Consider the following 55,026-nt stretch of genomic DNA (forward strand, 5'->3'; position numbering starts at 1 on the left):
GCCCCCGGCGCCCCCCCCCCGCCGCCACTCCCCCCGGCCGCGGGCCCCGCTCCCCCGCGGCCCCGGCGACCGGTGTCTGTGAGGGCGGCCGTCTCAGTCGCGCTCCCACAGATAGAAGCGGTGCGCCATGGCGTCCTTCGGGGAGCGCCAGGTCTCGGGGTCGTACGCGCTGACGTACGCCGACAGCCGCTCGCTGATGTCCCGGAACTCCGGGTGGTCGGTGACCTTGGCGATGGCCGGTCCGGGCTCGCGCTCGGACTCGACCAGATGCATATACACATCGCCGAACTGGAAGAGGCTGCGCCGGACGACCCCGACGAGGTGCGGCAGTTCTCCCCGGTCGGACTCCTCGAACACCTTGACGATGTCGGGGGCGGAGCCTGGGGCCATGCGGGCGACGATCAGGGCCTGGTGCATCGGATGCGTCCCTCCGGGCTCAGTCGGCCAGCGCGGCCGCGGACCGCTGCCCGGCTGCGGCCTTCTCGATCCGGTCCCGGATCAGGGCCATCTGGATCTTGGAGTTCCGGTTGATGTTGTCGGTCATCCAGTCGTCGTCGACCGGGGCGTCCGGCTTCATCGCGAAGTCCTGGGTCCACACCATCCGGGTGCCGGTCCGGACCTCCTCGTAGCGCCAGTGGATGTCCATGTGTGCGAACGGCCCGGTCTCGACCCGGCGCGCCTTGACGGTGAGCGTCTCGCGGTCCGGCTCGCGCTCCGAGATCCAGCTCCATACGACGCCCTTGTCGTCCGGGTGCATGGTCAGCCGGAACGTCGTCCTGGCGCCCTCCTTGGAGAGGATCTCGACCGACGCGTACTCGCTGAACAACTGCGGCCAGTGCTCCAGGTCGTTGGTCATGTCCCAGACGAGGTCCAGGGGGGCGGCGATGGTGATCTCGTTCTGTGTGTGTCCAGCCATGTCAGGCTCCTGCCATAAGAGTGCTGTTGACGAGGTCGAGGAACTGCCGGGGCGTCTTGCAGCGCTCCGCGTCGGGCGGCATCGGGGTGCCATGCCGGTTCTCCAGCTCCCCCACGATGCCGAGCAGCCCCAGCGAGTCGACACCGAGCGCGTCGAAACCGGTGTCGGACCGCTGTGCCAGCTCCTGCGGGGCGACGGTGACCCCGGCGGCCTGCTTCATGAGCCCGGACAGCTCTTCCACGGTGATGTGGGCACTCATGCGTTGTTCTCCTTCTCTCCGGGAGTGCTGTGAGACGGCCTCGGTAGGAGGCGTCAGGTTCTTCAGACCCCTGCGCCGACGCCACGCCGCAGCACCAGCGCCGAGTTCGACCCCATGAGTCCCCGGCTGAGGACCAGCGCCGTGCGCAGCTCGGCGGTGCGGGCCCGGCTGGTCACGAGGTCCAGGTCGAGGCAGACGTCGAAGACGTTCGGGGTGGGCGGGATCAGACCGTGCTCCATCGCGAGCACCGCCGCCGCGGTGTCCAGCACGGGCGCCGCGCAGTAGCCGCGGCCGATGCCCGTCTTCGGCGCGGTGACGGGCACCCGAGCGGCGTGCCCGCCCAGGGCGTCGGCGATCGCCAGCGCCTCGGCGCGGTCCGCCGCCGGCACACCGAGCGCGTCGGCGAAGACCACGTCGATCTCCTCCGGCGCGCAGTCGGCCTCGTCCAGGGCGCCCCGGATCGCCTGGGCGAGACCCGCGCGGGACTCCTCCCAGCGGGAGGCGCCGGAGAACGTCGCCGCGTGCCCGGCGAGCAGGGCACGCGGCTGCGCACCGCGCTCCCGGGCCGTCCGCTCCGCTTCCACCACGACCATGGCGCCGCCCTCGGCGGGCACGAACCCGCCGGCCTCCGCCGTGAACGGGAGGTAGGCGCGGGACGGGTCATCGACGGTGCTCAGTTCCTCGTAGCCGAGCTGGCACACCATCGAGTACGGGGCGAGCGGCGCCTCGGTCGAGCCGGCCACGACCGCGTCGGTGCCGCGCTGCACCGCCCGCGCCGCATGGGCGAGGGCGTCGAGGCCGCCCGCCTCGTCGGCCGCGACCACCGAGCACGGCCCCTTGAAGCCGCGGCGGATGGAGATCTGGCCGGTGGACGCGGCGTAGAACCAGGCGATGGACTGGTACGGGCCGACGAACCGGCTGCCCTTGCCCCACAGTCGCTGCAGCTCCCGCTGGCCGAACTCACCGCCGCCGGAACCGGCCGCGGTGACCACGCCGATGGAGAACGGCTGGTCGGCGGTGTCGGCCGCGCCGAGCCGGGCGTCGTCCAGCGCGAGGTCGGCCGCGGCCATCGCGTAGTGCGTGAACCGGTCGGTCTGGACGAGGTAGCGCTCCTCGACCGCCGCCGCCGGGTCGAAGTGGCGGACCTCGCCGGCCACCTTCAGCGGCAGGTGCTCACACCCCTCGCGGGTGATCCGGCCGAGGACGCTGCGCCCCTCTTGGGTGGCCTTCCAGAAGGTGTCGGTGGTGGTTCCGTTGGGTGCGACGACACCGATTCCGGTGATGGCCGCGCGGCGTTCGCGGGGTGCGCTCATCGTGTCCTCTCCTACTCCCGGGGCCGGGTCAGGATCACCGCGGACTGGAAGCCGCCGAACCCGCTGCCCACGGAGAGCACGCTGCCGAGCGTGCGGTCGCGGGCGACACGGGGGACGTAGTCCAGGTCGCACTCGGGGTCCGGGATCTCGTAGTTGGCGGTCGGCGGTACGACCTGATGGGCCAGGGCCAGCACGCAGGCCACGACCTCGATCGCGCCGATCGCGCCGAGGGAGTGCCCCACCATGGACTTGATGGAGCTCATGGGCGTCCGGTAGGCGTGCTGTCCCAGGGCCCGCTTCACGGCGGCCGTCTCGTGCCGGTCGTTCTGCCGGGTGCCGGAGCCGTGGGCGTTGACGTAGTCGATGGCCGTGGGGTCGAGCCGGGCATGGTCGAGGGCCGCTTCGATGGCCCGAGCCATCTCCAGGCCCTCGCTGGTCAGGCCGGTCATGTGGTAGGCGTTGCCGTAGGTGGCGTAGCCGCTCAATTCGCAGTAGACATGGGCGCCTCGGGCCCTCGCGTGTTCCAGTTCCTCCAGGACGAGCACCGCGCCGCCCTCGCCCATGACGAATCCGTCACGGTTGTTGTCGAAGGGCCGGGAGGCGTGTGCGGGATCGTCGTTGTTGGGGGACGTGGCCTTGATCGCGTCGAAGCACGCCATCGTGATCGGTGAGATCGGCGAGTCCGAGGCACCCGCTATACAGACGTCGGCCCGGCCCTCCTCGACGGTGTGGAAGGCGTACCCGACAGCGTCGAGTCCGGAGGTGCAGCCCGTCGAGACGGTCTGCACCGGACCCTGCGCGCCGAATCGTTCCGCCACCGCCGAGGCGAGGGTGCTCGGCGAGAACGCCCGGTGCAGCTGCGGCTCCGCCTCCCGGTGGTCCACGTCCCAGCGCTGCCCACGGTGGCTGACCAGGACGTAGTCGTGTTCGAGGCGGGTGGTGCCGCCGACCGCGGTGCCCAGGGACACCCCGACCCGCCAGGGGTTCTCCCCGGCCAGGTCGAGACCCGAGTCCCGTACGGCCTCGTCTCCGGCGACCAGCGCGAACTGTATGTATCTGTCCGCCCGTTCGACCTGCTCGGCGTCCAGCCCGTGCGCCGCCGGGTCGAAGTCGCACTCGGCGGCGATTTGGGACCGGAGACCGGACGGATCGAAGAACGTGATTCCGCGCGTCGCCGTACGGCCGGCCGCGAGCAGGTCCCAGAACGCCGGTGCGCCGATGCCGCCCGGAGCGACGATGCCTATACCGGTGACCGCGACGCGCCGGGTCATGAAGGAACCTTCCCCGCGTCGGCCGCGTGGACGGCGCCCGCCGCGGCTGCCTCGGTGGTGACGGCGGCGGCGCCGATCACCTCGGTCTCCTCCGTGTCGACATGGCCGAGCTGCGGGCGCGGCGCGAGCGGACCGAGGTGGAAGACGATCCGCGCCTCCACGTTGCCGACGTTGCGGAAGCGGTGCCGCATGTAGGCGGGGATCATCAGCCCCTGCTCGGGCCGCAGCGCATGCGCTTCGCCGTCCAGGTCCACCTCCAGCTGACCGCACAGGACATAGACGAACTCCTCGGAGTACGGGTGGTAGTGCTCGCCGATGCGGTCGCCGGGCTGCACGATGGCCACGCCCATGAAACCGCTGGTGGCACCCACCGTGGCCGGGGTGAGCATGGCGCGCAGATCACCGCCGCGCCTGACGTTGGGCTCGACCTCGCTGAGGTCCACGATTCGGGGACGGGGTTGGGTCACGACGTTCCTCCGTTGGTGTGCTGCGGCGGGATGAGGGACGTGGCCACGGAACGGGCCACGCCGGATCCGGCCGCCGGGTCAGGCGTTCGAACGGCGGTCGGTGACCAGGGTCATGCGGACGGCCTCGCCGTCGAGGAGCGACTTCAGCTCGGCCGCGTGCGCCGATGGAGGCACCACGGGCTGGACACCGCTCTCCTCGCGCAGGTCGAGCAGCCGCACCACGACGTCGTCGCGCTGGAAGATCGTGCTGCGCAGCACCGGGCTGGTCGGGTCCTCGGCAATCATCTCGTCGTACTGGGCGAGCAACTCGGCCAGCCGCATGCCGCGGCCGGGCACCGCCGGGTAGTACAGAGCGCACCGCTCGCCCCAGGCCATCGCGTCCGTCGTCACATGGTGCACGGCCGGCAGTGCCGCCCGGGTGAAGAAGAGCCGCGCCGACTCCTGGTTGTTGAGGTCCCGGTCCTGCTCCAGGTACGGGTTGATGGCCTCCTCGACCGCGCGCACCTCGGGCTGCCGGGCCACGTGCCGCAGTGCCGCGAGCAGGTCGCCGCGTACCTCGATGGCCCGCACCACCCGGTTGCCGTGCATGAACAGGGAGGTTCGGCACAGCCGTGTGCCGTCGTCGACCCGCGGCTCGGGCGAGCGGTAGTCCGCGAGGATCTTCTGGACCTTCTCCTCGCTGCCCGCCCGGACCGTGAAGGTCAGCGCGTGCCGGATCAGCCCGTCACCGATCCGCGGCGCGTTCTGGAGCCGGCGCTGCGGCGACCGCTCGACGCCCACGCCGGTCTCCCGCACGACGTGGAACCGCAGCGACCGGGTGTCCCGGACGCAGCCGTGCAGCGGCTTCACCATCTCCACGTGTTCCTCGCTGTTCACCCAGGCGAGGAACGGCGGGGCACTCTCCCACTCACTCGCGATGAGCCATTGGGAGGGATTCTCGATGGACTGGCAGAGTTGGTCGCTGACGTGGCCGGGCACGGACGCAACCTGGTTGCACAGTTTCTCGTACGCCTTCAGGAACTGCTGCTGGGCTCCGTCGTAGACGTCGACCAGCAGGACGACCCGCAGCCGGGAGCCGTCGAACACGGACTGGGAAACTTTCGACACCTGTCGTGTCAGCTCTTCTGACACACGTTCAGCCATGGTGGTCATCTGCGTACATCTCCTTCGTGTGCAGATGCGGACGCCGGCCGATGATGACGCGACGTCAGCGTTCCTTGATCCTGTGCCGGTCCCCAGGAGCGCGCGACTCGTATGAACCACGCGGGTGATGGGCGCCGCGAAGACCCGCCGAGCGGCCCGCCCAGGGCTGTGAACCACGTGGGTGATTGGGAACGCCGAGACGCACCGAGCCGCCCGCAAAGGGCATGGAAAATCACAGGCGCCCATCGGCGCACCGCTGCTCATGGAGACTTCGATGCATCAAAAAGCCAACCACCGGATTCCCGTCCTCATCGTGGGCGGCTCTTTGGTGGGCCTGTCCATGTCCCTGTTCCTGGGCCGTCTCGGTGTGCGGCACATGCTGGTCGAGCGGCACTCCGGGACCTCGATCCATCCACGCGGACGAGGCAACAACGTACGGACGATGGAGCTGTTCCGGGTGGCCGGCATCGAACCGGGCATCAGGACCGCGGCCTCACTGCTGGCCGACAACCACGGCATCCTGCAAGCCCCGACGCTGGTCGGGGACGCGGGAGAGTGGCTGTTCAAACAGATCGACCCCGGAGGCGGACTCGCCCGGTTCAGCCCCACCGGCTGGTGCCTGTGCAGCCAGAACGACCTCGAACCGGTGCTGCTGGACGGCGCCCGCGGGCTCGGCGGCGACCTGCGTTACTCCCATGAGCTGGAGTCCTTCGAACAGGACGCCGAAGGGGTGACGGCCACCGTCCGGAACCGCGGCACCGACGAGCGGTACGCCGTACACGCGGACTACCTGGTCGCGGCGGACGGGCCGCGCAGCCCGGTGCGCCGCCGGCTCGGCATCGGGCAGTCCGGCCCCGGCGACCTGTTCGCCAACGTCAGCGTCACCTTCCGTTCCAAGCTGCTCGCCGACGTGGTCGGCGACCGGCACTTCATCTGCTGCTACCTCAACAACCCGGAGGCCGAAGGCGCGTTGCTGCCGATCGACAACCGGGAACGCTGGGTCTTCCACGCGCCATGGCATCCCGAGCGCGGCGAGACCCTGGAGGAGTTCACCGAGGAACGCCTCCGGCGGCACATCCGGCGGGCCGTCGGCGTCCCCGACCTCGACGTGGAGATCACCGGAACGGCGTCGTGGCGCGCGGCCGAACGGGTCGCCGACCGGTACGCGTCCGGCCGGGTGCTCCTCGCCGGTGACTCCGCCCACGAGATGTCCCCCACCGGGGCGTTCGGCTGCAACACCGGTATCCAGGACGCCCACAACCTGGCCTGGAAGCTGGCCGCGGTGCTGGACGGCTGGGCCGGCCCCGGACTGCTGGAGACGTACGAAACCGAGCGGCGCCCGGTGGCCCTGGCGACCGGCGCCCGCGCCTCCGCCCGCTCCATCGAGCACAGCCACCCCGGCTTCGCCCCGGCCCCGGGCGTCGGCGGCGGCAGGCGCGGCGGCATCCTCAACGTCGTCCTCGGCTACCGCTACCCGCAGGGCGCCGTCGTCGGCGCCCACCCCGAACAGCCGGTCGTCCCCGAGGAGTTGCGCCTGGCCGGACAGCCCGGCAGCCGCGCCCCGCACCTGTGGCTGCGCCGCGACGGCGAGCGGATCTCCACCATCGACCTGTACGAGCGCTCCATGGTCCTGCTCACCGACGCCCCGGACGACGCGGGCTGGTACACCGCGGCCCGCCGGATCGCCGAGCAGGACGGCGTACGGCTCGACGCCTACCGGATCGGCCCGGGCGCCGACGCGGACCTGACGTACGACACGGAGAGCGCCGCCGGACCGGCCGACTGGACGCGGCTGCACGGCACGACGGCCGACGGTGCCGTCCTGGTGCGGCCGGACGGGTTCGTGGCCTGGCGGTCCTCCGACGCGGTGGCGGACCCGGAGACAGAGCTGCGCGGCGTCCTCAAGGAAGTCCTGCGCACGGGCTGAAACGGCGACACCGGCAAGACCGGTGACACGAGGGCCACCCGCGCCGGAAGGGCACGGGTGGCCCTCGTCGTCGGAGAGCGATCCGGAGCGGGACGGGCGGGCCCCTGGTCGTGCCGCGGGTGGCCGGCCATCGCCGCGGGCACCGTCCAACGCCGTCAGGGTCAGGGGCGGTCCGCGCCGCGGACAGCGCAGTGGGCAGGCCCCGACGCGTACGGGGGTGATCCCCACGGAGGGCCTGCACTCAGGTAGCCGGCCTTCGGCGAGACGAGGAATGCGACGGCGCCGGGATCAGCGCCTGGCCGGACCGCGACCCCGGCGCGGAGACAGCCGCCCGCACCGTGGCCGCGGCTCCGGTCGACGCCGCTGTCCCCGACTGCACCAGCCCGCCCCGTCCACGACGCCCTCGGACCTGCGTGCTGCAAGACCCCCGCCGACTCGGACCTGACCGGCTCAGGCCCGTGCGAGCGCGGGTATCAGGCGCAGCACGTTGTCCCGGTTGATGCCGCGGAGCTGATGGCCGGCGATGGCCGGGTCGCTGTCCAGGGCCGGCGCCACGATGTCGGAGACGACGTGGGCGGAGGTGGGCGGCCAGTCGGTGCCGAAGAGGATCCGGGCGGGGTCGACCGTGGCCAGGAGGGTGGGGGTCGACGACGGAGACATGGGGCCCGCCGTGTCGTAGTAGAAGCGGTGCAGGTAGTCGCGTATCCGGGACGGTTCGATCTCGGGGGTGAGGTGGTCGCTGAGGAGCTCCAGGCGGGTGGCCATGTAGGGGAGGAAGCCGCCGCCGTGCGGGAGGACGAAGGTGAGGTTGGGGTAACGGTCGAGAACGCCGTTGAGGATGAGGTTGATCGCCGCGCGAGTCGTGTCCATGAGGAAGTCACACATGAACGGCGGCAGGCCCGGCACACCCGCCCCGTCGGCGTTGCCACCGGGTACGTCCATCGGATGCGTGCTGATGACCGCGGAGCGGTCGTTCAGCTCGGCGAAGAGGCGGTCGTGGGAGGGGTCGCCGAGATAGACACCGCCCGCGCTGGTACGTGTGCTCACCCCGACGGCGCCGAGGTCGTCGAGGCCGTACTTCAGCGACCAACTCGACAGGTCGAGGTCGTCGAGGAAGACCGGCGTGAAGAAGGTGAAGCGGGTGGGGTGGCTCGCGGCGACTTCCGCCGCCGCCTCCAGCGCGACCCGTGCGCTCTCCTCTCGCTTGCTGCGCTCCTGGATGCGGCCGAGCATGGCCACGGTCATGACGGTGGTGCGAATCCCCGTGCGGTCCATGAGGGCGAGCGCGGAGTCGAGGTCCCAGCGGGTCCACCAGGGCAGTCTGTCGCGCCGGACCAGGCCCTGCGCCTCGGCCCAGTCGAGCCAGGCGGGCGCGGTGAAGTGGTGGTGGACGTCCACACGGGAGGTTCGGGCGTCGTCGCCGGCCGGGGCATCCCCTGGGAGGTGAGTGAGATGAGTGAGGTCAGTTGATATCACGGTGGGCTCTTTCCTCGTTCAGAAGCGGCGTTCAGAAGCGGCGTTCAGGTGGAGGCGCTCAGACGCGCCCGTCGGATGTCGTCGCCAGTGGCTGCTGGGTCGCGTTCGTCCGCCGCGGCTGAGCCACGGCGTCCGCCGGCGTCTCGCGGCGAAGCACCGTCATCAGCGTGTCCGCGAGGGCCCGTTCCGGGTCCGCCACGAGCCCGGGCGACCGCCATGCCACGAAGCCGTCGGGGCGGACCAGGACGGCACCGGACTCCGCCGTGCCGTGCAGCGCCGCCCAGTCGGCCCCGTCCTCGGGGACCAGGTCGTGGTCCGCGCCGACGACGTAGCCCTCCACCGGGATGCCCAGACGTGCGGCGACACCGCGGGCCGCGGTGCGCCATGCCTCGCCTCCGGGGCCGGTGAGGACGACGAAGGACCGTTCGTAGAGGTCCAGGGTGGAGATCCGCCGGCCGTCCCGGGCGGTCACCCACAGGTGGGGAGCGCGGCTCCCGGGGGCGCCGCCCAGCTGGAACTCGGCGGGCACGATCGCGGCGTCCGGGTCGGCGCCGACGACGGCGCCCGACGGGTAGCGGTAGCACAAGGCCACGGTCAAGGCGTCGGCCGGATCGTCCTTGCGCTTCTCCGGGGTGTAGCCCGGGTGCTCTTCCTCGCCCGCCTGGAACAGGGCGCGGGCGGTCGTCGCGAACGCGACCGGCCGACGTTCCGTCTGATACGTGTCGAGCAGCCCCGGTCCGGCCCAGCCGCGCAGCACGGCCGCGATCTTCCAGGCGAGGTTGTGGGCGTCCTGGATACCGGTGTTGGAGCCGAAGGCCCCGGTGGGGGGCATCTCGTGCGCCGAGTCACCGGCCAGGAAGACCCGGCTCTCGCCGTAGCTGTCGGCCACGCGGTCCGCCGCGTGCCAGGGCGCCTTGCCGGTGACCTCGACGTCGAGGTCGGGGACGCCCGCCGCGGCGCGGATGTGGGCGACGATGCGCTCGTCGGTGAAGTCGTCCAGCGTCTCGCCCTGGTCCCGGGCCCAGGGGGCATGGAAGACCCACCGCTCGTGGTTGTCCACCGGCAGCAGGGCACCCTCGCCGGCGGGATCGGTGACGTAGCAGACGACGAAGTGCCGGTCGCCGACGACGTCCTGCAGCTTCTTGCTGCGGAATGTGATGCTCACGTTGTGGAACAGCGCGCCCGGTCCCGTCTGGGTGATGCCCAGCCGCTCGCGCACCGGGCTGCGGGGCCCGTCGGCGGCCACGAGGTAGTGGGCGTGCACGATGCGCTTCTCGCCGCTGTCACGGTCCCGTACCTCCGCGTGCACCCCTTCGGCGTCCTGTGTGAAGGAGACCAGCTCGGTGCCGAAGCGGATGTCGCCGCCGAGGGAGCGGGCGTAGCTCAGGAGGACGGGCTCAAGGTCGTTCTGACTGCACAGACACCAGCCGGACGAGGTGATCTGCGACAGGGCCGGACCCGTGTCGATCGCCTTGACGATCCACCGGCGGTCGCCGCCGCAGAGCGTGCTCACCTGGAGGACGCCGTCGTTTCCCGCCAGGGCGCTCGCTGCGGCGCGGATGTCCTGCTCGACGCCCGCGGTCCGGAACAGCTCCATGGTGCGCAGGTTGTTCCCACGGCCGCGAGGGTGAGTGGACGTCGCGGCGTGACGTTCGACGAGAAGGTGCTCGACGCCGAGGCGACTGAGAAAGACTGACGTGGACAGGCCCACCAAGGAGCCGCCCACCACCAGAACTGGTACGGATTCCACGGCCCGTTTGCTCATCGACTGATCCCCTATCATCATTCGTCATCGTCTGTTTTCGTCATCGTCTGTCGTCCGAAGCCGAACGCCCCGAGCCCCCAGGAATCGGCGACTCGGAGCGTTTCCAATCGGCATCAACTTTTCGCCCGCTCCACGGGCCCCGCACCTTCTGTTGCTCCGATCGCCACGTCGCGTCCCTGCGCAGCCCCGGACGGGTTAAGAACGTTTGTTGGCGGCGGCCCGCCGGGAACCGTCGAGGCCATGACGCAAACACCCCTGCACACCGAACCCGGATCCGCGGACCCCGTGGCCGCCGCCTCCCGATGCACACCCGACTTCCGCGCCAACCCGCACCCCGTGTACGCGGAGTTGAGGGGGACCGCCCCGGTGTGTCCGCTGAAGCCACCGCACGGCGTGGAGACCTACCTGATCACCCGTTACGACGACGCGCGCGCCGCGCTGGCCGACCCGCGGCTGAGCAAGGACATGTACGGCGCCCTCGACGCGTACCAACGCATTTTCGGCGACTCCTCCATCGCGCTCGACGACAACATGCTGTTCTCCGACCCGCCCAAGCACACCCGGCTACGGCGGATCGTGCAGGGCGCCTTCACACCGCGCCGGGTGGAGTCGCTGCGCCCGCGTATCCAGCAGGTCACCGAGGAACTGCTGGAGCGCTGCCCGACCGACGCGTCCATCGACCTGCTCCCGAACTTCGCGTTCCCGCTGCCGCTCCAGGTCATCTGCGAACTCCTCGGCGTGCCGGAGGACGAGCGCGAGCGCGCCCACCAGTGGGCGGTGACCGTGGCGAAGACCGGGTTCGGCCCGGAGGCGAAGAAGGCATTGGAGGAGGCCGAGGGGAAGCTGCGCGACCTCCTGGTCGACCTCGTGGCGCGCAAGCGCAGCACGCCCGGCGACGACCTGATGAGCGCGCTCATCGCGGCCCAGGACCAGGACGGCGCCCTGACGGACCATGAGCTGGTCTCGACGGCGTGGGTGCTGTTCTTCGCGGGCCACAAGACCACCGCGTACCTCATCGGCAACGCCGTGTACCACCTGCTCTCGAAGCCGGACCAGCGCCGCGAGGCCCTCGCGAGCCCCGAGGCCCTGAAGCAGGCCATCGAGGAACTGCTGCGGTACGAGGGCTCGGTGGAAAGCTCCACCTTCCGCCACGCCACCGAAGACATCCCGATGCGCGGTGTGGTGATCCCCAAGGGGGCCCTCGTCCAGATCGCCCTCACCGCCACGAGCCGCGACCCGCAGGTGTACGCCGAGCCCGACCGGCTCGACGTCACGCGTACCGGAGGTCAGCCCCACCTGGCGTTCGGCCACGGCCCCCACTACTGCATCGGAGCGCCGCTGGCCCGCCTGGAGATGCACATCGCGCTCACCACGCTGTTCCGCCGGTACCCCGAGATCACGCTGGCCGTGCCCCCGCACGAAGTGCCCTGGCTGACCGTGCCCTTCCCGGCGTTCCGCGGGCTCGTCGAGCTGCCCGTGATGCTCGATCCGGAGCGGATCGCCGGCTGAACGCATCGCCGACCGGCCGGATCCGGGCGGTGGTGAGCCGGACATGCAGGTCGTCGCGCGGCGTGGAGGAACGGCACTGGCGTGGAAGTCGGTCCGCCGCTGGTCGCCGTGGAGCGGGCGATGGTCCGTATCCGCCGCCACCAGACCAAGCGGACCCTGGGCCGGTTCGTGACGAGCCGTCTGGACCGGTCGGTCGATCTGACGCACACCGTCGTGGTCGACGCCGTCGAGGAAGAACCCGAAGAGCCCGGCCAGGAGGTGACGGTCGGGCTGGTCGCCGAGCGGCCGGCCGTCGACCCCTCCCGGGCCGGCAGGCTGGTGGCCGCCGGCGTCGAGGCCGGGTACGTCAGACGGGTGGTCTCCCGGGCCGACAGCAGGCGTGCCTGCCTGGAGCTCACCGACGCGGGCCGGGCGCTCGCGCTGCTGACGCACCGGGTGCGTCAGCAGTTCCTCGGCGAGATCATGCAGGACCGGTCCCCGCAGGAGCGCAAGGACTTCGCCCGGCTGCTCGGCAAGTTCGCGGGTCTTCCGCCCGGCAGCCAGTACCTCGACGGCGTGCAGGACGACGGAAGCCGAGGCGCCCGCTCGGCCGGCTCCTCGCCGCCGTGGCGTCAGACGCCGTCCGGAGGCGCGGCCACCTCTCCCATGTACGAAACACCGGTCGACCTCGCCTCGTCGAGACGCCGCCAGACCTCGCGCGGCCGGATCCGGCCGTCCGGCAGGACTTCGGGGGTGCTGACGCACTCCCCGGCGATCACGGTCCCGCCCCGCAGCGCCTGGCAGTACGCCGGCCGTAGCGTTCCGTCGGCCTCGCAGCTGCCCACCAGCCGCCGAGGAGCACCTTGCCACCACGGAACTCGGCCCACACGAGGGGCCCCGACTGGTGGTAGTGCGCCACCGGCACGTCCTGGCGTTGTCCGGGTCGAGCCGCTTCTTCACGGCCGCCGGCCGACGGTATCCCTCGGGGCCGTACGTCCGGATCGCGCGATCGGTACCGCCCGTGCCCCCGGCGCCCCCGTACATCGCGACGTAGGGGCGGTCCTCGATCAGCCGGTCGAGAACCTCCGGACCACGCAGCCTCTTGCCCGGCGAGGCGATGTACTCGGCATCCGTACCGCAGTAACTGACGCTCAGCACGGCGCCCGGTGTGTGCGACAACACGGCGGCCGGTGTGTGTGACAAACCGTGCCGGAGAATCCCCGGCCGAGCGCGGCTCTGACGCTCCATCCGCTCACGCACCGCGCACGCACACGGCCCCGGACGGGGAGTCCGAGGCCGAACAAGACGCCTCTACTGGGAGAAACCCCAGGTCAGCGCGGTGCGCACAGAGCCCCCTGTCGGATTCGAACCGACGACCTTCGCTTTACAAGAGCGGCGCTCTGACCAGCTGAGCTAAGGAGGCGTGTGGATGCTTGCCCGTGCAGTGTACCCAGGTCCCGGGTGTCCCTTGTCGAAAGTTTCCGCGAAGTTCACAGTCCTCGAAGTGGTGACAGATCCAGCCAACGCAGGTACCGTCCTGATCCAGTTCACCTGTGTGGACCACACCAACCACCTTCCTACTCGGACCGTCCGGCACGTTCCTGCCGGTAGAAGGGGGCCTAGTCATATGGCCACTGTCACGTTCGACAAAGCGACCCGGATCTACCCGGGCTCCGAAAAGCCCGCCGTCGACGCGCTCGACATCGCGATCGAGGACGGCGAGTTCCTCGTCCTGGTCGGCCCGTCCGGCTGCGGCAAGTCCACCTCCCTGCGGATGCTCGCCGGCCTGGAGGACGTCAACGGCGGCGCGATCCGCATCGGTGACCGCGACGTCACGCACCTGCCGCCGAAGGACCGGGACATCGCCATGGTGTTCCAGAACTACGCGCTCTACCCGCACATGACGGTCGCCGACAACATGGGCTTCGCGCTCAAGATCGCCGGCGTCAACAAGGCGGAGATCCGGCAGAAGGTCGAGGAGGCCGCGAAGATCCTCGACCTCACCGACTATCTGGACCGCAAGCCGAAGGCGCTCTCCGGCGGTCAGCGCCAGCGTGTAGCGATGGGCCGCGCGATCGTCCGCGAGCCGCAGGTCTTCCTCATGGACGAGCCGCTGTCCAACCTGGACGCCAAGCTCCGCGTCTCCACCCGTACGCAGATCGCGTCGCTCCAGCGCCGTCTCGGCATCACCACCGTCTACGTCACCCACGACCAGGTCGAGGCCATGACGATGGGCGACCGCGTGGCGGTCCTCAAGGACGGTCTGCTCCAGCAGGTCGACTCGCCGCGCAACATGTACGACCGCCCGGCCAACCTGTTCGTCGCCGGCTTCATCGGCTCCCCGGCCATGAACCTGGTCGAGGTACCGATCACCGACGGCGGAGTGAAGTTCGGCAACAGCGTGGTCCCGGTCAACCGTGAGGCGCTGAAGGCCGCCGCCGACAAGGGTGACAAGACGGTCACGGTCGGTGTCCGCCCCGAGCACTTCGACGTGGTCGAGCACAACGGCGGCGCCAGCGCGTCCCTGTCCAAGGGCAGCGAGGACGCCCCGGCGGGCCTCGCGGTCTCGGTGAACGTGGTCGAGGAGACCGGCGCCGACGGCTACGTCTACGGCTCCGTCGAGGTCGGCGGCGTGCATAAGGACCTCGTCGTCCGCGTCAGCAGCCGCGCCGTTCCGGAGAAGGGCACGCGGCTGCACGTCGTGCCGCGGCCGGGCGAGACCCATGTGTTCTCGACCTCCACGGGCGAGCGCCTGACCGACTGACCTCCGCCCGGCCTCCCCTCGGAGCGGAACAACCCCGGGCAATTCGCCCAGGTTGACGAATCAGGGCCCCGCAGACTGCTGCGGGGCCCTTCTCGTTGTCGATGAATACCCCGACAAACGAGTGCATTTCGAGCAGCGAGCGTCAACACCCCACCCAGGAAAGGGCACTTCCTCATCCCTCGAAGGGGTGACCAAATGTCGCCAAATGGTTACCGGGCGCTACCCTCACACGCGTGAAGCACTCCACCACCCAACAGACGCGGCGCGGCCGCCGGGGCCCCGCCCCCCGGATCGGCCGTACCCTCGCCCTCGTCCTGCCCGTCGTCCTGGTGCTCTCCGGGACCCTCGCGGTGACCCGAGTCAACTGGTCGGGGAACCCGTCGAACTCGGTGCTCACCGCCTCGGACGTCTCCTCCGCGAGCGGCTCCTCCCGGGCCGTGCAGCGCGCGCCCCAGGAGGTGCTGCGCGACCGGCTGATGGCCGAACTGCAGGAGAAGAACCCGGGCGCGGTCCTCACCCATCTCCAGCAGGCCGTCAACGGCCGCCCGTCGCTGGCCCGGCACTGCACGTCCATCGCCCGCGCCCTCGGCGAGGCGGCCGTGCGCATCTACGGCGCCTCGCGCGCGCAGTCGTACGCGCGCCCCGTCTGCGACACCTCCTTCGCCTCCGGCGTGCTGGCCGCGCCCCGCTGAGCCGGACCACCGACGGGTCGCTGCCAGGCAAGCGGCCGTTGGGAAGTGGGTAACGGCTGCTCAAGGAGCCGGTCGCAACCGCCCCCCGCGGGTGGGGCGCCACGTACAGTTCGGGCATGACCGATCCGAACGCCGCGTCGCGCCCCACCCAAGCCGTCGTCCTGGCCGGTGGCCAGGGCACCCGGCTGCGCCCCTACACCGACGACCGGCCCAAGCCGATGGTCGAGATCCCCGGCACGGGCACCCCGATCATCGGCCACCAGCTGTCCTGGCTCGCCGAGGAGGGCGTCACGGACGTGGTGGTCTCCTGCGGCCACCTCGCCGAGGTCCTGGAGAAGTGGCTGGACACGGCCGATCTGCCGGTCCGCGTCAGCACCGTCGTGGAGACCGAGCCGCTCGGCCGCGGCGGCGGCCTGAAGTACGCGGCGGCCCACCTCCCCCACCCGGACCGGCCCTGGTACGCCACCAACGGCGACATCTGGACCCGTTTCTCGCTGCGTGAGATGGCGGACTTCCACACCGAGCGCGACGCCGTCGCGACCCTCGCCCTGGCCCGGCCGCGCATCCCGTGGGGCGCCGTCAAGACGGACGGCTTCGGCCACATCACGGACTTCATCGAGGCGCCGCCGTCGACCTTCGAGATCAACGCGGGTGTGTACGTCTTCGCACCGGAGTTCGCCGGGATGCTGCCCGAGCGCGGCGACCACGAGCGCACCACCTTCCCGCACCTGGCCCGCGAACGCCGCCTGGCAGGCTTCCCGATCCCCCACGGCGCCTACTGGCGCGCCATCGACACCGCGAAGGACCTCACGGAAGCAGCGAAGGAACTGGCGGCGCTGCGGCGCTGAGCTCCCGCCGGGCCCCGGGGCGGGGCGATCCCGGAGCCCGGGATCACCCTGCCCCGAGACCCCCTGGGGCTTGGGGTTCCCCACCGCCCGGGACCCCTGGGGCACGGGGTCCCTTACAGCCCGGGTTCCTTACGGCACTGATTGCTTACAGCCCGGGGTTCCTTACGGCGCGAGATGCCGCGGGCATATGGTGGTCCCTTCGGCGCGGACCCTCTCCGGCGCGGGCTCCCACCGGCACAGGCCCGCTCCGACGCAAGCCCCCTCACCGGCGCGGACGGACCCCCTCCGTTGCGGGTTCCCCTCCTTCGCGGGCTCCCCCGGCACAGACCCCCCACCGACGCGGGCTCCCTCCGACCCGGGCTCCTCTCCGGGTTCCCCGGCACGGGGCCGGCTTCCGTGCTGACGGAACCCGGCATGTCACAGAGCCCGGCGCGGGAGAGAAGCCGCATACCCCCGGGCCCGCCCGGAACGCGGCCCGCCCGTCCGACGAGCCGCGCGGAACAGCCCGGCGCCTGGGCGGGCCAGGCGATCGAGGCGCCGGGCTTGCAGCGCAGGCTCGGAGTGACCGGTCATGGCCTCCGGCCGCGGGCACGTCGTGGCTTGGCGCGCAGTTCCCCGCGCCCCTTTGCGGGGCCGGTTCCCCGCCCCTTCGGGGCGCTTGTAGCCACCGACCGCGGGGCACGTCGCAGAGCCGAGCCCCGGAGGGCGGGCCGCTCGCACCAAGGTCCCGTACGGAAGGACGTCCAGGTACGACGAAGGGGTCCGGCACCGTCGGCGGGGCCGGACCCCTTTCGTGGTCCTGCTGGCCGGGGGTCAGCCGAGGAGGCCGCCGACCAGGTGGCCCTGCTGGCCGGAGGTGGACGAGCCGCCGCCGTCCGAGCCGCCCGTACCGCCCGCGCCGCCGGGCGAGCCGCCCGAGCTGCCCGAACCGCCCGTGCCGCCGGTCTCCGTGCCGCCGGAGGTCGGTCCTGCGCTGGTGCTCGGCGCCTGGCCGGCGGCCGGGGAGGTCCACTGCGGCGGGGCCTGGCCCACAGTCCCCTGGATCTGGCTCGGCGTCGTGCCGCCGGTGGCGGCGCCGGACGAGCGGGCCGCGCCCGGGGTCGTCGCCGCGCCGGACCCGGACGGGTCGGCCCCGGCCGTGGCACCCCCGCTCGGCGCGCTGGAGGCCGACGGGCTGGTCGAGTTCTGCCTGCCGGGCTCGTCGGGGAGCGGCGAGCCGGGCACGTTGTTGCGCGGAGCCTCGCCGGGCCCGGGCACGACCACCCGGCTGGAGTCCCGGACGGCACCGCCGAGCAGGGAACCGATGAGCAGGGTGAGGCCCACGGTGACAACGGTGACGAGGGCGCCCCGGCGCAGTACGTAGCGGCGCAGCTCCCAGATGTCGGAGCGCGGCCCGAGGGTGCGCCAGGCGCGGCCCGCGAGCCGCCCGTCGACCGAGTAGACGGGCGCGCCGGCGATGATCAGCGGGGACCAGGCGGCGAGGTAGATGATGTCGGGCGCGTCGTAGGCGGGGACGGTCTTCCAGCTGACGGTGACGATCAGCGCGGCCGAGAGCCCGGCGCCGACCACCGCGGCGACCCGCTGCCAGCAGCCCAGGATGGTGAGGACGCCCACGACGACCTGGAGGAAGGCGATGACCAGCCCGGAACCCACCGGGTGCTGGAGGGCGAACTGGCGCAGCGGCTCGGCGACGTCCCAGGGGTGCAGCGTGTTGAGCCACTTCACCATCGAGCCGCGCTTGCCGCCGTCGAAGTAGACGGGATCGCAGAGCTTGCCCATGCCGGCGTACACGGAGATGAAGCCGAGGAAGATACGCAGCGGGAGCAGGACGACGCCGAGGTTCATCCGGCGGCCGGGGTAGTACGCGTGCCGGGCCGGGTCGTCGCCGGACCGCCTGCCCGAGGGCTCGTCGTACGCCGGGTCCGGCTCGGCGAAGTCCTCGAACTCCTCGGTGGCGTAACCGGGTTCGTCGTACGCACTCCCCGCGCTCCGCATGTGCGGCAGGAGCCTGGTCTCGCCGGAACCGGGCGTGCGCTGGGGGCCGACCGCGGGAGTCTCGACGGTCCGGTCGAGATCGTCGTAGCCGCGGTAGCCACCGTAGTCGGTGTAGCCGGTATAGCCGGTATAGCCGGTATAGCCGGTGTCGATCCGCGGGATGACCTGGGTGGCCCCGGCGTCGAGGGACGGCTCGTCGGAGTAGCGGACGCTGCCGCCCCGCACCGCCTGGAGCAGCCGGTGGGCGCCGGTGTCGTCGGGGGCCGAGCGGCCGCTCCAGACGAGCGGGCGGCGCCGCGTCCCGGCCGGGCCCGCGGCGCCGCCGAGGGGGGCGCGGGCGGTGTCCTGGGCGGCACCCGACTGCCCCGCGGCGCGCGGGGATTGGGTACGCCGTGTCGAGGCGCCCAGCTGCACCCGGAAGCTCGCGTGGTTGACGATGACCTGCGCCGGATCGCTCGGCACCTTCACCATGCTCAGCGCGGGAGCGTCGTCGAATCCCGACGAGCGGTCCCCCGTGGGTGTGCGGGGTGTTCTGGTGTCCACACTCATCTAACCGAGTGACGCGGAGTTAGGACACTGCTTGGACCCGTCGGATCTGTCCGGACCGCGTCAAGCATGTCCAGGACGCCGGAATTAACCCGTACGGGTGAGTCGACGCATGCGCGTTCAGGCCCGTCGGCGAGCCGTCTCGTACAGCACGATGCCCGCCGCCACGCCCGCGTTCAGCGACTCGGCGCCGCCCGGCATCGGGATACGGACCCGGAAGTCGCAGGTCTCGCCGACCAGTCGGGACAGACCCTTGCCCTCGCTGCCGACGACGATCACGACCGGGCCGTCCAGGGCCTCCAGGTCGCCGAGTTCGGCCTCCCCGTCGGCGGCGAGACCGACGACCACCATCCCGGCCTTCTTGTACGCCTCCAGGGCGCGCGTCAGATTGGTGGCGCGGGCGACGGGCGTTCGGGCGGCCGTACCGGCGGAGGTCTTCCAGGCGCCCGCGGTCATGCCGGCCGCGCGGCGCTCGGGGACGACGACGCCGTGCCCGCCGAAGGCGGAGACGGAGCGGACGACGGCGCCGAGGTTACGCGGGTCGGTCACCCCGTCGAGGGCCACGATCAGCGGGTCCTCGCCCGCGTCATGGGCGGCCTCGGCCAGGTCCTCCGGGTGGGCGTACTCGTACGGCGGGACCTGGAGGACCAGCCCCTGGTGGTTGAGGCCGCCCGTCATCCGGTCCAGCTCGGGGCGCGGGGCCTCCATGAGGTTGATGCCGCCGCGCTCGGCGGCGAGCTGCAGCGCCTCGCGGACCCGCTCGTCGCTGTCGATGAACTGCTGCACATAGAGGGTGGAGGCGGGCACGCCCTCGCGCAGCGCCTCGACGACCGGGTTGCGGCCGACGACCAGTTCGGACGAGGTCCGGCCGGCGCCCCGGCGCTGCTGCGGACGGCCCTGCGCGCGGCGGGTCCGCGCCGCTGCGGCGCGCTGCTTGGCGTGCCCCTTGCGCATCTCGGCGGGCGGGGTCGGCCCCTTGCCCTCCAGGCCCCGGCGCCGCTGGCCACCGCTGCCGAGCTGCGCGCCCTTCTTGCCGGACATGCGGCGGTTGTTCGCGGCCATGACCCACTACCTGTCTGTTGAAGCGTCGTACGTACGTCTGTGCAGTGTGCCGCCCGGACGGCCGGGCGGCACCTTCGGTCCCCGGGGCACCGGGTCCCCGGCGGGCTCAGCGCGGGCCGAGGCTCCAGCGCGGGCCCTGCGGGCTGTCCTCGATGACGAGGCCGGTCTGGTTGAGCTGGTCGCGGATGGCGTCCGCGGTGGCCCAGTCCTTGCGGGCGCGGGCGGACTCGCGCTGGTCGAGGACGAGCCGTACCAGGCTGTCGACCACGCCGTGCAGATCCTCGCCGCGGTCGCCGCCCTCGCCGGCCCACTGCGCGTCGAGCGGGTCGAGGCCGAGGACGCCGAGCATGGCCCGCACCTCGGCGAGCCGGGCCACGGCGGCCTCCTTGTCGTCGGCGGCGAGGGCGGAGTTGCCCTGCCGGACGGTGGTGTGCACGACCGCGAGGGCCTGCGGGACGCCCAGGTCGTCGTCCATCGCCTCGGCGAAGGCGGGCGGGACCTCGGCCGCGGGCTCGACGGCTCCCCCGGCCTTCTCCATCACGCGCTGCACAAAGCCCTCGATCCGCGCGAACGCCGACTCGGCCTCGCGCAGCGACTCCTCGCTGTACTCGATCATCGAGCGGTAGTGCGGGGAGCCGAGGTAGTAGCGCAGCACAATCGGCCGCCACTGTTTGACCATCTCGGAGACGAGCACCGAATTGCCCAGCGACTTGGACATCTTGTCGCCGGCCATGGTCACCCAGGCGTTGTGCACCCAGTACCGGGCGAAGTCGTCGCCGTACGCCTTGGCCTGGGCGATCTCGTTCTCGTGGTGCGGGAAGATCAGGTCCAACCCGCCGCCGTGGATGTCGAACGCGGCGCCCAGGTACTTGTGCGCCATGGCGGAGCACTCCAGGTGCCAGCCCGGACGCCCGGGTCCCCACGGCGTGGGCCAGGTCGGCTCGCCGGGCTTGGCGGCCTTCCACATGGCGAAGTCGCGCGGGTCCCGCTTGCCGGTCTCGCCCGCGCCCGCGGGCTGCTGGAGGTTGTCCAGTTCCTGCCGGGACAGCTCCAGGTACTGCGGGAAGGACCGTACGTCGAAGTAGACGTTGCCGTCCGCCGCGTAGGCGTGCCCGCGCTCGATGAGTCCTTGCATCATCTCGACCATCTCGGGCACATGGCCGGTGGCGCGCGGCTCGTACGTCGGCGGCAGGCAGCCCAGCGCCTGATAGCCGTCGTTGAACGCGCGCTCGTTGGCGTACCCGATCGACCACCACGGCCGGTCCTGCTCATGGGCCTTGGCGATGATCTTGTCGTCGATGTCCGTGACGTTCCTGATGAAGGTCACGGCGTAGCCGCGGTACTCGAACCAGCGGCGCATGATGTCGAAGTTGAGGCCCGACCTGATGTGCCCGATGTGGGGTGCCGCCTGCACGGTGGCGCCACACAGGTAGATCGAGACACAACCCGGCATGAGCGGGGTGAAGTCACGGATCTGCCGGGCGCTGGTGTCGTACAGGCGAATGGTCACCACTCCAGGGTAGTGGGCGCGGGGCAGTGCCTCGCGACCCTTGCGCCCAAGGGGCACGCATTCGTGACCTCGTGCGCTACCGCGGCCCGTCGATGGCCCGTCGATGGCCCGTCGGAGGCCCGTCCGCGGCGGATCGCGCGCGGGGTCAGATGCGGCCGACGACCCTGCGCGGGGTGACCCGCACCACCACCCGCTCGGCGTCCTGCGCCGCGGCGGGGTTGAACGCGGCGTATTTCTTGCCCGTGTACTTCAGGCTGAGTTCGTCGATGAGTTCCTGGGCGCCCTCGGCGATCAGCTCCGCGCTGCCGCGGATCTCGGCGTACTCGTAGGGCGAGTCGGGGTCCTGCACGACGACGCTCACCCGGGGGTCGCGGTCGAGGTTGCGCTTCTTGCGGCGGTCGACCGTCGTGGAGACCAGGATCCGGTCGCCGTCCCGCTTCACCCATACCGGGGACAGCTGCGGTCCGCCGTCGGGCTGGATCGTGCCGAGCACGATGAAGACGGGGGTGTCGAGCAGGGCCTTGAGCCGGTCGGACAGGGCGGCGGACATCCGGGGTACCTCCTGGGTCGGCGGTGACTCTGCGGGTACCCTCGCACGCCCTCAGTACACCCGCACCACGAGCCTCGCACGCCCTCAGTCCACCCGCACCACGAGTGCCGTGGCGATCGCCATCAGCCCTTCGTCCCGGCCCGGGAAGCCCAGGCCGTCGGTCGTGGCGCCGGAGACCGAGACCGGGGCCCCGGCCGCCGCCGAGAGGATCCGCTGGGCCTCGTCGCGCCGCTTGCCGATCTTGGGGTGGGCCCCGACGACCTGCACCGCGACGTTGCCGATACGGAAGCCGGCGGCGCGCACGATGCGGGCCGCCTCGGTGAGCAGGGTGATCCCGGACGCGCCGGACCACTCGGGGCGCCCGGTGCCGAAGTGCTGTCCCAGATCGCCGAGGCCGGCGGCGGAGAACAGCGCGTTGCACGCGGCGTGGGCGACGACGTCCGCGTCGGAGTGGCCCGCGAGGCCGGGGCCCTCGCCCTCCCATTTCAGGCCGGCGCACCACAGCTCGCGGCCCTCCTCGAAGGCGTGGATGTCGGTGCCGATGCCGACCTGGGGCAGCGGCGCCCCGCCGACAGCGTCAGAAGCCATCGTTGAGCCTCCTGCGGGCGAGGACCGCCTCGGCGAGGACCAGGTCCAGCGGGCGGGTGATCTTGAATGCCTCCTCGTGGCCCGGGACGACCACGACCCGCTCGCCGAGCCGCTCGACCATGCTCGCGTCGTCGGTCACGTCGTCGGTGACCTTCTCGTGGGCCCGCACCAGCGTCTCCCGGTCGAAGCCCTGCGGCGTCTGCACCGCGCGCAGCCGGGCCCGCGGGGGCGTGGCCACCACCGGTTCCGGCATGCCCGGCCGCGCGGCGGGCTCGACCTCCTTGACGGTGTCGGCGAGGGGCAGCGCGGGCACGACGGCGCGGGCCCCGTCCCGGACCGCCTCGATCACGGTGTCCACCGTGTCCATCGGCACCAGCGGACGGGCCGCGTCGTGCACCAGGACGATGCCGTACCGCGGTGGCAGGGCGTCGAGGCCGAGCCGTACGGACTCCTGGCGCGAGTCCCCGCCGGGCACGACCAGGAAATCGGTCCCGCTGGGGGTGCCGCCGGGCAGCGCGTGCGCGTCGAGCAGCGACTTGACCTCGGCGGCGCCGTCCGGCGGGGCGACGACGACCACGAGGGAGACGGCGCGGGACGCGGCGAGCGCGCGGGCCGCGTGGATGAGCATGGGGGTGCCGCTGAGCGTGCGGAGCGCCTTGGGAGCGCCCGGACCGAGGCGCACGCCCCGGCCGGCGGCCGGAATCACGGCGGCGACGAGGGGCGGCGTGGGCGAAGGACGCGAAACGTCAGACATCGGTTCCTGTCAGGTTTGTGTGCTCGGCCTACGTGGGTATGGCCTGGGGAGTGCCGGGCGCGACGCCTTGACCGGACCCTTCCGTGACCCCGGTCGAGCCTGCTGCCCGGGCCCGGCACATCAAGTATTCCGGGGGTTCCCGTGGCGTCCGAGGACTTTCCCCGAGGCGTACGGCATCCAGGACCTGCAATCCGGGGACGTCGGGTGCAGACGCCGGACCAGGCGTCGCCTGAACGTCGAGTGCTTCTGTCGAATGCTTCCGGGGATGGACATGCCGCAGCGCCCGGCGACGGAAAATCGTCATCGGGCACCGCGGCATTTCACTGTGCTGAGCAGAGCGGGCGTTGCCTGCTTCGGGTCAGGACGCGAGCACCTCGTCGAGCAGGGCTTCGGCCTTGTCCTCGTTGGTGTTCTCCGCGAGAGCCAGCTCGCTCACCAGGATCTGGCGGGCCTTGGCGAGCATGCGCTTCTCACCGGCGGAGAGTCCGCGCTCGCGCTCGCGACGCCACAGGTCGCGCACGACTTCCGCGACCTTGATGACATCGCCGGAGGCGAGCTTCTCCAGATTTGCCTTGTATCGACGCGACCAGTTCGTGGGCTCCTCGGCATACGGCGCGCGCAGCACCTCGAAGACCCGGTCCAGCCCGTCCTGACCGACCACATCACGTACGCCGACGAACTCCGCATTGTCCGCTGGCACACGCACCGTCAGGTCACCCTGGGCGACCTTCAGCACCAAGTAGGTCTTGTCCACGCCTTTGATCTGACGAGTTTCGATGGCCTCGATCAGCGCGGCCCCGTGATGGGGATAGACCACGGTGTCGCCAACCTTGAACGTCATGTGACAGGTACCCCTTCCGTGGCTATCCAGGGTAACACGGATACGGCGTCTTCTGAATGGCGTTTTCGCAGGTCAGGGCATATCTCGGGGCTTGACAACAGCGACAGGAACGTGCTTCGCGGGCTCACCGGAAGCAGGTATTCGCAGGTCGGAGCACCTCTTCGACCGAGGAGAAACGCATATGTCACCCGCCTCCGGGGGCACCTCCAAGTGGACGAACGTCCCCATTTGTCCGGTTCCAGGTGTGCGACTTCCGGTACTCCGTTCGGCGGCTTGAGGCGGGCACGAGACGAATCCGGAATTGATCACAGGCGTCCGGCGAGCGGTACGTGATCAATATCCGAAGCGTCCCTGCATTCCTTCACCGGAAAATTGCGCCGCCTGTTATGTGAATGCCGGACGAGGGTTGAGTCAAGCTGAGTCAAAGTGACCCGGGAGTCACTTGTGCGGCGTGGGCGTACCCCCTGCGGGAGGGAAGCGGGGCACTTGGGGAGGGTCGGGTGCGGGCCCGCGGGGGCGGCTCGGTAGCCTGAGCGCGCTGACAGATACTTAGGGCGGCTTTATCAGGGAGTCGCCCCTGTGTTCAAGGAGTTGCCGCCGCCGTGAGCAGCAGCCTTCGACGCGGCGCCCTCGCCGCCTCCGCCCTCGTCTTCTCGATCGCCTCGCTCGCCGCCTGCGGCGCCGGCAACAACGCCCAGACCCTGGAGATCAAGCCGGACAACGCGGCCGTCAAGGTCGGTGATCTCAAGGTGCAGAACGCGATCGTCGTGACCCAGCCCGATTTGCAGTCCACGGGCCCGGCGGTGATCGCCGCGACCATCTTCAACAACGGCCGTGCCGCGCAGACCCTGCAGTCGATCGCCGTCGCCGGCACCAACAAGACCGCCCAACTCACGCCCGCCAAGGGTCAGTCGCTGACCATCCCGGCCGGCGGCTCGCTGATCCTCGGCGGCAAGGACAACGCCTCCGCCGTGCTGCCCAGCAGCCGCGAGGCGATCCGGGACGGCAACGCCCAGAAGATCACCTTCACCTTCAGCACGACCGGTGATGTGAGCCTGCGTGCCTTCGTCGTCCCCGCCGAGAGCTACTTCAGCTCCTGGGGTCCGAGCGAGATCCCGTCGCCTTCGGCCTCGCCGGCCCCGGGCGCCAAGCCGAGTGACAGCGCCAAGCCGTCGAAGAACGGCGCCTCCGCGGACCCGTCGGCCGCGGCGGGCCATGCGACCCCGACCGGCTCGGCCTCCGCGTCGGTCACACCGTCCGGCCACTGAGCGGACGGTCCCGGCCACCGGGGCCGACCCGCGACGACACCGCCGTACGGTGAAGGGCGGCGCCTTTCGGGGCGCCGCCCTTCACTGTGCCTGCGGTGCGGTCTACGGCTCAAACTTGTAGCCGAGCCCACGGACCGTCACCAGGTAGCGCGGCGCGCCCGGGTCGGGCTCGATCTTGGCGCGCAGGCGCTTGACGTGGACGTCCAGGGTCTTGGTGTCGCCGACGTAGTCGGCGCCCCAGACGCGGTCGATGAGCTGCATCCGGGTCAGCACGCGCCCGGCGTTGCGCAGCAGCATCTCCAGCAGGTCGAACTCCTTGAGCGGCAGGTCGACCTTGGAGCCGGAGACGGTGACCACATGCCGGTCGACGTCCATCCGGACCGGGCCGGCCTCCAGGGCCGCCGGGGTGACTTCCTCCGGCTCGCCGCGGCGGCGCAGCACGGCCCGGATACGGGCGACCAGCTCGCGCGAGGAGAACGGCTTGGTGACGTAGTCGTCGGCTCCTATTTCCAGGCCGACGACCTTGTCGATCTCGCTGTCCTTGGCGGTGACCATGATCACCGGGACGTTGGAGCGGCCGCGCAGCTGGCGGCAGACCTCCGTGCCGGGCAGGCCCGGCAGCATCAGGTCGAGGAGGACGAGATCGGCGCCGTTGCGCTCGAACTCGTCGAGTCCGTCGGGCCCGGTGGTCGCCACGGCGACCTCGAAGCCCTCCTTGCGAAGCATGTACGACAGGGCGTCGGAGAAGGACTCCTCGTCCTCGACGACGAGCACTCGGGTCACGGAAGGACCTCCGGGGCGGAAAGCGTTTCGTACGCGGTTGGGTCGGGGGGTGGAGACTGACCGTCCTCTTCGTCGAGGTCGGGGTACTGCTGAGCGCGGTCGCGGGCGGCACCCGCCTCCGGCAGTCGCAGGGTGAACGTGGAGCCCTGGCCTTCGGCGCTCCACACCGTGACCTCCCCGCCGTGCGAGGCGACCACGTGCTTGACGATCGCGAGACCCAGACCGGTGCCACCGGTGGCCCGGGAGCGGGCCGGGTCGACGCGGTAGAAGCGCTCGAAGATGCGCTCCTTGTCCTTGTCGGTGATGCCGATGCCCTGGTCGGTCACGGCGAGTTCGATCATGTCGCCGCCGGACGCGCTGATCCGGCGGGCGGCGATGCCCACGCGGGTGCGCGCCGGGGAGTAGTTGACGGCGTTCTCGACGAGGTTGCCGAGGGCGGCGGCGAGCTGCCCACGGTTCCCCCAGACATGCAGCTCGGCGGTGCCGCCCGCGGCCATGGTGATCTGCTTGGTGCCGGCCTGGTGGCGGCAGCGGTCGATGGCCTCGGCGACCAGTTCGTCGACCCGGACGGGCTCGGCGTCCTCCAGCGGGTCGTCGTTCTGCACCCGGGACAGGTCGATCAGCTCCTGGACCAGGTTGGTCAGGCGCGTCGCCTCGATCTGCATGCGGCCGGCGAACCGCTGCACGGCCTCCGGGTCGTCGGAGGCGTCCATGACGGCCTCCGACAACAGGGAGAGCGCCCCGACCGGGGTCTTCAGCTCGTGGCTGACGTTCGCGACGAAGTCGCGGCGTACCGCCTCGATACGGCGGGCCTCGGTGAGGTCCTCGACCAGGAGCAGCACCAGTCGCGATCCGAGCGGCGCCACCCGAGCGGACACCGCCAGGGCCTCGCCCCGGCCGCTCCCGCGTCTGGGAAGATCCAGCTCGACCTGGCGTATCTCACCGTCGCGCCGGGTGTCCTGGGCCATCTGGAGCATGGGCTCGACGGCCAGCTTGCCACCGCGCACCAACCCGAGGGCGTACGCGGCGGAGCTGGCCTTGACGACGGCGTCGGCCTCGTCGAGCACGACGGCGGAGGAGCGGAGCACGGACAGCACGGTGTCCACGCCCGGCGGAAGCACCGGATCCGTGTGCAGGGAGGTCCGCGTCGGGCGCTTCTGCTCCCGCTCGCTCCAGCGGAACGCCAGCATGGCAATGACACCGGTGAGCACCCCGGCGATCGCTGCCGCTGCGGCGACCGCCGCGTTCACGTCCATGCATCCAGGTTAGGCATGGGGTACGACATGCCCACAGCCGTCAGCATGCGACCTCGAACACTCGTCGCCCAGAGTTCACCTTGCAGCCAGTATTGGTTCATTTGGGATGGCGGAAACGGACGCGTACGAGCCGGACCGTGAGAGCGTGGGGTTCGCACCGCCTGGTTTCACCACGGGCCCCGACCCCGGAAGCCCCCACCGACGGACACGTACGAGAGGGAACCCTGATGCGGGACGCGTACCACGAGGAACTGGACTCGATCGGCGACGGACTGGTGGAGATGGCCCGGCTGGTCGGATCGGCCATCGGGCGCGCCACGACGGCGATCCTCGACCGCGATCTCAAGCTGGCCGAGAGTGTGATCGAGGCCGACCAGAAGGTCGACGAACTCCAGCACGACCTGGAGGCACGGGCGATAGCCCTGCTGGCCCGGCAGCAGCCGGTGGCCACCGACCTCCGTATCGTCGTCACGTCCCTGCGCATGTCGGCCGATCTGGAGCGCTCCGGCGACCTGGCGCAGCATGTGGCGAAGCAGGCCCGGCTGCGCTTCCCGGACCGCGCGGTCCCGCACGACCTGCACGCGACCATCCTGGAGATGGGCCAGCTCGCGCAGCGGCTGATGGCGAAGGCCGCCGAGGTCATCATCACCAAGGACATCGACCTGGCGCTCCAGCTGGAGCAGGACGACGACGAGATGGACCTCCTGCACCGCACCCTGTTCCAGCACCTGATGGACGACCGCTGGAAGCACGGCATCGAGACCGCCGTGGACGTCACCCTGCTCGGCCGCTACTACGAGCGCTACGCCGACCACGCGGTGGCCGTCGCCAAGCGCGTGGTGTACCTGGTGACGGGCGAGCACGCGGACGAGCTGCAGCCGGACATCCAGCCGGTGACGGGGGTCGAGGGAGCGTAGCTCCCTGGGGGCCACGCGCCCCGGGGCGGCCGGGCCCGGACCGGCCCGGACGGTCAGACGGACGGTCCGAACGTCCGGGGGTCGGTCCTGGTTCGGGGATCAGTCCTGGTTCGGGGATCAGTCCTGGTTCGGACCAGGGTCCGGGTCGACGGGGCTCGCGGGGGCTCGAATGTTTCCGTTGTTGCCGCTTCGGGCGTGCCGGCGCCTCCGTGCGCCGTTGATGCGCCCGAGGGAACGGGCATGGAATGGGCGAAAGGCACCAGGATCCAGCCTCTAGCCTCCAGGAGGGACCCATGGCCGAATCCCCCGGCACCATGCCCGACCCCACGCAGGAACGCGAGACCGACCAGCCCGCCGAGATCAGGAACCTCCCACTCGTCGGCGCGTGCGGCTGCGGCTCGGGCTGCGGCTGCGGGTGTCAGTCGGGCAACCCCTGCCAGTGCGGCTGACGGCACCCGCCGTCGCCCCCGCTCGCAGCCCGGACGCCGCCCGACATCGTCCGGTCGTCGTCCACACGAAGGGCCCGGGTGAGATCTCTCACCCGGGCCCTTCCGGCGCGCTCTCGCCTTCGCCTCGGGTTACTTCTTCTTGCCCTGGTTCTTGACCGCCTCGATGGCTGCTGCCGCTGCCTCCGGGTCGAGGTACCTGCCGCCGGGGGTGAGGGGGTTGAAGTCCTGGTCGAGTTCGTAGGCCAGGGGGATGCCCGTCGGGATGTTCAGGCCCGCGATGTCGGTGTCCGAGATGCCGTCCAGGTGCTTGACCAGGGCGCGCAGGCTGTTGCCGTGGGCGGCGACCAGGACCGTGCGGCCCGCCAGCAGGTCCGGGACGATGCCGTCGTACCAGTAGGGGAGCATGCGGGCGACGACGTCCTTCAGGCACTCCGTCCTCGGGCGCAGCTCCGGCGGGATGGACGCGTAGCGCGGGTCGTCCGACTGGGAGAACTCCGCGCCGTCCGCCAGCGGGGGCGGCGGGGTGTCGTACGAGCGGCGCCACAGCATGAACTGCTCCTCGCCGAACTCGGCGAGCGTCTGCGCCTTGTCCTTGCCCTGGAGCGCGCCGTAGTGGCGCTCGTTCAGGCGCCAGGAGCGGTGGACCGGGATCCAGTGGCGGTCGGCGGCCTCCAGCGCGAGCTGCGCCGTGCGGATCGCGCGCTTCTGGAGGGACGTGTGGACCACGTCGGGCAGCAGGCCGGCGTCCTTGAGCAGCTCACCGCCGCGGATCGCCTCCTTCTCGCCCTTCTCGTTGAGGTTGACGTCCACCCAGCCGGTGAACAGGTTCTTCGCGTTCCACTCGCTCTCGCCGTGGCGGAGCAGGATCAGCTTGTACGGTGCGTCGGCCATGCCCCAGAGCGTAATCCACCTGTTCGGGCGCCCGCGGAAGTGCCCGGAAGCCGGACGATTGACGGCATCTGTTAATTGAGTGGCCCTCGCCGGAGGCGCTTTCGTAAGTTGATTCGTAAGTTGTGATCAAGGCTTGTGCCGCTTACATCCGGGGGGGTCCTTCCATGTCCGTCGCCGCGCTCAGACGCGCCGCCCGGGAGAGCGTCTCCGGGCTGCCCCGCGAGTTCTGGTGGCTGTGGACCAGCACCCTCGTCAACCGGCTGGGCGGCTTCGTCGCCACGTACATGGCGCTCTATCTGACCGTGAACGAGGGGTACAGCGCGTCGTACGCGGGTCTTGTCGCCTCGCTGCACGGGCTGGGCGGGGTCGTCTCCTCGCTCGGCGGCGGCGTGCTGGCCGACCGGCTGGGGCGGCGGCCGACCCTGCTCATCGCGCAGTCGGCCACCGCCGCCTCGGTGGCGCTGCTCGGGTTCATGCGCGACCCCGTCGCCATCGCCGCCGTCGCGTTCCTCGTCGGCATGGCCGCCAACGCCTCGCGGCCCGCCGTGCAGGCGATGATGGCGGACATCGTCCGGCCCGAGGACCGAGTCCGGGCGTTCGCGCTCAACTACTGGGCCATCAACCTCGGGTTCGCCGTCTCCTCCCTGGGCGCGGGCTTCATCGCCGAGGTCAGTTATCTGGCCGGCTTCCTGATCGAGGCGGGGATGACGGCCGTCTGCGCGGTCGTCGTGTTCGTCAAGCTGCCCGAGTCGCGACCAGTCCGGGTCATCGGGCAGAGCAGCAAGAGCCCCGAGGACGAGGTGAGTCTGCGGACCGTGCTGCGCGACGGGCGGTTCATGGCCGTCGTAGCGCTGTCCTTCCTCGTCGCGGTGGTCTTCCAGCAGGGCGCGGTCGGACTGCCGGTGGCGATGGGCTCCGCCGGGTTCTCGCCCGCCGACTACGGCACGGCGATCGCCGTCAACGGCGTGCTGATCGTCGCCCTGCAGATCCCCGTGACCCGCTTCATCGAGCACCGGGACCCGCGACGGCTGCTCGTGATCTCCTCGCTGATCGCCGGGTACGGCTTCGGGCTCACCGCGTTCGCCGGGTCGGTCGGCGTGTTCGCGCTCACCGTGTGCGTGTGGACGCTCGCCGAGATCGTGAACGCGCCCACCCAGACGGGTCTGGTGGTGCGCCTCTCGCCGGTACACGGACGTGGCCGCTACCAGGGCATGTACACGCTGTCCTGGTCCCTCGCGGCGCTGGTCGCTCCCCTGATGTCCGGCCTGGTCATCGACCGCTTCGGCGCGGAGTGGCTGTGGGGGATGTGCGCCGTCGTCGGTACGGCGGCGGCGCTCGGGTACGGGGTGCTGATGCGGCGGCTGCCCGCCGAGCAGACCAAGCCGCCCGCCCCCTCCCCCTCCCCCGCGCCCAGCGGCAACGGCAACGGCAGCGGCAACGGCAACGGCAACGGCAACGGCAACGGCAACGGCAGCGAACCCGAGGTTCCCGCGGCCTGACCCGGGACGGGACCGGCCCGCCTCACGGGTGCATGCGCGCCCCCTTCAGCACCTTGTCGACCGCGTTGCGCGGCCCGCACACCGCGAGCCCCACGAGGTCCAACTCCGCCGTGGGCACCGCCCGGACGGCCGCGCGGTTGTCCCGGTCGTTGCCCGTGGTGAAGAGGTCCGAGGTGAACACGGCCCGGGGCAGCGCGCGGGACAGGGCCCGGCCGTGGGCGGTGGCCAGCGTCTCCTTGGTGCCCTCGAAGACCAGGACCGGCTGACCGAACATCGGCAGGTAGGGCACGCCGTCCGCGTCCTCGTAGGACTCCCCGATCACCTCGGGCAGCCGCGCGCCGAGGCCGCTGACCAGGAACGCGGTGACGTTCAGGCGCTGCCGGGGCGCCAGGTCCGCGCGGAGCAGTACGGCGATCTTCGTGTCGGAACGGACGGGTTCCAGGCTCTGCGTGCTCATGCGCTGAGACTGCCGGGCGGCCCGGTATGCCGTCTTGTACGTTCTTTGCATGGCCGCGCGTCCGGAAGTCTCCGCCTGGCGCCCGCGCGTCCCGGGTGTCGTGGAGGTCTTCCACGCGCGTTTCACCGAGTACGCGTATCCGATGCATATCCACCAGGCATGGACGCTGCTGATCGTCGACGACGGGGCCGTCCGGTACGACCTGGACCGGCACGAGCACGGCACCCCGCACGACACGGTCTCGCTGCTGCCACCGCACGTCCCGCACAACGGCTCCCCCGCCACCGCGCACGGCTTTCGCAAGCGCGTCCTCTACCTCGACGCCTCGCGGCTCGGCGACGAGCTGATCGGCCCCGCGGTCGACGGCCCCGACCTGCGCGATCCGCTGCTGCGGCGGCGCGTCGGGCAGGTGCACGGCGCGCTCGCGCGGCCGGGCGACGAACTGGAGGCGGAGAGCAGGCTGACCCTCGTCGAGGAGCGGCTGCGGGCCCATCTGCGGCCCCGGATCGGCACGGCGCCGGTCCGGCGGGACCCCGCGCTCGCCCGGTCGCTGCGGGAGCTGCTCGACGAGCGGATCACGCACGGCATCGGGCTGGCGGAGGCGGCGCGGCTGCTGTACGCCCATCCCGCCCATCTGGTGCGGGCGTTCAGCTCCGCCTACGGGATCGCGCCGCACCAGTACCTGATGTCGCGCCGGGTCGAGCGCGCCCGCCGCCTGCTGCTCGACGGGCGGGCGGCGGGCGAGGTGGCATCGGTGACCGGGTTCTACGACCAGGCCCATCTGACCCGGCACTTCAAACGGCTGGTGGGCGTGACCCCGGGACGCTACCGGCTCAGCGCGCGCTGAGCATCGTACGGGTCGTACGGCTCGTACAGGTGGTGCGGCTCGTACAGGTGGTGCGGGCGTGCGACGCCCGTGGTGCCGTACGGCTCCGGCCGGGAGTGCGGGGCGCCGGGCCGAAGTCCCCTCCCCTGACACGAGTTCCCCGCGGCAGCTGTGGCGTGCGGTCAGTCGGTTGGACGCTGGGTCAGATGGGTGAACGCGTCCAGGTTCCGGGTCGATTCGCCCCGGGACACCCGCCAGGCGTACTCCTTGCGGATCGCGGAGGCGAAGCCGAGTTCCAGGAGGGTGTTGAAGCTGCCGTCCGCAGCCTCCAGGACCTGGCCCAGCAGCCGGTCGGTCTCCTCGGCGGTGACGGAGGACAGCGGCAGCCGGGCGGTGACATAGATGTCGCCGAGCGGGTCGACGGCGTAACTCACGCCGTACAGCTTGAGGTTGCGTTCCAGGAGCCAGCGGTGGACGGCCGCCTCGTTCTCGTCGGGGTGTCGGATCACGAACGCGTTGAGCGAGAGGGAGTGGCGGCCCACGATCAGCGAGACCGTCGTGGACAGCTTGCGGGTGCCGGGGAGCGTGACCACATAGCTGCCGGGCTCCGGGCTCTCCCACTCCAGTTCGGCGTCCTTCAGGGCACCCTCGATGGCCTGCGCCGCCCGCTGCTGCCGTGAATCCTCACCCATGGGGCGAGCGTACGTGACGGCGATGGGCCTGGGTCGCGGCCGTGTACACATCGGCGGTGGCGGCGGCCGCGCTGTCCCAGCCGAAGGACTGCGCGTGCCGGGCCGCGGCGGCGCCCATACGGGCGGACAGCGCCGGGTCCTCGGCGAAGCGGCGCAGCACGCGCGCGTAGTCCGCCGGGTCGTGGCCCCGCACCAGGAAGCCGGTCTCGCCGTCGCGCACCGCCACCGGAAGCCCGCCGACCGAGGCGGCGAGCACCGGCGTACCGGCCGCCTGCGCCTCTATCGCGACCAGCCCGAAGGACTCGCTGTACGACGGCACGACCAGGACCGAGGCGGCGCGGAACCAGTCGGCGAGCTGCTCCTGGCCGACGGGCGGGCGGAACCGTACGACATCGGCGATGCCGAGCCGGGCGGCGAGCTTCTGCAGCCCCTCCGGCTTGGCGAGGCCGCTGCCGCTGGGCCCGCCGACCACCGGTACGACGATCCTCGACCGCAGCCGGGGGCACTCGTCGAGAAGGACGGCCACGGCGCGCAGCAGTACATCGGGGGCCTTGAGCGGCTGTATGCGGCCCGCGAAGAGCGGGACCAGGGCGTCCGGCGGCAGGCCGAGACGGGCGCGGGCGGCGGCGCGGCCGTCGGCCGGCAGGAAGCGCTCCAGGTTCACGCCCGGGTGGACCACGGCGACCTTCGCCGGTTCGGCGGCGTAGTGCCGCACGAGTTCACCGGCCTCCTCGGCGGTGTTGGCGATCAGCCGGTCGGCGGCGACGACGATCTGGGTCTCGCCGATGACGCGGGCGGCGGGCTCGGGGGTGTCACCCGCGGCCAGGTTGGCGTTCTTGACCTTGGCCATGGTGTGCATGGCGTGCACCAGGGGCACGCCCCAGCGCTGGGCGGCGAGCCAGCCGACGTGCCCGGAGAGCCAGTAGTGGGAGTGGACCAGGTCGTAGTGGCCGGGGCGGTGGCCGGCCCATGCCTGCATCACACCGTGGGTGAAGGCGCACAGCTGGGCCGACAGGTCCTCCTTGGCGAGACCCTCGTAGGGGCCCGCGTCGATATGCCGGACGAGCACACCGGGGGCGAGCTGGACCGTCGGCGGGAGGCCGCTCGCGGTGGCCCGGGTGAAGATCTCCACCTCGATGTCGATCGCGGCCAGGCGCTGCGCCAGCTCCACGATGTAGACGTTCATGCCGCCGGCGTCGCCGGTGCCCGGCTGGTGGAGCGGTGAGGTGTGCACCGAGAGCATGGCCACGCGTCGGGGCCTGCGGTGCAGTCGCAGCCGCGGGGGCGCGGCCGGTGAGCGACGCCCGAGCCTGCTGACGTACTGGCTCACGTGGCGTTCCTCCTCGTCGCGGGCCTGCCGGTCGGATGCCGGTCCAATGCCGACCGGATGCCGGTCGGAGGACGCGGTGCGCCCTCCAAGGGGGTGCAACAGCGCAGGGGGCAACCGCATTTCCCGATCACTGAGCTTTACCCAATCATTGCCCGTGATCGCTCAACCGTTCGATACGGGAATGCGTCAGGAATGCGTGGAGCGCACGCGGGCGTGCTTGCCCTCGTACCCCTCGTACCCTCGTACGCATGACAGCCCGCGCCGCCCTCCCCCACTCTCGGCTTCGCTCGGGCGGGGGCGGCCCCACCATAGGAACGGTGACGCGCGGGACCACCCACCCGAACCGCCTGCGCCGCATGGACCGCTGGATCGCCGCCACGCACGGCGCCGAACTGCGGCGCGCCGCCGACCCGGTGGCCGTCGACCTCGGCTACGGGGCCGCACCCTGGACGGCCGTCGAACTGCTCGGCCGGCTGCGCGCCGTGGCGCCCCGCACGCGTGTGGTCGGCTTCGAGATCGAACCGGCCCGGGTCGCGGCGGCCCGGCCGTACGAGCGCGTCGGGCTGCACTTCCGGCACGGCGGCTTCGAGGTCCCCGTGCCCCGGCGCCCGCTTCTCATCCGCGCCGCCAACGTGCTGCGCCAGTACGACGAGGCCGAGGTCGCCGACGTCTGGACCCGGCTGTGCGCGCGGCTCGCCCCGGCCGACGGCCGCTCCCGCGGCGGGCTGCTCGTCGAGGGCACCTGCGACGAGATCGGGCGGCGGCACGTATGGGTGGCGCTCGGCCCGGAGGGCCCGCGGACGGTCACCTTCGCAGCCCGGCTCGGTTCCCTGGAGCGCCCCTCCGACCTCGCCGAACGCCTCCCGAAGGCGCTCATCCACCGCAATGTGCCCGGGGAGCCGGTGCACGCCTTCCTGCGCGACTTCGACCGCGCCTGGGCCGCCGCCGCGCCCTACGCCTCCTACGGCGCCCGGCAGCGCTGGATCCGGGCGGTACGGGACCTGACGGCCGACTGGCCGGTGACAGACTCGGCACCACGCTGGCGACAGGGCGAAGTGACGGTGGCGTGGGGGGCGTTGGCGCCCCGGGGCTAGGGGCTCCGCGAGCATCGCCGTTGCTGGGATCAGGGGGCTTCGGGGCTTCGGGGCTTCGGGGCTTCGGGGCTTCGGGGCTTCGGGGCTTCGGCGGCAGCCAGGCCGCCGAGGCCAGGGGTGTCGCGGGCATCGCCCCCGGAATGGGGTGGCGCCGTTTCACCATCCCCCGGCGTCCCCCGGCGTCGCTCGGCGTCGCGAGGTCAGCGGTGGTGACGACCTCGGGCGGGGGCCGGTGGCGACGGCCGACATGAACAGCCGGCCGCCGTCGCCAGGGCCTGCCGAAGGGTCTCGAAGGGCCGTCAGCACCACGCCGCCGGTGGAGAGTCCGGCGCGCACCGGGGCGTCCATGTCCCGCGCGCGGTTCGGTGCGCAGTTCAGCGTGCAGTTCGGTGCGCGGCTCGGTGCGCAGTTCAGTGTCCAGCTCGGTGTCGTCGGCGAGACGATCAGCACCCGCGTCAGGGCCACACGGCGAGGCGGTCATACGCCCCTCGGCGCGGCGAGGAACGATCTATGTGAGTCGTTCGTCACACATGCGGGAGATCGTCGTGACAGGACGGGAAAGAGGGGAGGACCCACCAAGTACCACCTCTGTCGCTTTACGCCGCGACATGGCACGATCCCCCAGGCACGTAAGTTACTGACGGTAAATCAGTTTGGGGGTACGGGTATGGGAACAGGCAAGCGCGGCCTGATCACAGCGGCGGCGGCCGTGGTCTGCGCGGTCACCGTACTGGCGGCGCCCGGCACGGCGTTCGCGAGCCCCTCGCCATCGCCGTCCCCCAGCACCTCACCGTCCCCCACCGCCTCGCCGTCGACCGCCCCGAGCCCGCCTCCCAACAAGGATCTGGAGGCCGTCCGCAAGAAGCTCGACAGCCTCTACCACGATGCGGCCGTCGCCACCGACGCCTACAACGCGGCCGAGGAAAAGGCGAAGGAGCAGTCCGCCGAGATCGTCGAGCTGGCCCGGAAGATCGTCCAAGGGCAGCGCAAACTGGACAAGTTGAAGGACCGCGCGGGCGCTGCGGCCCGTGCCCAGTACCGCACCGGCGGGTTGCCGCCGCAGGCCCAGCTGATGCTGAGCGACGATCCCCAGCAATTCCTGAGCGGCGCGGGACGGGTGCTCCAGGGCCAGCGGGCCACCAAGGGCCTGATCGGTGAAATGACCCGCGCCCAGCAGGACTTGGAGCAGTACGCGAAGGACGCCTCCACCCAGTGGGAGAAGCTGGATACGGGTCGCAAGGCGAAGGCCGCCGCCAAGAAGAAGATCAAGCAGCAGATCGCGGCCGCCGAGCAGCTGGAGTCCCGGCTGGCGAAGCAGGAGAAGGTGCGGCTGGCCAAGCTGGAGCGGGAGGCCGCGTACCGGGCGCAGACCGCCTGGCTCGACACCGGAATACTCAAGGAGGTCAGCGGCAAGGCGTCCACGCAGGGCAAGAAGGCCGTCGCGTTCGCCTCGGCCCAGATCGGCAAGCCCTACGAATGGGGCGCGGAGGGTCCGGACACGTTCGACTGCTCGGGCCTGACCTCACAGGCGTGGGCGGCGGCCGGCCGGCCCGTCCCGCGCACCTCGCAGGAACAGTGGAAGCAGCTCAAGCACATCGAGGTCAAGGACATGCGCCCCGGCGACCTCGTCATCTACTTCGACGATGCCACCCACGTCGGGATGTACGTGGGCGACGGCAGGATCGTCCACGCCCCCCGCCCCGGTCGGACGGTGACGATAGCGGGGGCGGGCTCGATGCCGATCCTGGGTGTGGTGCGACCGGACGCGTGACGTGCGGGCGGCGGGACATCGGGCGGGGGCGGGGGATGCCGGGCGGGGCGTCAGAAGCGGGCGTGACACGGGTCATGTGACCCACGGCACGCCCAACCTCCGGCAAACCCCGCCGGGACGTGAGCTTCGTCATTCGGCTCCCACCGTCGCCCTGTCCAACTGCGGTACGGAACGCGGCATATGCCAGTGGTCTGTCGTGGAGCGACGCGGCTCACCCCATTCCGTTGCGGTGGCCAGTACCGCTATGGTCCCCGTCGGGTGGGTCGAGGTCCCTCGCCCCGCCGTGCCCTCGGGGGGAGGGAAGGAACCCAACACGATGCCCGTACCCGTACCGCGACAGAGAGCCATCCCGGCCGTGGAGAGTGCTCAGGCGCAGGCCGGGTCGGCCGTCGGCGGCCCCCTCAAGGAAAAGGCCAACCGAAAGGACGCCGGCGCCCCGACCTCGGCCGGCGCCAACCTGACCCTGCTGCTGATCGAGGACGATCCGGCCGGTTCGCCGCTCGTGCCCGAACTGCTGGACTCGGCCGGCAAGCCGATCCGCGTCCGCACCGCCCGCAACCTCACCGAGGCCGGACGGCTGCTCACCGACGACGTCCACTGCATCCTGCTGGACCTCGCGCTCCCGGCACCCGGCCGGTCCGGCGACGGTGACGGTGACGACGACGAGTTGGCCGTGCTCAAGCATGTCCTCGAACTCGCCCCCCGGCACGCCGTCCTCGCGCTGACCGCGTCCGGCGACGCCGAGCGCGGTGCCGAGGCGGTGCGGGTGGGCGCCCAGGACTACCTCTTCCGGGACGAACTGGACGGGCGGCTGCTGAGCCGCGCCATCCGCTACGCGGTGGAGCGCAAGCGTTCCGAATCGGCCGAGCGGCGGCTCGCCGAGGGCCGGGTGCGCGCCCAGGAGAACCGCCGTCTGGAACGGGGCCTGTTGCCGACGCCCCTGCTGGACGGCTCGTCGCTGCGCTTCGCCGCCCGCTACCGCCCCGGCCGCTCGCGCGCACTGCTCGGCGGTGACTTCTACGACACCGTGCGCACGCCCGACGGCACCGTGCACGCCATGATCGGAGACGTCAGCGGGCACGGCCCCGACGAGGCCGCGCTCGGCGTGGAACTGCGCATCGCCTGGCGGGCGCTGACGCTGGCCGGACTGTGCGGTGACGAGTTGCTCGGCACGCTCCAGCAGGTGCTGGAGCACGAGCGCTCGGACGAGGAGATCTTCGCGACCCTGTGTACGGTGGACATCTCCCCCGACGGCCGCTGGGCGGGCCTGTGCCTGGCCGGCCATCCCTCCCCGCTGCTCGCCCGCCCGGACTGCCCCGCCCGGCTGCTGCCGTACGACAACAACGGCCCCGCACTCGGCCTGCTCCCCGGCGCCCGCTGGCCGCGCATGCAGATGGAGCTGGGCGCCGAATGGAGCCTGATGCTCTACACCGACGGCCTGATCGAGGGCCGGATCGGAAAGGGCGGGGAGCGCCTCGGGCAGGACGGGATGGTGAGCATGATCCGCCGCCAGTTCGCCGAGGGCCTGCGCGGCGAGCGTCTGCTGCGGGCCGCGGTCCACGAGGTCCGCGACCTCAACGGAGGGGAGTTGACGGACGACGTGGCCGTGGTCCTGCTGGACCGCGTCCCGTAGCCCCCGGCCGCCCGGCTCGCACCGGTCCCTCTTCCGCGGCGAGGACGCACGACGGATAGGGCGGGCGTGACGACTGAGGCGGTGGGGCGACTGCGGCGGCTGTGGTGTTCGTGGCGTTGTTTGTGGCGGGCGTGGCGGGCGTGCGCCAAGGAGTATGCATGGGCCATGGCATGCGCGGGCTATGACGCGCGGGGGTTATGGCAGACGTAGGCCGTGGTGCGATGGGGGGATGGCGGGCGTAGGCCGTGGCCCCGCGGTGGCCGTGGAGCGCGATCCGGTCGTGCGTCGGATCCGCTGCTGCCGCGAGCCCGTCGGCTCGCTCGGGGCTCGCACCCGCTTGCACCAGGCGGCGGGCACGCCGGTGCAGGCGCTCAGGGCCGTGGCGTGGTGCCTGGCGGTTATGGCACGGGGCGCTGTGGCGCGCCGCGACCGGGATGCTCGGCGGCCGGGATGCTCAGTGGCCGTTGTCCTGACGGCCGGGATGCCCGGCAGCTGCCGCCACGACGCCGTGCCGCTCGGCTCCCGCAATGCCGTGCCGCTAGGCCGTGCCGCAATTACGAGCTGCCAGGCCGTGCTCCCGGACGCGGCGCGGAGGTTCAGCGGCCGCCGTTGTACGGTCCGTACGGCCCGTCGCTACTGCTTCCACCGCGGCGGCGGCCCCAGCCGCTACCGCCCGACACCTGCTTGAGCGCGGGACGCACATCCACGATGTAGACGATGCTCGCGACCACACCGATGATCGGCAGGAACGAGAGGATCGAGAACAGGAAGCTCACCAACAGCGCGATGGCCAGGATGATCAGCCAGAACACCTTGTTCTGCTTGTCGGCCGCGCGGAAGGCGTCCTCGCGACGGAACGCCGCGTCGACCAGCCCGAACGCGGCGAGGGCCATCAGGACGCCCTTCAACAGTCCCAAGAACCCCGCGAAGCCCAACATCAGCATGTCGCCCACCGCCCGTTCTTTCCGACTCCTACGCGGCAACCGTACCCGTACAACGGGCCGGACACCCCAGGGGTGCCCGGCCCGTACGCGAGAACGCCCTTACTTGGCCGGCGGCGTGGTCTTCTTGACGGGGGGCTTGCGGGCCGGGGCCTGCTGGACCGGATCCCTCTGGACCGAGGTCTTCTGAACCGGAGCCTTCTCCGCGGGCGCCTTCTCCGCCACGGGCTTCTTCACCGGCGCGGGCTTCTTCACCGGCGCGGGCACGGTCCTCGCCTCGGCGGTCCTTGTCTCGGCGGTCCGCGCCGCGGCAGGCTTCGGCTCGGCGGTCCTCACTGCGGCGGCCTTCGGCTCGGCAGGCTTAGGTTCGGCCTTGACCGCCACCCGCTGCGCCTTCGGCTCGACGGCGACGGCCAGTTCCTCGATCTCCTCGGCGGCTTCGCCACGCCAGGTCTTCACGGCCTGCTCGCCGTGCTCGGCAACCTTCTCGTAGGTCTCCCGGGCCTTGACGGCGTACTCCGCGGCGACGCCGACGCTACGCAGGGCCAGGTCCTGAGCGGACTCACCGAGCTTCTTCAGATCGGCGTCGATCGTGCTGCCGAGCTTCTTCAGGTCGCCGTCGAGGCTGCCGAAGAACTCGTTGACCTTGGTCTGGAGGCTCTCCTGCGCTTCCTTGGCCCTGACCTGAAGGGTCTCCTGAGCCTCCTTGGCACGTGCGGCGGCCCTCTCCTGCACGGCCTTCGGGTCGGTGTTGCGCACGGCCTCGATACGGGCCGGGGCCTCCGCGCGTAGCTGCTCCACCAGTCCGGGCACCTTCTTGGCCTGCTGGATGGCCAGGTCGGCGGTGCCAGCGGCGAAGTACAGCGGGGTCGGGTCGCTGAGGGTCTTGCGCAGATCGTCGGTGATGGCCATGGTGAGGGTCCTCCCGGATTCACGTTCGGCTGAGGGTTTGTGTGGTCCGCGGCGGGGCGGCCGGTGCCCTGGTCCGGCTCAACCGGCCGTCCGCCGCGGGTCGGCGTTACTGCCGTCGTCCGTGTGGGTGTCAGGCACGGCGGTGTCGTCGTGCCCGCCGTCGTGGCCGTCGCTCTTGCCGACGCCCGCCTGCGCGTCCACCGCACCGCGGCCGGCTCCTTCGCCGCCGTCGGCGGCGCCGCCCACGCCTCCGAATCCGTTCTCCTTGCGGAAGGACTCGTAGATCTGCAGCAGCACCTGCTTCTGCCGTTCGTCGAGGGTGGGGTCGGCGAGGATGACGGCGCGCGTCTCCACCTCGTCGCGGTCCCGCTCGGCGTCGAGGATTCCGGCGCGGACGTACAGCGTCTCCGCGGAGATCCGCAGGGCCTTGGCGACCTGCTGCAGCACCTCAGCGCTCGGCTTGCGCAGCCCGCGCTCGATCTGGCTCAGGTACGGATTGGACACGCCGGCGGCGTCGGCGAGCTGCCGGAGCGAGAGCTGCGCGTTGCGGCGCTGCTCGCGCAGGTACTCACCGAGATTGCCGACGTTGAGCGATGCCATGCCTCCACCTTGCCCCCCTCCGCTAACAATTGCAAGCGCCCGCTTGCAAAAGTGCGCCGCACCTGCTCCACCTCACTCGGAGAGCCCCGGCGGCTGCTGTCCGTTCCCGGTGGAAGTGAGCGGTTCCCGCTCTATCTGATTGGCGAAGTGATCGGGTCCCGGTTGTTCTGATCAGCGGGACCCTGTTGGCGTCTCAGCCGGTCGGTGTGCCGACGTAGGTGTGGGTGCGGGTGTACGCGGTGAAGCCCAAGGACTCGTACAGCCGCTTGGGGATGGGGTACGCGGCGTCGCCACGGGAGTAGACGATGGCACGGTGGCCGCCTGCATCGGCGAAGGCGTGCAGCACCGCGATGCAGACGGCTCGGGCGAGGCCGAGGCGGCGGTGATCGGGGTGGGTGCCGACGGGTTCGAATTCGCCGATTCCATTTGCGGGGTCGTACCAGCCTTGGCAGTAGGCGACGACTTCCCCGGTGGGCGAGGTCACGATGAGATCGTGTTCGGGCCGGTAGGGCCAGGTGTCCCGCATGCGGGCGTGTCGTTCGGTGGTGATTCGGGTCGATCCGAAGGCGGCGCGGTGTGCTGCCGCCCGGCCTGCCACGTCGGCATGGTCGCGCTGGGGGTGGATCGAGTAGCCGTCCGGCAGGTGCGGGATGTCCGGCAGCTCGGTGAGGGGGCGGCCAAGGCACGCCATGAACGGGCCGTCGTCGGTCCGTGTGTATACGCGCTGCTCCAGTGCCTTGATCAGGTGTGGTTCGTTCTCGGTGACGTCGATGCTCAGCGGGCCGGGTGCCGTTTGTTCGGCCCAGGCGAGGACGTCACGGGCCAGTTCCGGGTAATCCGGGTCGACCTGGAGCATCAAGGTGTCGGGCAGTTCTAACCAGCCCCAGGCCAGCGTCTGTTCGCCGTGGGTCCAGACGGCTGTCGGGCACTGGTCGGCTCGGTCGAGGGCCAGGCACCAGTTCCAGGTGAGGTCGCCGATGTGGTGGTAGCCGATTGCCGGAAAAGTGCGAGTGGCCAGGCTCTGCATGGCGCGCAGTGCCTGCGGATCGAGGATCAGTCCTGCCCTCTCGGCCGGGTAGGTGATGAGGACGGGCTCCGGTGTACTCGCGCGTCCATGTCGGCCGAGGATGCTAGGGACCTGGAACGTTGCGTACATTCCGCTCGCTGACGTCGGACAGGAAGCGGGCCACGGTGCCGAAATCGGCGTCGTCGTGCAGGACAGTCAGTCCATGATGCACGGCGGTCGCACAGATCATCAGGTCGAGCGGCCCGGCCGCACCGAGGGCGCCCTTCTCCACGAGCGCGTACTGGGCTGTTTCAATCCAGTCCCACAACCTCTTCGGGAGAGGTACGTCGGGGTACAGATCGGTGAACATTTCCCCCATGGCCTCGTACTCCGCGGCGTTGCGCGCTGAGCGCCGGAACTCGGCTCTCTGGGGAGCGCACGACCCGATGGCCCGGAGGGTGGTGGTCTCCAGCCACGCGTCCCTCAACTGCTCCTCGCGGAGGAGGCGCCACAGACCCGAGGAGTCGAGCAGGTAGTGGATCACGCGCCGCCCTGCTTGTTCTCGACGCGGCGCTGCTGCCAGCCCTCGTAGTCCCACTGCTGGGCGGCGTGGAAGTGCTTGGCTACGAGCGCGGCCCGCTCATGGCGCTCGGCGTACTCGCGAAGGGCGGCATTGACCACGTCCTTCTTGGTGCCACCACCGGCGACACGCATGGCCTTCTCCAGCGCATCGTCATCAAGGTCGATCGTCGTCACGCTCATACTGGACTCCTTTATTCAAGGGCAATATCCAGTATATGCATCCACGGGGGGCATGCCTTGTCCCGGACCACCGACGCGTTCCGCCCCCCAGACCTCCTGTCGTGGTTCGCTGAACGCCGACAGACGAGGTCGTGGCTTCACCCCGGGCGGACTGCATGCCGTTCATTCGGACTCCCCACCCTCCCAGAGTTGCCAGAAAGCCCGGTAGTGCTCGACCCGCTGGAAGCCGATGCTGAGTCCGTCCTCACGGTTGAGTCCGGCAAAGTCGGCGTTCGACTTCGGGTGCGGTTCGAGGCCGGTGGCCTGCTCATAGAACGCTGCCAGAGCCAGCGGATCAGGGCAATCGAGCGTTATCGCAACCAAGTTCATCTGCGGCGGCATGACATCTCCGGGCCGATCGGTGGACTTTCGCGATGAACACCCTAGAGGCGGCAGCCTGCGGAAGGGCGGCGGGGTCGGGGGGCGTACGCCCGCCGGCCCCTGACGGCGGACGGTGTGTCAGGGGGCGGTGGGCGTCAGAGCATTCCTTGATCGGTTCGCGCCGGGTGGCGGGACGGAGACGCGCTCCCCGAACGGGTTCGGGGTGAGGACGGCCTCCGCGAGTTCCAGCGCGACGCGTTCGGCGTCGGTGAAGTAGGGGGCGTCCTGCCACGTCGCCACCGCGGTGATGCGCCGCTCCTCCTCCCCCGCCTTGCGCAGACCGTCGGCCATCTGGACGCAGTGGTAGGTGCTGCCGACGATCTGCGCGGCGCGGAGCAGCATCGGGGTGATGGCGGTCTGCGGAACCGGGCCGTTGCGGACGGCCTTGCGCACGGTCCCGGAGAGGGCGGCCAGGTCGGGGTAGAGCCCGGTGAGGTCGGGCAGGCGCGACCGGATCCCGTCCTGCTGGGATGCGGTGTCGCTGGTGGAGGTGGTCATGGCGGAGTCGCTCCTTCACGCTCTCGGTGGTGCCCGGTCGCCGGGGTGACCCGCGCTCCGGACGTCGTTCCACCGGTTCGACAACGCAGCGTCCCGGAATGTGAGGCGGCGCATCGGCGGCGCAGGTCACAGTCGCATGTCACAGATGGCTTGCGCTGTCCCGTCGTACGGGTGAGCACGGACGCCACGGAGGGAGTGCGCGCACCATGTCCACCCGATCGACATCCACCCGATCCACGCCACAGTTCGCCGCCCGGTCGCAGGTGAGCGGCGCCAGCTGATCAATATCGCCTATCGGATGCTCGGTTCGCTGGCCGACGCCGAGTACGCCGTCCAGGACGGCGTACTCCCGCTGGTACGCCATGTCCAGCCGGGAGCAGGAGGCCATCGAGTCCCCCGGCGCCTGGCTGACGACGGTGGCCAGCCGCGTCTGCCTCAACCAGCTCGGCTCCGCACGGGCGCGGCGGGAGCACTATGTGGGCGAGTGGCTGCCCGAGCCGCTGCCCGATCCGGCCGAGTGGAACGGCGGACGGACGGCATCGCCGCCGACCCGGCCGACCGGGCCACCCTCGACGAGTCGGTCGGCACGGCCTTTCTGGTCGTCCTGGACTCGATGTCCCCGGCCCAGCGCGTCGCCTTCGTCCTCCACGACGTCTTCCGGTACCCCTTCGCCGAGGTGGCCGGGATCGTCGGCCGTACGCCGGCCGCCTGCCGCCAACTGGCGTCCTCGGCCCGCCGCCAGGTCCGGGTCGCGCAGCCGTACTCCACTCCGACGGCCCGGAACGCCGCCGTCGTCAGGAACCTCAAGCGGGCCTGGGAGGCGGACGACATCGACGCCCTCGTCGGCCTTCTGGACCCGGAGGCCACGGTGGTCGGCGACGGCGGCGGCCTGGTGAGCACCCTGCGCCGCACGCTCCGGGGCAGCGACAAGATCGCGCGCCACCTGGTCCGCCTCACCGGCCGGCCGCGCGGCTCGACGAACCGGCGCCCCGCCACACCCGCCACACGTCACGACGCCGGCTGGCACAGGCCCGAACCAAGAGTGATCTACGTCACACAATGTCAGGGCGGTCGGTGGTGCGGTGTCTTGGGGGCGAAGCCCGAGCAACGGAGCAACAGGACAACGGAGGAGACGCCATGGTGGGGAACACCGAGGTGATTGTGATCGGTGGCGGATACGCCGGTGTCATGGCGGCCAATCGCCTGACGCAGCGCGACGACGTGACAGTGACCCTGATCAACCCGCGCCCGGCCTTCGTCGAACGGGTCCGTCTGCACCAGCTGGTGGGCGGGTCCGACGACGCGGTCGTCGACTACCGGAAGGTCCTGGCCGGCGGCGTCCGGCTGATGGTCGACGCCGTGACCCGGATCGACGCGGCAGAGCGCAACGTGACACTGGTGTCCGGCGGCACGATCGGCTACGACTACCTGATCTACGCGGTGGGCAGCGGCAGTGCCGAGCCGCGCGTGCCGGGAGCGGCCGAGTTCGCCTACCCGATCGCCGACCTGGAGGAGGCACAGCGGCTGCGGACGATCCTCGACGGCGCACCGACGACGGCCGCGGTGACGGTGGTCGGAGCCGGTCCGAGTGGCATCGAGACCGCCGCCGAACTGGCGGAAGAGGGCCGTACCGTGACCCTGGTCTGCGGCGGGCCGCTCGGCCCGTATCTGCACCCCCGGGGTCGACGCTCGGTCGCCAAGCGGCTGGCCGGGCTCGGGGTGACCGTGCTCGACGGCCCCGACACGAAGGTGACGGCGGTGCGGCGGGATGCCGTCCAGCTCACTGACGGCCGTACGGTGCCGAGCGCGGTGACCGTCTGGACCGCCGGGTTCGGCGTGCCGGACCTGGCCGTGCGCAGCGGGCTGAGCACCGACGCCGAAGGCCGACTGCGCACGGACGAGACCCTGACCAGCGTGGACGACGCGCGTATCGTCGCGGCCGGCGACTCGGCGGCACCGTCGGACCTGCCGTTCCGGATGAGCTGCCAGTCCGCGGTCCAGCTGGGTCCGCAGGCCGCCGAGACGGTGCTCAGCCGGATCGCGGGCAAGCAGCCCGCACCCGTCAGCGTGGGATTCGCCGGCCAGTGCATCAGCCTGGGGCGGAGCGCCGGCATCTTCCAGTTCGCCCACCGGGACGACACCGCGATCAAGCTCCACCTCGGCGGCCGACCGGGCGCGAAGCTCAAGGAACTCGTGTGCAGGAGCATCGTCTGGCAACTGCGGTACGAGGCGCGCAAGCCGGGTGTGCGCACCTGGTGGGCGAAGGACGACAAGCGCGGACAACTGCTGGAGGCCCGGCGCGGCAAGGCACCGGCCACCGCCGAACAGGCAGGCTAGTCCCCGGGCCAGGCTAGTCCCCGGGCCAGGCCAGGCACCGGGCTGGGCCAGGCACCGGGCTGGGCCAGGCACCGGGCTGGGCCAGGCACCGGTGGCCGGTCCGGCCTGCCGGGGCCGGATACGGGGCGAAGGGCCAGGTCCGGGGGCGAACGGCCGTCGGGAAATCACCCAGGGAGAAAGGACCTTGCTGTGGATGCACCGCTCGACGGCCTTCACCAACCGGGGCCGACCGAGAAGGCGGGAGGCCCGGAGCCGAGCGACCACGCCGCCGATCCGGCGACCGATGCCTTCCTCGCCTACCGCAACCTGCTCTTCACCGTCGCGTACGAGATGCTCGGATCGGCGGCCGACGCGGAAGACGTCCTCCAGGAGACCTGGCTGCGCTGGGTCGAGGTCGACCTGGAGCGGGTGCGCGACCAGCGCGCCTACCTGGTCCGGATCACCACCCGGCAGTCCCTCAACCGGCTGCGCACCATGAAGCGCCGCACGGAGGCATACGTCGGCCAGTGGCTGCCCGAGCCGCTGCTCACCGCGCCGGACGTGGCCGAGGACATCGAGCTGGCCGAGAACCTGTCGATGGCGCTGATGCTCGTCCTCGAAACGCTGTCGCCGACCGAGCGCGCCGTGTTCGTGCTGCGCGAGGCGTTCGGCGTCGGCTACGACGAGATCGCGGCCGCCGTCGACAAGAGCCCCGCGGCCGTCCACCAGATCGCCCACCGCGCCCGCAAGCACGTCGACGCCCGCCGCCCGCGCAACGTGGTCTCCCCGAGCGCCACCCGGGCGGCGCTGGACTCCTTCCTGCGCGCGCTCGAAACCGGGGATCTGCAGGGCTTCCTCGACGTGCTCGCCCCTGACGTCGTCATGGTCAGCGACGGCGGCGGCGTGAAGAGGGCCGCGCCGCGGCCGACCATCGGCGCCGACAAGGTGGCCCGTTTCATCGTCGGCGGCATCGGCAAGGCCGAGGGCACCCTCACCGCCGACCCCACCGTGGTCAACGGCAGCCCGGCACTCCTCGTGCGCGTGAACGGCGAGATCGACGGCGTCGTCGCGATCCGTGTCGAGGACGCCCGCATCACCGGCCTCTACTACGTCCGCAACCCGGAGAAGCTGACCCACATCGCATCCAAGACCCCCCTCACCCTGCACTGAACACCGACGGCACAACGGTCACATGGGCATCGGCCGAGCCGGGCCACATCGGCTGTCGGCTCGGGGCCGCTCGCCCGGGTCCTCACCGACGCCGTCGCCAGCGCCGACGGCTGCGTGGCGCGGGCCGCCGCCGTACGGAACCCGGCGGTGCCGTGACCCGGCGGTGGTCTGTCGGCTCCGGATCGTCTCTACGGCTTCGCCCGGCCCCGTCAATCCGGTTTGCGGGCCAGGAAGGTGGCGACGGTTCGCCGCGCGCCCTCGTCCGGTTCCTGGGTGAGACACGCGGTGATCCGCAGGCCGGCGTCGTGCAGCAGTCCGGCGATCCGGGACGGCGGCAGCAGATGGGACTCGTACGAGACCGGGTGGCCGCCGTAGGCCCGCGTCGGGCGCAGGCGTTCACCGTCGCCGACGTACCCGGTCAGCATCAGGTGGGCGCCGGGCGCGAGGGTGCGGTGGAACTCGGCAAACACGGTCGGCAGCCAGCGCGGCGGGGTGTGGTGGGTGGAGTAGTGGGCCAGGATGCCGCCGAACGCGTCGTCGCCGGTCGGCAGCGCGGTCATCGAGCCCACGGCGAACCGCAGTCCGGGATGGGCCTGCCGGGCGTGTCTGATCATCTCCGATGACAGGTCGACGCCGAACACGGGTACGCCCAGGTCGGCCAGGTGTGCCGTCACCTTGCCGGGGCCGCAGCCCAGGTCCGCGACCGGACCCCGCCGGGGATCCCGTACGAGTTCGGCGAAGGCGGCCAGCGTCGCGCGGTAGACGGGGTCCAGTTCGGTGGGTGCCTTGACGCGCGCGGCGTACTCCGCGGCGACGGTGTCGTACGACTCGCGTACGGAGGTGAGGAAGGCGGGCTCGGTCATACGGTGAATCTAGGACCGACCACTGACGGCGTCCGGGCCGCCGCCCACCGAGTGCTCAGGCCGTCGCGGTGTTCAGCCACTCCCTCAGAGCGGCTAGGTCCGCGTCCGTGATCCCGTACCTGTGCTCGACGCGGTGGAGGAGCGCGGGTGCAGGGTGCCGAGTGGCGACCCACGCCCGGTCGGCCTCGGTGATCTCGTCGTCGACCCACACGAAGGGCCGGCCGGCCGCCCAGTCGACCAGGGGCCGGGTCTTCCAGTGCAGCAGGGCGGACGGCTCGTCCTCGTCGGGCCATTCGACCACCGGCAGCGGGGGCAGTCCGAGCCACGGCGCGACACAGGTGTTCGCGTCGTCCATCCAGGTGGTGGCCCACACCAGCTCGCAGCCGAGGGCCGCGAGGCGGGGGCCGAGCATGGGATCGATGCGGGCCAACAGCGGGTGCTCGGCGGCGGAACCGGACGGTACGGACCCGGGGGGTACGGACCCGGGGAGTACGGACCCCGGCCGCGCGGTGTCCGGCCGCGCGGTGTCCGGCCGCGCGGTGTCCGGCTCGTACTCGGGGTACGGGGTGGGCGCCCCGAACGGGAGCAGCGTCCCGTCGATGTCGAGGAAGAGAAGCATCACCCCAAGGATCGGGCATGGAGCCCGGTCCCGGCGAGCCGCGTCTCGGAGCGGGCGTCTCGGAGCGGGCCTGAAGCCGGTGGTGGGGCGCGGGTGGGAGAGGGTAGCCTCGCTGGTATGACTGCCGGGTCGGCCTTGGGCCGTGAGCGAGTTGGGTGCCCGGCCTCTGAGTGAGGCCGCAGGTCCCCCTGGCCGACAGAAGCCGGGGGAGGGCGAGGGGCCCGCCCGCTTCCTTCTCTGCACCACACCAAACCCCTGTGGAGAAGGAAGAGAGAAGAAAGCGTGCCCCACGACTTCAACCAACGGATCATCGAAGAGTTCCGCACCCACCACGGCCGCCTGAGCGGGCCGTTCGAAGGCGCCCGGCTGCTTCTGCTGACCACGACGGGCGCCCGCACCAACGCCCCGCACACCACCCCGGTCGGTTACCTCCCGGACGGCGGCGACCGGGTCCTGGTGATCGCCTCGGCGGGCGGCTCCCCCAGACACCCCGACTGGTACCGCAACCTCCTCGCGCACCCCCGGGTGACCGTCGAGAGCGGAGTGTTCACCTACGAGGCGGAGGCGGTCGTCCTCAGCGGTGAGGAACGGGACGCGGCCTTCGCGCGGGCGGTGGAGGCCGAGCCGGGCTGGGCGGAGTACCAGGAGAAGACGGACCGGGTGATTCCGGTCGTCGCCCTGCGGGAGATCGCCAAGGCCGGGCCGCCCGAGGTGAACGCCACCTCGCCGGGCGAGGCGATCCAGCTGATCCACGACGTCTTCCGGCGCGAACTCGCCCTGATCCGGGCAGAGTTCGACCAGGGGAACGGAGCCACGCTGGGCGCGCAGCTGCGGGTGAACTGCCTGACCCTGTGCCAGGGTCTGCACAACCACCATCAGGGCGAGGACCTCGGCCTGTTTCCGCACCTCGCCGACCGGCACCCCGGCTTCGCGTCGGTCCGCGAGCGGCTGACCCGTGAGCACGAGCGGATCGCCGAGCTGGTCGAGGAGCTGCGCCGGGCGGTCTCGACGCGGGAGCCCGCCGCCGCGCGGGCGGAGGTGATCCGCCTGACCCAGGAGCTGGAGGCCCATCTGGCCTACGAGGAGGAGCAGTTGCTTCCGCTCCTCAGCCCTCCGGCGGCCTGACCCCGGCCCTGCTCCAGGCCGCGGCGGCGGACGCCGGCGGGCGACCGTCGCCGCGGTCACCGCGCGGCTCCCCGACCGCGCCGCTCCCCCGGCCGCGCGGTCCCGGAGTCACGCCAGGGCGCGGGCGAGGTACGGGTTCGCGGTGGGACGGGTCGGGAGGCCGAGGGAGCCGGTCGCCGCCGCCAGTGTCATGGCGTAGGAGTCCACGGCCCGGCGGACGTTGGGGGCGTCCAGGCTCGCGCCGGTCACCAGGCGGTCGAGGTCCACATACGCCGACCGTACGATCTCGATCCACCGGTACACCCGCCAGTCCCGCCGCCAGTCGACGGTGTGCCGCTCGGGCAGCCGCTCCTCCCAGCGGCGGAACATACGGTCGCGGATCTCCGGCCGGGTCGGGGTGAGATGCATGTGCCGGACCAGGTCGTAGAGCGGGTCGCCGACGACCGCCATCTCCCAGTCGATGAGGGTGAGCGCCAGCGCGTCCTCGCGGCGGACCAGGTTCCAGGGGTTCAGGTCGCCGTGCAGCAGGGCGGGCTCCCGGTGGCTCACGGTGTGCCGGGCCAGGATCTGCCGGAGCCGGGGGGCGTCGGGCAGCCCGAGCAGCCGGGCGAGCTGCTGGGACTCCTTCGGCAACTCCCCCACCAGGAGGACGAGTTGTTCACACAGCCAGCTGTAGAACCGGCCCTCGCCTGCGGCCGGGTCGAGCGCCTTGTAGTTCACCTGGGTCAGGGCGCCGAGCTGGTCCACGAGCCGGTCCGCCTCGTGCGGCAGCAGTCCGTGCACGGGGTGGTTGGGGGGCCGGCCGGTGCTGCGCGGTCCCTCGTACGTGTGGATGGCGAATCGTTCCCCCTGGTAACCGGTCCCCAGGGCGAGGAACTTCGGGGCGGACACCCCGACCCGGGACAGTTCGATGGCCCGCAGGACGGCGTGCTCGCTCAGGAAGCCGCGCTCGCGCCGGCAGACGTTGGCCACCTTGCGCCGCACCACGACGGGGAAGTCGATGCCCGGCACCCGCACCACCGAATTGAGGTGGCCGGTCCCCTTGAAGACGCGACTGGCCGGCGCGGCGCCCTCCGCGAACAGGGCCGGGCGCACGGCCGAACGGGGGAAGTCAGGGTGCTCCGGCGCCCGCAGGTCGGGGTCCCAGTCGCTGACCTTCGCGGACAGGCCGAGGCCGCCGTTCCGGGCGGCCCGCCAGCGAAAGAGGATCCGCTCGATCTCCCGCTCGTCCGGCACATTGCGGAGCCTGAGCGGTTCGGCCGCCGCCTCCAGGGCGCGGCGCACCGCGGCGGTCGCCTCGTCCAGGCTCTTCTGGTCGGGCGCGCCCTGGAGCCGGTTGGCGGCCCGCATCACGTCCGGGTAGACGGACTGCGCCCGTTCGAAGGCGAGATAGTGGCGCAGGTCCTTGCCCAGGCCGGACACGGCGGCCGGGCGGATCAGCCGCATGGCGTCCGCCCAGGCGTCGATCACCTCGCCCCACTGATGGGCCGGGTACTGCATGCGCACCAGATGCGTGGCGAGATCGTGCAGGGGGTCGCCGTAGGTCGCCAGTTCCCAGTCGACGCAGATGAGGGGCGGGAGCCCGCTGTACGACATGATCAGGTTGTCGCGGTGCAGATCGGCGTGGAGCAGGCTGAACGGCCGGCGGGCCATGGCGGGGACCCGTTCGGCCAGCCGGATCAGGGCGTCCTCCGGAATGCCCAGCGCGGCTAGCAGCCCACCGAATTCCCGCCAATTGGGCTGCCTGATCTGCCGGTCCGCCAGGTGCGCCAGTGTCTGCAGGAAGCCTTGGCTGTCCTTGTCGTTGCGCGGCCAGACCGCCGGCAGCGGCGGCAGCGCCTCGCGCCGTACCTGGGCCATCTGGGCGAGCAGGCCGGCCAGCGCCTTGATGAGCAGGGTGTCGACCGGCTTGCCGTTGTCGCACACACTGGAGAGCGGGATGCCTTCGACATAGCTGTGGATGGCGTAGCCGTCGCCCTTGGCGAGGCACTCCGGGACGTGCGGCAGGACGCCCCGGAGCGCGTCCAGGATCTCCGCCTCGTCCTGCCAGGTCCTGATCACCACGGGCAGCGCGTCGGCCCGGCGGATCCGCACGGTCACGGAGGTGCCGGCCTCCCGGCCCAGCAGCCGCGACACATCGTCGGCCAGTGGCAGGACGTAGTTCTGGTTGTGGTGTCCGCTGCTCGCCTGTCCCAAGTCGGCGGCCCGGTCCACGAAGACGCCGATGGCGTCGGATCTGGCGCGTTCCCCGAAGTGCCGATGGGGAAGAGGGGGTGCGCCCACTGGCCGCTCCGGGTGACTCGCAAGAGAGAGAAAGGTACGTCAAACAGTAAATGTGGGGGATATCGGGCACGACCGGAGACAGATGTGAGTACGCACAACGGGTGGTTGGGGTGCCACTCTTCTCAGTCAGGTCGTTCGGGACGGTCGGTTCGCCGCCCCTCGGACGACGGAGCCGTCGTCCTGCGGTGCGCGAATGGTAGCGCACCCGGCCGCCCCCGCCCGGCAGCGCCGCCGCTATGCGGCGAGCTGGTTCCAGACCGAGTCGAACCACGACTGCATGCTGGCCACGAACACCGAGCCCGAAGAGTTCGGGTCCGCGTCCGTCACATGGTGGGTCAGGGTGGCGCCGAGGCCGAGGACGTCGAGGGCCGTGATCACCTCGCCGGTGTCCAGCTCCATCTGCCGTTCGATCACGTCGTACATGCCGTGCAGCGCCTCGGTGCCGTTGAGCAGATAGAGCTTGAAGGCCGGCACCAGCGGTACCTGGCGGATCTGCACGTCGACGGAGCGCACCAGTTCCTCCGTCGACAGGTCCTTCACCAGGCCGCGCAGCGAGTCCGTGTGGCGGCGACTGATGGCCGCCAGACGCACCCTGGGGCGCTCGTCGGCCGGATCGTCCTTGACCCGCGGATACGGCAGCGACAGCCCTTCGGAGGGCAGCAGCATGCGCAGGGCGATGCGCTCCGGGTGGATGAAGCCGCCGCGGATGCGCTCCACCTGGAGGCGGATGTGCGCGTCGAGCGACTCGGACGTCAACGTGTAGACATCCAGGGTGACTTCGGGCCTTTCGAATGCCTCGCTGATGAGCGGGCCGAGCGTCACGCCCCGGCTGGAGCGGGTGGCCCTGGGCGTCGGGGAGTGGATGCGCTGGGTCTTGGCCACCCGCCAGCCGCTGCCCTGACGGGACGCGATCCAGTTCTCGTCGGCCAGTTCCCGCAGCGCCCGTTGCACCGTGTCCCGGGAGACCTCGAACTCCTCGGCGAGGTCGCGTTCCGACGGCAGGAAGGAGCGCAGCGGATAGGTGCCGTCGGTGATCCGGGTCCGCAGTTCGACGGAGACCCGCTGGAACTTCCGGCCTCCGCCGCCGTCACCGGTGTGTTGCGCATCCACGAGTCGACCGTACCGCTTTCCTGCCACTGACAAACCAATTCCCGCCCAGGAAGAGCGGTTTGGCCGGTTGGTTAAGCGATCAGCCGACCGGGGCAGACCATCATCAGGCAACCAGTCCAATTGGACTGATCATGGATGGCACGCCGAAACTGGACAGGGGGTGGTGGGCATGCTTCTGCCTCAGATCACCGGGGCGCTCCTCGAAGTCTTCCTCGGCATCGCGGCGCAGGCGAAGCTGGGACTCGTGGGCGTGGTGCTGCTGATGACGGTGGGTGTGGGCATACGGGCGCAGCGGGTGGGGCTGGCCGTCGGGACCGCGCTGGTGTTCACCCTGCTGATGACTCAGGCATGAGCGCGTACCAGGGTCAGGAGCGTCGACAGCGAGTGCACGACGGCCGTGGCGCCCGCGTCGCGCAGGCTCTTCTCCTTGCGGTCGTTACGCGCGTAGCCGAGGAACGGAACCCCGGCGGCGTTCGCGGCGGCGAGGTCCGAGGGGGTGTCGCCGATCATCAGGGCCGCCGCGGGGGCCGCGCCCATCGCGTTCAGCGCGCGGTTGAGGCAGTGCGGGTCCGGCTTCAGGTACTTGAGTTCCTGGGTACGGCCGTAGATGTGCGGGACGAAGCAGGAGGTGAGGCCGCGGCTCAGCAGGTATTCACGCACCACCCGCGGGGAGTTGTTGCTGGCGATGGCGAGCCGGGAGCCGACCGCCGTCCAGGTGCGGATCAGCGGGTCGGCGTACGCGGTGGGCATCGCCGTGGCCGTGGCCCGCAACTCCTCCTGGGTGAGACGTTCCTCAAGCTCCGCCACCAGATCGCTGCCGGGGTGCCTGCGGTCCACGGCGCGCAGCACGACGTGCGGATCCAGGGACTCCCGTTCCGGCTCCGTGAGCAATCCGTGCAGGCCACGCCCCTCCAGCCACTCCACGAGGTCGACCGCCACGCGCTCCGCCGTGTGTCCGGCGAACAGCCGGCAGATCGGTCCGTCGAAGTCCCAGAGCACGACGCGGGCGCGCGCGATCAACTCCGTGAGGTGCTCGGTCTCGTCCCGGGTGGCGTCCTGGGCGGCGTCCCTGATCCCGTCCTGGGCGGGGTCCCGGTTCCCTTCCAAGGCGGCGTCCCGGATCCCGTTCCGGGTGTCGTTCACGGTCTCAGCTGTCACCGGTTCGGTCTGTGTCGTATCAGAAGTCACTAGGAGAGTGTCAGGTCCGAGGTGATGGTTTCCCAGAGGGCGTCGAACCACTTCTGCGATTGCTCCACGAACGCGGCGTCCCGCTGCCCGGCCCGCTTCTCGAAGGAGAAGAGCACGGACTTGGAGCCCAGGGTGTCGTACATCTCCAGGGTTCCGCTGTCCGTGGGCTCCT

Annotated in this window: 53 protein-coding genes, 1 tRNA gene and 2 pseudogenes (1 of these 56 cut by a window edge); 19 read left to right on the forward strand and 37 right to left on the reverse strand. The window is 71.3% G+C overall.

From position 1 onward, the window contains the following. Positions 1 to 93: 93 nt before the first annotated feature. The 7 genes from ACWEKM_RS01485 to ACWEKM_RS01515 all read right to left on the reverse strand — a co-directional run bounded on the left by ACWEKM_RS01485 (position 94) and on the right by ACWEKM_RS01515 (position 5,378). Entirely contained in the window at positions 94 to 417 is a 324-nt protein-coding gene (locus tag ACWEKM_RS01485) for a TcmI family type II polyketide cyclase (RefSeq protein WP_451619107.1), read from the reverse strand. Between the two features lie 19 nt (positions 418 to 436). Then, entirely contained in the window at positions 437 to 916 is a 480-nt protein-coding gene (locus ACWEKM_RS01490; RefSeq protein WP_451619108.1) for an SRPBCC family protein, read from the reverse strand. Between the two features lies 1 nt (position 917). Next, positions 918 to 1,175, reverse strand: a complete 258-nt coding sequence (locus ACWEKM_RS01495; RefSeq protein ID WP_121893551.1) for an acyl carrier protein — start codon at positions 1,173 to 1,175, stop codon at positions 918 to 920. A 62-nt stretch (positions 1,176 to 1,237) separates the two neighbouring features. After that, positions 1,238 to 2,488 carry a beta-ketoacyl synthase N-terminal-like domain-containing protein gene (locus tag ACWEKM_RS01500; protein WP_451619109.1) on the reverse strand — a complete coding sequence of 417 codons (1,251 nt, stop codon included), beginning with the start codon at positions 2,486 to 2,488 and terminating at the stop codon, positions 1,238 to 1,240. Between the two features lie 11 nt (positions 2,489 to 2,499). After that, positions 2,500 to 3,759, reverse strand: a complete 1,260-nt coding sequence (locus tag ACWEKM_RS01505) for a beta-ketoacyl-[acyl-carrier-protein] synthase family protein (protein ID WP_451619110.1) — start codon at positions 3,757 to 3,759, stop codon at positions 2,500 to 2,502. Next, positions 3,756 to 4,226 (reverse strand): cupin domain-containing protein, encoded by a 471-nt coding sequence (locus ACWEKM_RS01510; protein ID WP_451619111.1) that lies wholly within the window; start codon positions 4,224 to 4,226, stop codon positions 3,756 to 3,758. The genes ACWEKM_RS01505 and ACWEKM_RS01510 overlap by 4 nt, the downstream gene beginning before the upstream one ends. Before the next feature lie 78 nt (positions 4,227 to 4,304). Further along, positions 4,305 to 5,378, reverse strand: a complete 1,074-nt coding sequence (locus tag ACWEKM_RS01515) for a SchA/CurD-like domain-containing protein (RefSeq protein WP_451619112.1) — start codon at positions 5,376 to 5,378, stop codon at positions 4,305 to 4,307. A gap of 265 nt (positions 5,379 to 5,643) precedes the next feature. Here ACWEKM_RS01515 and ACWEKM_RS01520 point away from each other — a divergent pair, with 265 nt between their 5' ends. Further along, positions 5,644 to 7,296 carry an FAD-dependent oxidoreductase gene (locus ACWEKM_RS01520; RefSeq protein ID WP_451619113.1) on the forward strand — a complete coding sequence of 551 codons (1,653 nt, stop codon included), beginning with the start codon at positions 5,644 to 5,646 and terminating at the stop codon, positions 7,294 to 7,296. A gap of 450 nt (positions 7,297 to 7,746) precedes the next feature. Here the strand turns inward: ACWEKM_RS01520 and ACWEKM_RS01525 are convergent, their stop codons facing one another. Continuing rightward, on the reverse strand, positions 7,747 to 8,694 hold the full coding sequence (locus tag ACWEKM_RS01525; RefSeq protein ID WP_451619205.1) for an amidohydrolase family protein: 948 nt from the start codon (positions 8,692 to 8,694) through the stop codon (positions 7,747 to 7,749). Positions 8,695 to 8,830: 136 nt separating this feature from the next. Continuing rightward, entirely contained in the window at positions 8,831 to 10,537 is a 1,707-nt protein-coding gene (locus ACWEKM_RS01530; RefSeq protein WP_451619114.1) for an FAD-dependent oxidoreductase, read from the reverse strand. Positions 10,538 to 10,777: 240 nt separating this feature from the next. Here ACWEKM_RS01530 and ACWEKM_RS01535 point away from each other — a divergent pair, with 240 nt between their 5' ends. Beyond that, positions 10,778 to 12,046, forward strand: coding sequence for a cytochrome P450 family protein (locus ACWEKM_RS01535; RefSeq protein ID WP_451619115.1), 1,269 nt, complete (start codon positions 10,778 to 10,780; stop codon positions 12,044 to 12,046). Positions 12,047 to 12,127: 81 nt separating this feature from the next. Next, positions 12,128 to 13,225, forward strand: a complete 1,098-nt coding sequence (locus ACWEKM_RS01540) for a hypothetical protein (RefSeq protein ID WP_451619116.1) — start codon at positions 12,128 to 12,130, stop codon at positions 13,223 to 13,225. A 149-nt stretch (positions 13,226 to 13,374) separates the two neighbouring features. Here the strand turns inward: ACWEKM_RS01540 and ACWEKM_RS01545 are convergent. Further along, a tRNA-Thr gene (locus ACWEKM_RS01545) sits at positions 13,375 to 13,448 on the reverse strand. A 204-nt stretch (positions 13,449 to 13,652) separates the two neighbouring features. On the opposite strand from ACWEKM_RS01545, the gene ACWEKM_RS01550 reads away from it, so the two are divergent. From ACWEKM_RS01550 to ACWEKM_RS01560, 3 genes are all read left to right on the forward strand, one after another. After that, positions 13,653 to 14,789 carry an ABC transporter ATP-binding protein gene (locus ACWEKM_RS01550; protein WP_451619117.1) on the forward strand — a complete coding sequence of 379 codons (1,137 nt, stop codon included), beginning with the start codon at positions 13,653 to 13,655 and terminating at the stop codon, positions 14,787 to 14,789. A 233-nt stretch (positions 14,790 to 15,022) separates the two neighbouring features. Further along, the gene (locus ACWEKM_RS01555; protein ID WP_451619118.1) at positions 15,023 to 15,481 is read left to right on the forward strand and encodes a hypothetical protein; all 459 of its coding nucleotides are present in this window, start codon (positions 15,023 to 15,025) and stop codon (positions 15,479 to 15,481) included. Between the two features lie 116 nt (positions 15,482 to 15,597). Next, a complete protein-coding gene (locus ACWEKM_RS01560; protein ID WP_451619119.1) occupies positions 15,598 to 16,329 on the forward strand; it encodes a nucleotidyltransferase family protein in 732 nt (243 codons plus the stop codon). Positions 16,330 to 17,142: 813 nt separating this feature from the next. On the opposite strand, the gene ACWEKM_RS01565 is transcribed toward ACWEKM_RS01560, so the two are convergent. The 7 genes from ACWEKM_RS01565 to ACWEKM_RS01595 form a co-directional block, all read right to left on the reverse strand. Beyond that, positions 17,143 to 18,873, reverse strand: a complete 1,731-nt coding sequence (locus ACWEKM_RS01565) for a DoxX family protein (RefSeq protein WP_451619120.1) — start codon at positions 18,871 to 18,873, stop codon at positions 17,143 to 17,145. Positions 18,874 to 18,990: 117 nt separating this feature from the next. Then, positions 18,991 to 19,932 (reverse strand): 23S rRNA (guanosine(2251)-2'-O)-methyltransferase RlmB, encoded by a 942-nt coding sequence (rlmB, locus tag ACWEKM_RS01570; RefSeq protein ID WP_451619121.1) that lies wholly within the window; start codon positions 19,930 to 19,932, stop codon positions 18,991 to 18,993. A 106-nt stretch (positions 19,933 to 20,038) separates the two neighbouring features. Then, entirely contained in the window at positions 20,039 to 21,442 is a 1,404-nt protein-coding gene (gene cysS / locus ACWEKM_RS01575; RefSeq protein WP_451619122.1) for a cysteine--tRNA ligase, read from the reverse strand. Positions 21,443 to 21,587: 145 nt separating this feature from the next. Next, positions 21,588 to 21,992 carry a PPOX class F420-dependent oxidoreductase gene (locus ACWEKM_RS01580; RefSeq protein WP_451619123.1) on the reverse strand — a complete coding sequence of 135 codons (405 nt, stop codon included), beginning with the start codon at positions 21,990 to 21,992 and terminating at the stop codon, positions 21,588 to 21,590. Positions 21,993 to 22,076: 84 nt separating this feature from the next. After that, positions 22,077 to 22,580: a 2-C-methyl-D-erythritol 2,4-cyclodiphosphate synthase gene (gene ispF / locus ACWEKM_RS01585; RefSeq protein WP_451619124.1), complete on the reverse strand. Its 504-nt coding sequence runs from the start codon at positions 22,578 to 22,580 to the stop codon at positions 22,077 to 22,079. Next, positions 22,570 to 23,334, reverse strand: coding sequence for a 2-C-methyl-D-erythritol 4-phosphate cytidylyltransferase (gene ispD, locus ACWEKM_RS01590; RefSeq protein ID WP_451619125.1), 765 nt, complete (start codon positions 23,332 to 23,334; stop codon positions 22,570 to 22,572). Before ispD ends, ispF begins: the two co-directional genes overlap by 11 nt. Before the next feature lie 358 nt (positions 23,335 to 23,692). After that, positions 23,693 to 24,175, reverse strand: coding sequence for a CarD family transcriptional regulator (locus tag ACWEKM_RS01595; protein ID WP_003953493.1), 483 nt, complete (start codon positions 24,173 to 24,175; stop codon positions 23,693 to 23,695). A gap of 602 nt (positions 24,176 to 24,777) precedes the next feature. Here ACWEKM_RS01595 and ACWEKM_RS01600 point away from each other — a divergent pair. After that, a complete protein-coding gene (locus ACWEKM_RS01600; protein WP_451619126.1) occupies positions 24,778 to 25,443 on the forward strand; it encodes a DUF461 domain-containing protein in 666 nt (221 codons plus the stop codon). A gap of 102 nt (positions 25,444 to 25,545) precedes the next feature. Here ACWEKM_RS01600 and ACWEKM_RS01605 read toward each other — a convergent pair whose 3' ends face one another. Further along, positions 25,546 to 26,226: a response regulator transcription factor gene (locus ACWEKM_RS01605; RefSeq protein ID WP_015659563.1), complete on the reverse strand. Its 681-nt coding sequence runs from the start codon at positions 26,224 to 26,226 to the stop codon at positions 25,546 to 25,548. Then, positions 26,223 to 27,482, reverse strand: a complete 1,260-nt coding sequence (locus ACWEKM_RS01610; protein WP_451619127.1) for a sensor histidine kinase — start codon at positions 27,480 to 27,482, stop codon at positions 26,223 to 26,225. Before ACWEKM_RS01610 ends, ACWEKM_RS01605 begins: the two co-directional genes overlap by 4 nt. A 227-nt stretch (positions 27,483 to 27,709) precedes the next feature. Between ACWEKM_RS01610 and phoU the strand changes: the two genes are divergently transcribed. After that, positions 27,710 to 28,399 carry a phosphate signaling complex protein PhoU gene (gene phoU / locus ACWEKM_RS01615; protein ID WP_451619128.1) on the forward strand — a complete coding sequence of 230 codons (690 nt, stop codon included), beginning with the start codon at positions 27,710 to 27,712 and terminating at the stop codon, positions 28,397 to 28,399. Positions 28,400 to 28,692: 293 nt separating this feature from the next. Next, on the forward strand, positions 28,693 to 28,848 hold the full coding sequence (locus ACWEKM_RS01620; protein WP_451619129.1) for a hypothetical protein: 156 nt from the start codon (positions 28,693 to 28,695) through the stop codon (positions 28,846 to 28,848). A gap of 129 nt (positions 28,849 to 28,977) precedes the next feature. Here ACWEKM_RS01620 and ACWEKM_RS01625 read toward each other — a convergent pair whose 3' ends face one another. Next, positions 28,978 to 29,739 (reverse strand): phosphoglyceromutase, encoded by a 762-nt coding sequence (locus tag ACWEKM_RS01625; protein WP_451619130.1) that lies wholly within the window; start codon positions 29,737 to 29,739, stop codon positions 28,978 to 28,980. A 164-nt stretch (positions 29,740 to 29,903) separates the two neighbouring features. Here ACWEKM_RS01625 and ACWEKM_RS01630 point away from each other — a divergent pair, with 164 nt between their 5' ends. Next, positions 29,904 to 31,238 (forward strand): MDR family MFS transporter, encoded by a 1,335-nt coding sequence (locus ACWEKM_RS01630; protein WP_451619131.1) that lies wholly within the window; start codon positions 29,904 to 29,906, stop codon positions 31,236 to 31,238. Positions 31,239 to 31,260: 22 nt separating this feature from the next. Here ACWEKM_RS01630 and ACWEKM_RS01635 read toward each other — a convergent pair whose 3' ends face one another. Next, positions 31,261 to 31,695: a DUF2000 family protein gene (locus ACWEKM_RS01635; RefSeq protein WP_451619132.1), complete on the reverse strand. Its 435-nt coding sequence runs from the start codon at positions 31,693 to 31,695 to the stop codon at positions 31,261 to 31,263. A 49-nt stretch (positions 31,696 to 31,744) separates the two neighbouring features. Between ACWEKM_RS01635 and ACWEKM_RS01640 the strand changes: the two genes are divergently transcribed. Next, complete coding sequence (locus ACWEKM_RS01640; protein WP_451619133.1) at positions 31,745 to 32,542, forward strand: AraC family transcriptional regulator; 798 nt, start codon at positions 31,745 to 31,747, stop codon at positions 32,540 to 32,542. A gap of 161 nt (positions 32,543 to 32,703) precedes the next feature. On the opposite strand, the gene ACWEKM_RS01645 is transcribed toward ACWEKM_RS01640, so the two are convergent. Together ACWEKM_RS01645 and mshA are read right to left on the reverse strand one after the other, a co-directional pair. Beyond that, a complete protein-coding gene (locus ACWEKM_RS01645; RefSeq protein WP_451619134.1) occupies positions 32,704 to 33,213 on the reverse strand; it encodes a YbjN domain-containing protein in 510 nt (169 codons plus the stop codon). Next, positions 33,206 to 34,543, reverse strand: a complete 1,338-nt coding sequence (mshA, locus tag ACWEKM_RS01650) for a D-inositol-3-phosphate glycosyltransferase (RefSeq protein ID WP_451619135.1) — start codon at positions 34,541 to 34,543, stop codon at positions 33,206 to 33,208. Before mshA ends, ACWEKM_RS01645 begins: the two co-directional genes overlap by 8 nt. Positions 34,544 to 34,791: 248 nt before the next feature. Here mshA and ACWEKM_RS01655 point away from each other — a divergent pair, with 248 nt between their 5' ends. The 3 genes from ACWEKM_RS01655 (at position 34,792) to ACWEKM_RS01665 (ending at position 39,041) form a co-directional block, all read left to right on the forward strand. Beyond that, positions 34,792 to 35,637, forward strand: a complete 846-nt coding sequence (locus tag ACWEKM_RS01655) for a class I SAM-dependent methyltransferase (protein WP_451619136.1) — start codon at positions 34,792 to 34,794, stop codon at positions 35,635 to 35,637. A 667-nt stretch (positions 35,638 to 36,304) separates the two neighbouring features. Next, positions 36,305 to 37,408 carry a C40 family peptidase gene (locus ACWEKM_RS01660; protein ID WP_451619137.1) on the forward strand — a complete coding sequence of 368 codons (1,104 nt, stop codon included), beginning with the start codon at positions 36,305 to 36,307 and terminating at the stop codon, positions 37,406 to 37,408. Between the two features lie 316 nt (positions 37,409 to 37,724). Further along, positions 37,725 to 39,041 (forward strand): PP2C family protein-serine/threonine phosphatase, encoded by a 1,317-nt coding sequence (locus ACWEKM_RS01665; protein ID WP_451619138.1) that lies wholly within the window; start codon positions 37,725 to 37,727, stop codon positions 39,039 to 39,041. A 596-nt stretch (positions 39,042 to 39,637) separates the two neighbouring features. On the opposite strand, the gene ACWEKM_RS01670 is transcribed toward ACWEKM_RS01665, so the two are convergent. The 8 genes and pseudogenes from ACWEKM_RS01670 to ACWEKM_RS01705 form a co-directional block, all read right to left on the reverse strand. Then, complete coding sequence (locus tag ACWEKM_RS01670) at positions 39,638 to 39,985, reverse strand: DUF2516 family protein (RefSeq protein WP_451619206.1); 348 nt, start codon at positions 39,983 to 39,985, stop codon at positions 39,638 to 39,640. 99 nt (positions 39,986 to 40,084) lie between these two features. Continuing rightward, positions 40,085 to 40,894, reverse strand: a complete 810-nt coding sequence (locus ACWEKM_RS01675) for a hypothetical protein (RefSeq protein ID WP_451619139.1) — start codon at positions 40,892 to 40,894, stop codon at positions 40,085 to 40,087. Positions 40,895 to 40,972: 78 nt separating this feature from the next. After that, complete coding sequence (locus ACWEKM_RS01680; protein WP_451619140.1) at positions 40,973 to 41,494, reverse strand: helix-turn-helix domain-containing protein; 522 nt, start codon at positions 41,492 to 41,494, stop codon at positions 40,973 to 40,975. Between the two features lie 193 nt (positions 41,495 to 41,687). Beyond that, positions 41,688 to 42,650, reverse strand: coding sequence for a GNAT family N-acetyltransferase (locus ACWEKM_RS01685; protein ID WP_451619141.1), 963 nt, complete (start codon positions 42,648 to 42,650; stop codon positions 41,688 to 41,690). Beyond that, positions 42,625 to 43,044 carry a PIN domain-containing protein gene (locus tag ACWEKM_RS01690; RefSeq protein WP_451619142.1) on the reverse strand — a complete coding sequence of 140 codons (420 nt, stop codon included), beginning with the start codon at positions 43,042 to 43,044 and terminating at the stop codon, positions 42,625 to 42,627. Before ACWEKM_RS01690 ends, ACWEKM_RS01685 begins: the two co-directional genes overlap by 26 nt. After that, positions 43,041 to 43,262, reverse strand: coding sequence for a type II toxin-antitoxin system VapB family antitoxin (locus ACWEKM_RS01695; protein WP_451619143.1), 222 nt, complete (start codon positions 43,260 to 43,262; stop codon positions 43,041 to 43,043). The genes ACWEKM_RS01690 and ACWEKM_RS01695 overlap by 4 nt, the downstream gene beginning before the upstream one ends. 198 nt (positions 43,263 to 43,460) lie before the next feature. After that, a pseudogene (locus ACWEKM_RS01700) lies at positions 43,461 to 43,643 on the reverse strand (VOC family protein); the annotation flags it as partial. Between the two features lie 117 nt (positions 43,644 to 43,760). Next, positions 43,761 to 44,180, reverse strand: a complete 420-nt coding sequence (locus ACWEKM_RS01705; RefSeq protein ID WP_451619144.1) for a carboxymuconolactone decarboxylase family protein — start codon at positions 44,178 to 44,180, stop codon at positions 43,761 to 43,763. 298 nt (positions 44,181 to 44,478) lie between these two features. Between ACWEKM_RS01705 and ACWEKM_RS01710 the strand changes: the two are divergent. The 3 genes and pseudogenes from ACWEKM_RS01710 to ACWEKM_RS01720 form a co-directional block, all read left to right on the forward strand. Continuing rightward, positions 44,479 to 45,159: pseudogene (locus tag ACWEKM_RS01710) on the forward strand (sigma factor-like helix-turn-helix DNA-binding protein); the annotation flags it as partial. A gap of 158 nt (positions 45,160 to 45,317) precedes the next feature. Beyond that, the gene (locus tag ACWEKM_RS01715) at positions 45,318 to 46,517 is read left to right on the forward strand and encodes an NAD(P)/FAD-dependent oxidoreductase (RefSeq protein WP_451619145.1); all 1,200 of its coding nucleotides are present in this window, start codon (positions 45,318 to 45,320) and stop codon (positions 46,515 to 46,517) included. A gap of 189 nt (positions 46,518 to 46,706) precedes the next feature. Further along, positions 46,707 to 47,666, forward strand: a complete 960-nt coding sequence (locus ACWEKM_RS01720) for an RNA polymerase sigma-70 factor (RefSeq protein WP_451619146.1) — start codon at positions 46,707 to 46,709, stop codon at positions 47,664 to 47,666. Between the two features lie 209 nt (positions 47,667 to 47,875). Here the strand turns inward: ACWEKM_RS01720 and ACWEKM_RS01725 are convergent, their stop codons facing one another. Then, positions 47,876 to 48,529 (reverse strand): class I SAM-dependent methyltransferase, encoded by a 654-nt coding sequence (locus ACWEKM_RS01725; protein ID WP_451619147.1) that lies wholly within the window; start codon positions 48,527 to 48,529, stop codon positions 47,876 to 47,878. 55 nt (positions 48,530 to 48,584) lie between these two features. Beyond that, a complete protein-coding gene (locus ACWEKM_RS01730) occupies positions 48,585 to 49,148 on the reverse strand; it encodes a hypothetical protein (protein ID WP_451619148.1) in 564 nt (187 codons plus the stop codon). A 282-nt stretch (positions 49,149 to 49,430) separates the two neighbouring features. Here ACWEKM_RS01730 and ACWEKM_RS01735 point away from each other — a divergent pair, with 282 nt between their 5' ends. Then, the gene (locus tag ACWEKM_RS01735) at positions 49,431 to 50,273 is read left to right on the forward strand and encodes a nitroreductase/quinone reductase family protein (RefSeq protein WP_451619149.1); all 843 of its coding nucleotides are present in this window, start codon (positions 49,431 to 49,433) and stop codon (positions 50,271 to 50,273) included. A gap of 108 nt (positions 50,274 to 50,381) precedes the next feature. Here the strand turns inward: ACWEKM_RS01735 and ACWEKM_RS01740 are convergent, their stop codons facing one another. Both ACWEKM_RS01740 and ACWEKM_RS01745 read right to left on the reverse strand, forming a co-directional pair. After that, positions 50,382 to 52,556: a phosphotransferase gene (locus ACWEKM_RS01740; protein ID WP_451619150.1), complete on the reverse strand. Its 2,175-nt coding sequence runs from the start codon at positions 52,554 to 52,556 to the stop codon at positions 50,382 to 50,384. A gap of 234 nt (positions 52,557 to 52,790) precedes the next feature. Next, positions 52,791 to 53,666: a GntR family transcriptional regulator gene (locus tag ACWEKM_RS01745; protein ID WP_451619151.1), complete on the reverse strand. Its 876-nt coding sequence runs from the start codon at positions 53,664 to 53,666 to the stop codon at positions 52,791 to 52,793. Between the two features lie 169 nt (positions 53,667 to 53,835). On the opposite strand from ACWEKM_RS01745, the gene ACWEKM_RS01750 reads away from it, so the two are divergent. After that, on the forward strand, positions 53,836 to 54,018 hold the full coding sequence (locus ACWEKM_RS01750) for a hypothetical protein (RefSeq protein ID WP_451619152.1): 183 nt from the start codon (positions 53,836 to 53,838) through the stop codon (positions 54,016 to 54,018). Here the strand turns inward: ACWEKM_RS01750 and ACWEKM_RS01755 are convergent. Then, positions 54,009 to 54,905 carry an HAD family hydrolase gene (locus ACWEKM_RS01755; RefSeq protein ID WP_451619153.1) on the reverse strand — a complete coding sequence of 299 codons (897 nt, stop codon included), beginning with the start codon at positions 54,903 to 54,905 and terminating at the stop codon, positions 54,009 to 54,011. The two genes, ACWEKM_RS01750 and ACWEKM_RS01755, sit on opposite strands and share 10 nt — an antisense overlap. After that, a protein-coding gene (locus ACWEKM_RS01760; protein ID WP_451619154.1) for a GntR family transcriptional regulator crosses the window boundary here: on the reverse strand, positions 54,854 to 55,026 show its end. Its footprint extends 706 nt past the window's final position; the window shows 173 of its 879 coding nt (coding positions 707-879); its start codon lies off the right edge, out of view — the gene reads right to left on this strand; it ends in the stop codon at positions 54,854 to 54,856. Before ACWEKM_RS01760 ends, ACWEKM_RS01755 begins: the two co-directional genes overlap by 52 nt.

This window comes from Streptomyces sp. NPDC004752 (assembly GCF_053601275.1).

What these genes read in the sequence shown, in the direction of transcription:
- ACWEKM_RS01595 (WP_003953493.1), bottom strand. Translation starts at nt 24,175, where the DNA reads ATGACGTTCAAGGTTGGCGACACCGTGGTCTATCCCCATCACGGGGCC.
- ACWEKM_RS01655 (WP_451619136.1), top strand. Translation starts at nt 34,792, where the DNA reads ATGACAGCCCGCGCCGCCCTCCCCCACTCTCGGCTTCGCTCGGGCGGG.
- ACWEKM_RS01580 (WP_451619123.1), bottom strand. Translation starts at nt 21,992, where the DNA reads ATGTCCGCCGCCCTGTCCGACCGGCTCAAGGCCCTGCTCGACACCCCC.
- ACWEKM_RS01705 (WP_451619144.1), bottom strand. Translation starts at nt 44,180, where the DNA reads ATGACCACCTCCACCAGCGACACCGCATCCCAGCAGGACGGGATCCGG.
- ACWEKM_RS01645 (WP_451619134.1), bottom strand. Translation starts at nt 33,213, where the DNA reads ATGGGTGAGGATTCACGGCAGCAGCGGGCGGCGCAGGCCATCGAGGGT.
- ACWEKM_RS01695 (WP_451619143.1), bottom strand. Translation starts at nt 43,262, where the DNA reads ATGAGCGTGACGACGATCGACCTTGATGACGATGCGCTGGAGAAGGCC.
- ACWEKM_RS01625 (WP_451619130.1), bottom strand. Translation starts at nt 29,739, where the DNA reads ATGGCCGACGCACCGTACAAGCTGATCCTGCTCCGCCACGGCGAGAGC.
- ACWEKM_RS01635 (WP_451619132.1), bottom strand. Translation starts at nt 31,695, where the DNA reads ATGAGCACGCAGAGCCTGGAACCCGTCCGTTCCGACACGAAGATCGCC.
- ACWEKM_RS01610 (WP_451619127.1), bottom strand. Translation starts at nt 27,482, where the DNA reads ATGGACGTGAACGCGGCGGTCGCCGCAGCGGCAGCGATCGCCGGGGTG.
- ACWEKM_RS01620 (WP_451619129.1), top strand. Translation starts at nt 28,693, where the DNA reads ATGGCCGAATCCCCCGGCACCATGCCCGACCCCACGCAGGAACGCGAG.
- ACWEKM_RS01565 (WP_451619120.1), bottom strand. Translation starts at nt 18,873, where the DNA reads ATGAGTGTGGACACCAGAACACCCCGCACACCCACGGGGGACCGCTCG.
- ACWEKM_RS01670 (WP_451619206.1), bottom strand. Translation starts at nt 39,985, where the DNA reads ATGCTGATGTTGGGCTTCGCGGGGTTCTTGGGACTGTTGAAGGGCGTC.
- ispF (WP_451619124.1), bottom strand. Translation starts at nt 22,580, where the DNA reads ATGGCTTCTGACGCTGTCGGCGGGGCGCCGCTGCCCCAGGTCGGCATC.
- ACWEKM_RS01675 (WP_451619139.1), bottom strand. Translation starts at nt 40,894, where the DNA reads ATGGCCATCACCGACGATCTGCGCAAGACCCTCAGCGACCCGACCCCG.
- ACWEKM_RS01725 (WP_451619147.1), bottom strand. Translation starts at nt 48,529, where the DNA reads ATGACCGAGCCCGCCTTCCTCACCTCCGTACGCGAGTCGTACGACACC.
- ACWEKM_RS01730 (WP_451619148.1), bottom strand. Translation starts at nt 49,148, where the DNA reads ATGCTTCTCTTCCTCGACATCGACGGGACGCTGCTCCCGTTCGGGGCG.
- ACWEKM_RS01530 (WP_451619114.1), bottom strand. Translation starts at nt 10,537, where the DNA reads ATGAGCAAACGGGCCGTGGAATCCGTACCAGTTCTGGTGGTGGGCGGC.
- ACWEKM_RS01490 (WP_451619108.1), bottom strand. Translation starts at nt 916, where the DNA reads ATGGCTGGACACACACAGAACGAGATCACCATCGCCGCCCCCCTGGAC.
- ACWEKM_RS01680 (WP_451619140.1), bottom strand. Translation starts at nt 41,494, where the DNA reads ATGGCATCGCTCAACGTCGGCAATCTCGGTGAGTACCTGCGCGAGCAG.
- ACWEKM_RS01505 (WP_451619110.1), bottom strand. Translation starts at nt 3,759, where the DNA reads ATGACCCGGCGCGTCGCGGTCACCGGTATAGGCATCGTCGCTCCGGGC.
- ispD (WP_451619125.1), bottom strand. Translation starts at nt 23,334, where the DNA reads ATGTCTGACGTTTCGCGTCCTTCGCCCACGCCGCCCCTCGTCGCCGCC.
- ACWEKM_RS01640 (WP_451619133.1), top strand. Translation starts at nt 31,745, where the DNA reads ATGGCCGCGCGTCCGGAAGTCTCCGCCTGGCGCCCGCGCGTCCCGGGT.
- ACWEKM_RS01550 (WP_451619117.1), top strand. Translation starts at nt 13,653, where the DNA reads ATGGCCACTGTCACGTTCGACAAAGCGACCCGGATCTACCCGGGCTCC.
- ACWEKM_RS01520 (WP_451619113.1), top strand. Translation starts at nt 5,644, where the DNA reads ATGCATCAAAAAGCCAACCACCGGATTCCCGTCCTCATCGTGGGCGGC.
- rlmB (WP_451619121.1), bottom strand. Translation starts at nt 19,932, where the DNA reads ATGGCCGCGAACAACCGCCGCATGTCCGGCAAGAAGGGCGCGCAGCTC.
- ACWEKM_RS01665 (WP_451619138.1), top strand. Translation starts at nt 37,725, where the DNA reads ATGCCCGTACCCGTACCGCGACAGAGAGCCATCCCGGCCGTGGAGAGT.
- ACWEKM_RS01660 (WP_451619137.1), top strand. Translation starts at nt 36,305, where the DNA reads ATGGGAACAGGCAAGCGCGGCCTGATCACAGCGGCGGCGGCCGTGGTC.
- ACWEKM_RS01560 (WP_451619119.1), top strand. Translation starts at nt 15,598, where the DNA reads ATGACCGATCCGAACGCCGCGTCGCGCCCCACCCAAGCCGTCGTCCTG.
- ACWEKM_RS01515 (WP_451619112.1), bottom strand. Translation starts at nt 5,378, where the DNA reads ATGACCACCATGGCTGAACGTGTGTCAGAAGAGCTGACACGACAGGTG.
- ACWEKM_RS01495 (WP_121893551.1), bottom strand. Translation starts at nt 1,175, where the DNA reads ATGAGTGCCCACATCACCGTGGAAGAGCTGTCCGGGCTCATGAAGCAG.
- ACWEKM_RS01485 (WP_451619107.1), bottom strand. Translation starts at nt 417, where the DNA reads ATGCACCAGGCCCTGATCGTCGCCCGCATGGCCCCAGGCTCCGCCCCC.
- ACWEKM_RS01535 (WP_451619115.1), top strand. Translation starts at nt 10,778, where the DNA reads ATGACGCAAACACCCCTGCACACCGAACCCGGATCCGCGGACCCCGTG.
- ACWEKM_RS01685 (WP_451619141.1), bottom strand. Translation starts at nt 42,650, where the DNA reads ATGTACGCAACGTTCCAGGTCCCTAGCATCCTCGGCCGACATGGACGC.
- ACWEKM_RS01630 (WP_451619131.1), top strand. Translation starts at nt 29,904, where the DNA reads ATGTCCGTCGCCGCGCTCAGACGCGCCGCCCGGGAGAGCGTCTCCGGG.
- ACWEKM_RS01500 (WP_451619109.1), bottom strand. Translation starts at nt 2,488, where the DNA reads ATGAGCGCACCCCGCGAACGCCGCGCGGCCATCACCGGAATCGGTGTC.
- ACWEKM_RS01750 (WP_451619152.1), top strand. Translation starts at nt 53,836, where the DNA reads ATGCTTCTGCCTCAGATCACCGGGGCGCTCCTCGAAGTCTTCCTCGGC.
- phoU (WP_451619128.1), top strand. Translation starts at nt 27,710, where the DNA reads ATGCGGGACGCGTACCACGAGGAACTGGACTCGATCGGCGACGGACTG.
- ACWEKM_RS01715 (WP_451619145.1), top strand. Translation starts at nt 45,318, where the DNA reads ATGGTGGGGAACACCGAGGTGATTGTGATCGGTGGCGGATACGCCGGT.